The sequence below is a fragment of the Providencia sp. PROV205 genome, assembly GCF_028479505.1.
Taxonomy (GTDB): Bacteria; Pseudomonadota; Gammaproteobacteria; order Enterobacterales; family Enterobacteriaceae; genus Providencia; species Providencia huaxiensis.
On sequence record NZ_JAMPNU010000030.1, the window covers coordinates 1 to 57671 of the forward strand.

The 57671-nt window shown below is 40.5% G+C and carries 49 protein-coding genes (1 of these 49 running past the window's edge); 21 read left to right on the forward strand and 28 right to left on the reverse strand.

Annotation, left to right across the window (positions count from 1 at the left end; genetic code table 11):
• Window positions 1–159: 159 nt before the first annotated feature.
• From purT to PR800_RS16675, 3 genes are all read right to left on the reverse strand, one after another.
• Window positions 160–1338, reverse strand: coding sequence for a formate-dependent phosphoribosylglycinamide formyltransferase (gene purT, locus PR800_RS16665; RefSeq protein WP_166265761.1), 1179 nt, complete (start codon window positions 1336–1338; stop codon window positions 160–162).
• A 123-nt stretch (window positions 1339–1461) separates the two neighbouring features.
• Window positions 1462–2388 carry an EamA family transporter RarD gene (rarD, locus tag PR800_RS16670; RefSeq protein WP_195697633.1) on the reverse strand — a complete coding sequence of 309 codons (927 nt, stop codon included), beginning with the start codon at window positions 2386–2388 and terminating at the stop codon, window positions 1462–1464.
• Window positions 2389–2537: 149 nt separating this feature from the next.
• Entirely contained in the window at window positions 2538–3533 is a 996-nt protein-coding gene (locus PR800_RS16675) for a LacI family DNA-binding transcriptional regulator (protein WP_272531164.1), read from the reverse strand.
• Between the two features lie 471 nt (window positions 3534–4004).
• On the opposite strand from PR800_RS16675, the gene PR800_RS16680 reads away from it, so the two are divergent.
• A complete protein-coding gene (locus tag PR800_RS16680; RefSeq protein ID WP_102140074.1) occupies window positions 4005–4634 on the forward strand; it encodes a response regulator transcription factor in 630 nt (209 codons plus the stop codon).
• A 607-nt stretch (window positions 4635–5241) separates the two neighbouring features.
• Here the strand turns inward: PR800_RS16680 and PR800_RS16685 are convergent.
• From PR800_RS16685 to PR800_RS16695, 3 genes are all read right to left on the reverse strand, one after another.
• Window positions 5242–5883 (reverse strand): helix-turn-helix domain-containing protein, encoded by a 642-nt coding sequence (locus PR800_RS16685; RefSeq protein WP_210848511.1) that lies wholly within the window; start codon window positions 5881–5883, stop codon window positions 5242–5244.
• Window positions 5884–6096: 213 nt separating this feature from the next.
• Window positions 6097–7431: a 30S ribosomal protein S12 methylthiotransferase RimO gene (rimO, locus tag PR800_RS16690; RefSeq protein WP_272531165.1), complete on the reverse strand. Its 1335-nt coding sequence runs from the start codon at window positions 7429–7431 to the stop codon at window positions 6097–6099.
• Window positions 7432–7624: 193 nt separating this feature from the next.
• Window positions 7625–8554 (reverse strand): DUF7916 family protein, encoded by a 930-nt coding sequence (locus tag PR800_RS16695; protein WP_206276963.1) that lies wholly within the window; start codon window positions 8552–8554, stop codon window positions 7625–7627.
• A 281-nt stretch (window positions 8555–8835) separates the two neighbouring features.
• Between PR800_RS16695 and PR800_RS16700 the strand changes: the two genes are divergently transcribed.
• From PR800_RS16700 to efeB, 5 genes are all read left to right on the forward strand, one after another.
• On the forward strand, window positions 8836–9393 hold the full coding sequence (locus tag PR800_RS16700; RefSeq protein WP_239979399.1) for an iron transporter: 558 nt from the start codon (window positions 8836–8838) through the stop codon (window positions 9391–9393).
• Between the two features lie 127 nt (window positions 9394–9520).
• Window positions 9521–9856 carry a cupredoxin domain-containing protein gene (locus PR800_RS16705; protein WP_102140078.1) on the forward strand — a complete coding sequence of 112 codons (336 nt, stop codon included), beginning with the start codon at window positions 9521–9523 and terminating at the stop codon, window positions 9854–9856.
• Between the two features lie 11 nt (window positions 9857–9867).
• Complete coding sequence (locus tag PR800_RS16710; RefSeq protein ID WP_102140079.1) at window positions 9868–10701, forward strand: FTR1 family iron permease; 834 nt, start codon at window positions 9868–9870, stop codon at window positions 10699–10701.
• Window positions 10694–11596, forward strand: a complete 903-nt coding sequence (locus PR800_RS16715; RefSeq protein WP_102140080.1) for an EfeM/EfeO family lipoprotein — start codon at window positions 10694–10696, stop codon at window positions 11594–11596. Before PR800_RS16710 ends, PR800_RS16715 begins: the two co-directional genes overlap by 8 nt.
• 11 nt (window positions 11597–11607) lie before the next feature.
• Entirely contained in the window at window positions 11608–12882 is a 1275-nt protein-coding gene (gene efeB, locus PR800_RS16720) for an iron uptake transporter deferrochelatase/peroxidase subunit (RefSeq protein WP_272531166.1), read from the forward strand.
• Between the two features lie 116 nt (window positions 12883–12998).
• On the opposite strand, the gene PR800_RS16725 is transcribed toward efeB, so the two are convergent.
• The 3 genes from PR800_RS16725 to PR800_RS16735 all read right to left on the reverse strand — a co-directional run bounded on the left by PR800_RS16725 (window position 12999) and on the right by PR800_RS16735 (window position 15907).
• Complete coding sequence (locus PR800_RS16725) at window positions 12999–13733, reverse strand: vWA domain-containing protein (RefSeq protein ID WP_102140082.1); 735 nt, start codon at window positions 13731–13733, stop codon at window positions 12999–13001.
• A gap of 184 nt (window positions 13734–13917) precedes the next feature.
• Complete coding sequence (locus PR800_RS16730) at window positions 13918–14814, reverse strand: hypothetical protein (RefSeq protein WP_210848507.1); 897 nt, start codon at window positions 14812–14814, stop codon at window positions 13918–13920.
• A gap of 166 nt (window positions 14815–14980) precedes the next feature.
• Entirely contained in the window at window positions 14981–15907 is a 927-nt protein-coding gene (locus PR800_RS16735) for a LysR family transcriptional regulator (RefSeq protein ID WP_272531167.1), read from the reverse strand.
• 144 nt (window positions 15908–16051) lie between these two features.
• Between PR800_RS16735 and PR800_RS16740 the strand changes: the two genes are divergently transcribed.
• Complete coding sequence (locus PR800_RS16740; protein WP_272531168.1) at window positions 16052–17827, forward strand: adenine deaminase; 1776 nt, start codon at window positions 16052–16054, stop codon at window positions 17825–17827.
• Window positions 17828–17868: 41 nt separating this feature from the next.
• On the forward strand, window positions 17869–19212 hold the full coding sequence (locus PR800_RS16745; RefSeq protein ID WP_272531169.1) for an NCS2 family permease: 1344 nt from the start codon (window positions 17869–17871) through the stop codon (window positions 19210–19212).
• Window positions 19213–19270: 58 nt separating this feature from the next.
• Here the strand turns inward: PR800_RS16745 and PR800_RS16750 are convergent, their stop codons facing one another.
• Complete coding sequence (locus PR800_RS16750) at window positions 19271–19675, reverse strand: RidA family protein (RefSeq protein ID WP_166265784.1); 405 nt, start codon at window positions 19673–19675, stop codon at window positions 19271–19273.
• A gap of 780 nt (window positions 19676–20455) precedes the next feature.
• Between PR800_RS16750 and gltS the strand changes: the two genes are divergently transcribed.
• The 5 genes from gltS to PR800_RS16775 all read left to right on the forward strand — a co-directional run bounded on the left by gltS (window position 20456) and on the right by PR800_RS16775 (window position 26325).
• Entirely contained in the window at window positions 20456–21661 is a 1206-nt protein-coding gene (gltS, locus tag PR800_RS16755) for a sodium/glutamate symporter (RefSeq protein ID WP_102140088.1), read from the forward strand.
• 211 nt (window positions 21662–21872) lie between these two features.
• Window positions 21873–22781 (forward strand): LysR family transcriptional regulator, encoded by a 909-nt coding sequence (locus tag PR800_RS16760; protein WP_102140089.1) that lies wholly within the window; start codon window positions 21873–21875, stop codon window positions 22779–22781.
• A gap of 56 nt (window positions 22782–22837) precedes the next feature.
• Complete coding sequence (locus tag PR800_RS16765) at window positions 22838–24079, forward strand: D-amino acid dehydrogenase (RefSeq protein WP_166265787.1); 1242 nt, start codon at window positions 22838–22840, stop codon at window positions 24077–24079.
• A 2-nt stretch (window positions 24080–24081) separates the two neighbouring features.
• Window positions 24082–24435, forward strand: a complete 354-nt coding sequence (locus PR800_RS16770) for a RidA family protein (RefSeq protein ID WP_102140091.1) — start codon at window positions 24082–24084, stop codon at window positions 24433–24435.
• A 228-nt stretch (window positions 24436–24663) separates the two neighbouring features.
• Window positions 24664–26325, forward strand: a complete 1662-nt coding sequence (locus PR800_RS16775) for an alpha-keto acid decarboxylase family protein (protein WP_272531170.1) — start codon at window positions 24664–24666, stop codon at window positions 26323–26325.
• A gap of 69 nt (window positions 26326–26394) precedes the next feature.
• On the opposite strand, the gene PR800_RS16780 is transcribed toward PR800_RS16775, so the two are convergent.
• Window positions 26395–27405 carry an XdhC family protein gene (locus tag PR800_RS16780; RefSeq protein WP_239979506.1) on the reverse strand — a complete coding sequence of 337 codons (1011 nt, stop codon included), beginning with the start codon at window positions 27403–27405 and terminating at the stop codon, window positions 26395–26397.
• 9 nt (window positions 27406–27414) lie between these two features.
• Window positions 27415–27978, reverse strand: coding sequence for a nucleotidyltransferase family protein (locus PR800_RS16785; protein WP_272531171.1), 564 nt, complete (start codon window positions 27976–27978; stop codon window positions 27415–27417).
• Between the two features lie 195 nt (window positions 27979–28173).
• On the opposite strand from PR800_RS16785, the gene PR800_RS16790 reads away from it, so the two are divergent.
• The 6 genes from PR800_RS16790 (at window position 28174) to PR800_RS16815 (ending at window position 37988) form a co-directional block, all read left to right on the forward strand.
• A complete protein-coding gene (locus tag PR800_RS16790; RefSeq protein WP_272531172.1) occupies window positions 28174–30969 on the forward strand; it encodes a xanthine dehydrogenase family protein molybdopterin-binding subunit in 2796 nt (931 codons plus the stop codon).
• Window positions 30966–31517 (forward strand): (2Fe-2S)-binding protein, encoded by a 552-nt coding sequence (locus PR800_RS16795; RefSeq protein WP_102140096.1) that lies wholly within the window; start codon window positions 30966–30968, stop codon window positions 31515–31517. Before PR800_RS16790 ends, PR800_RS16795 begins: the two co-directional genes overlap by 4 nt.
• Window positions 31514–32749, forward strand: a complete 1236-nt coding sequence (locus PR800_RS16800; RefSeq protein ID WP_272531173.1) for a c-type cytochrome — start codon at window positions 31514–31516, stop codon at window positions 32747–32749. The genes PR800_RS16795 and PR800_RS16800 overlap by 4 nt, the downstream gene beginning before the upstream one ends.
• Window positions 32750–33175: 426 nt before the next feature.
• Window positions 33176–36094: a xanthine dehydrogenase family protein molybdopterin-binding subunit gene (locus PR800_RS16805; protein WP_166265805.1), complete on the forward strand. Its 2919-nt coding sequence runs from the start codon at window positions 33176–33178 to the stop codon at window positions 36092–36094.
• The gene (locus PR800_RS16810) at window positions 36091–36657 is read left to right on the forward strand and encodes a (2Fe-2S)-binding protein (protein ID WP_102140099.1); all 567 of its coding nucleotides are present in this window, start codon (window positions 36091–36093) and stop codon (window positions 36655–36657) included. Before PR800_RS16805 ends, PR800_RS16810 begins: the two co-directional genes overlap by 4 nt.
• A gap of 11 nt (window positions 36658–36668) precedes the next feature.
• On the forward strand, window positions 36669–37988 hold the full coding sequence (locus PR800_RS16815) for a cytochrome c (protein WP_239978971.1): 1320 nt from the start codon (window positions 36669–36671) through the stop codon (window positions 37986–37988).
• Window positions 37989–38175: 187 nt separating this feature from the next.
• Here PR800_RS16815 and umoC read toward each other — a convergent pair whose 3' ends face one another.
• Complete coding sequence (gene umoC / locus PR800_RS16820; protein WP_195697642.1) at window positions 38176–38601, reverse strand: lysozyme inhibitor LprI family protein; 426 nt, start codon at window positions 38599–38601, stop codon at window positions 38176–38178.
• 413 nt (window positions 38602–39014) lie between these two features.
• Between umoC and mutS the strand changes: the two genes are divergently transcribed.
• Both mutS and miaE read left to right on the forward strand, forming a co-directional pair.
• Window positions 39015–41582 (forward strand): DNA mismatch repair protein MutS, encoded by a 2568-nt coding sequence (mutS, locus tag PR800_RS16825; RefSeq protein ID WP_272531174.1) that lies wholly within the window; start codon window positions 39015–39017, stop codon window positions 41580–41582.
• 1 nt (window position 41583) lies between these two features.
• Window positions 41584–42348 carry a tRNA isopentenyl-2-thiomethyl-A-37 hydroxylase MiaE gene (gene miaE, locus PR800_RS16830; protein ID WP_102140103.1) on the forward strand — a complete coding sequence of 255 codons (765 nt, stop codon included), beginning with the start codon at window positions 41584–41586 and terminating at the stop codon, window positions 42346–42348.
• A gap of 78 nt (window positions 42349–42426) precedes the next feature.
• Here miaE and rpoS read toward each other — a convergent pair whose 3' ends face one another.
• The 15 genes from rpoS to cysJ form a co-directional block, all read right to left on the reverse strand.
• The gene (gene rpoS, locus PR800_RS16835; protein ID WP_102140104.1) at window positions 42427–43413 is read right to left on the reverse strand and encodes an RNA polymerase sigma factor RpoS; all 987 of its coding nucleotides are present in this window, start codon (window positions 43411–43413) and stop codon (window positions 42427–42429) included.
• Window positions 43414–43467: 54 nt separating this feature from the next.
• Window positions 43468–44538, reverse strand: a complete 1071-nt coding sequence (gene nlpD / locus PR800_RS16840) for a murein hydrolase activator NlpD (RefSeq protein WP_166265820.1) — start codon at window positions 44536–44538, stop codon at window positions 43468–43470.
• Window positions 44539–44844: 306 nt separating this feature from the next.
• Window positions 44845–45471 (reverse strand): protein-L-isoaspartate(D-aspartate) O-methyltransferase, encoded by a 627-nt coding sequence (locus PR800_RS16845; RefSeq protein ID WP_102140106.1) that lies wholly within the window; start codon window positions 45469–45471, stop codon window positions 44845–44847.
• A complete protein-coding gene (surE, locus tag PR800_RS16850) occupies window positions 45468–46229 on the reverse strand; it encodes a 5'/3'-nucleotidase SurE (RefSeq protein WP_206276312.1) in 762 nt (253 codons plus the stop codon). Before surE ends, PR800_RS16845 begins: the two co-directional genes overlap by 4 nt.
• Window positions 46207–47265, reverse strand: a complete 1059-nt coding sequence (gene truD, locus PR800_RS16855; protein WP_166265826.1) for a tRNA pseudouridine(13) synthase TruD — start codon at window positions 47263–47265, stop codon at window positions 46207–46209. Before truD ends, surE begins: the two co-directional genes overlap by 23 nt.
• Window positions 47231–47743: a 2-C-methyl-D-erythritol 2,4-cyclodiphosphate synthase gene (gene ispF / locus PR800_RS16860; protein ID WP_004260732.1), complete on the reverse strand. Its 513-nt coding sequence runs from the start codon at window positions 47741–47743 to the stop codon at window positions 47231–47233. Before ispF ends, truD begins: the two co-directional genes overlap by 35 nt.
• Before the next feature lie 9 nt (window positions 47744–47752).
• The gene (ispD, locus tag PR800_RS16865) at window positions 47753–48490 is read right to left on the reverse strand and encodes a 2-C-methyl-D-erythritol 4-phosphate cytidylyltransferase (protein ID WP_195697645.1); all 738 of its coding nucleotides are present in this window, start codon (window positions 48488–48490) and stop codon (window positions 47753–47755) included.
• Window positions 48491–48557: 67 nt separating this feature from the next.
• On the reverse strand, window positions 48558–48845 hold the full coding sequence (gene ftsB / locus PR800_RS16870) for a cell division protein FtsB (protein WP_004260736.1): 288 nt from the start codon (window positions 48843–48845) through the stop codon (window positions 48558–48560).
• A gap of 160 nt (window positions 48846–49005) precedes the next feature.
• The gene (gene cysC / locus PR800_RS16875; protein ID WP_166265829.1) at window positions 49006–49614 is read right to left on the reverse strand and encodes an adenylyl-sulfate kinase; all 609 of its coding nucleotides are present in this window, start codon (window positions 49612–49614) and stop codon (window positions 49006–49008) included.
• A 5-nt stretch (window positions 49615–49619) separates the two neighbouring features.
• Window positions 49620–51062 (reverse strand): sulfate adenylyltransferase subunit CysN, encoded by a 1443-nt coding sequence (gene cysN, locus PR800_RS16880; RefSeq protein ID WP_102140111.1) that lies wholly within the window; start codon window positions 51060–51062, stop codon window positions 49620–49622.
• Between the two features lie 36 nt (window positions 51063–51098).
• Window positions 51099–52007 (reverse strand): sulfate adenylyltransferase subunit CysD, encoded by a 909-nt coding sequence (gene cysD / locus PR800_RS16885; protein WP_102140112.1) that lies wholly within the window; start codon window positions 52005–52007, stop codon window positions 51099–51101.
• Between the two features lie 13 nt (window positions 52008–52020).
• Window positions 52021–53433, reverse strand: a complete 1413-nt coding sequence (gene cysG / locus PR800_RS16890) for a siroheme synthase CysG (RefSeq protein ID WP_239978975.1) — start codon at window positions 53431–53433, stop codon at window positions 52021–52023.
• A gap of 371 nt (window positions 53434–53804) precedes the next feature.
• Complete coding sequence (gene cysH / locus PR800_RS16895; protein ID WP_272531175.1) at window positions 53805–54539, reverse strand: phosphoadenosine phosphosulfate reductase; 735 nt, start codon at window positions 54537–54539, stop codon at window positions 53805–53807.
• Window positions 54536–56269: an assimilatory sulfite reductase (NADPH) hemoprotein subunit gene (gene cysI / locus PR800_RS16900; protein ID WP_195697647.1), complete on the reverse strand. Its 1734-nt coding sequence runs from the start codon at window positions 56267–56269 to the stop codon at window positions 54536–54538. The genes cysH and cysI overlap by 4 nt, the downstream gene beginning before the upstream one ends.
• Window positions 56269–57671 carry the 3' portion of an NADPH-dependent assimilatory sulfite reductase flavoprotein subunit gene (gene cysJ / locus PR800_RS16905; protein ID WP_272531176.1) on the reverse strand. The gene runs 403 nt beyond the window's last position, so the window shows 1403 of its 1806 coding nt (coding positions 404–1806); its start codon lies off the right edge, out of view; its stop codon occupies window positions 56269–56271. Before cysJ ends, cysI begins: the two co-directional genes overlap by 1 nt.

The following is a 57671-nucleotide window of genomic DNA, read 5'->3' on the forward strand; positions in this document are numbered from 1 at the left end:
ACAGTGTCAGTAATTGGCGCTAGGGGATGACTCGGTTCCGTTTTGGCCCTTCATAAAACGGTCACAACGACCATTTTGAAACAATCAAAGCAGGCAGCTATCGCTGCAATATACAAGCGCTCACTCACTTAAAGTGGATGAGCGCAGATCTCATCGAAGTCAACCAGAAACACACACTGTACTAGCGGTTTTTTTGGCCATATCTAATGCATTTTCAATAGAATCCGCAATAGCCAAAGCAACACCTAATCGGCGAGTACCTGCAATTTCAGGTTTACCAAATAATCGTAATTGGGTATCAGACCCCAACGCTGAACCTATATGTGAAAAAACCACATTTTGACTGTGTAAATTGGGTAAAATAACGGCTGAAGCGCTTGGCCCATATTGGCGGATCACACCGATTGGGAAACCAAGAAATGCACGCACATGTAAGGCAAATTCAGATAAACTCTGTGAAATAAGTGTCACCATCCCCGTATCATGAGGGCGAGGTGAAACTTCATTAAAGATGATATCATCACCACACACGAATAATTCAACACCGAATATTCCGTAGCCCCCTAGAGAGGTAACAATTTTCTCAGCAACGTCCTGCGCTTTTTTCAATGCAACCTCACTCATGTACTGTGGTTGCCAAGACTCACGATAATCGCCTTTTTCTTGCCGATGCCCCACGGGTGCACAAAAGTGAATACCATCTATCGCACTGACCGTTAACAATGTAATTTCAAAATCAAAATTAACCATTTTTTCAACAATCACACGTCCCTGCCCTGCTCGCCCACCTAGCTGTGAGTAATCCCAAGCCTGCTCTAATTCATCTTGAGAGCGGATCACACTTTGCCCCTTCCCTGACGAACTCATCACCGGTTTAACAATACAAGGAAAACCAATTTTTTCTGCCGCTGTGACAAAATCGGGTTTGCTATCCACAAATTGGTACTCTGATGTTGGCAGCTTCAACTCTTCTGCGGCTAATCGGCGGATCCCTTCTCTGTCCATAGTAAGCACAATGGCTTTCGCTGACGGAACCACTTTTTGCCCTTGCTGTTCAAGCTCCATTAATACCTGTGTCGCAATCGCTTCAATTTCAGGCACAATAATGTCGGGTTTTTCAATTGAAACGATTTGCTTCAGCGCTTCGCCATCAAGCATATTTATCGTATAACTGCGGTGTGCAATATGCATCGCCGGCGCATTATCATAGCGATCAACTGCAATAACTTCGATACCCAACCGTTGACATTCAATCGCCACTTCCTTGCCTAACTCTCCAGCGCCTAACAACATCACTTTTGTTGCTGATTTACACAGCGCAGTACCTAATTGATTCATAATTGATAACCCTACCGACAAAAAGTTAATATCAATTATATACGCAATCGATTGCTTTTACTATCAAGGATAAAAAGTCACAAAACAAAAACCTCATAACCATTTGATAATAATATCAATAAATTAATCTAGCGGTGTTTTATCACGCCCTGTAATAAAGGGGTCTTTATGTGAAAATTTAATATACTGTTTGCGTAAAATAGCGAATACACAAAACATTAAACCAACCCAGATGAGTGAAAAACTGATGCCTTTAACCCAATCAAATAGCTCATTAAATAAAAATACGGCTAATAAAAATTGAATTGTTGGTTCTATATATTGTGCCAACCCGATCACCGTTAATGATGTTCTTTTAATTGCTGCTGTAAAAAAGAGCAACGGAATTATCGTAACAGGAGCGGCCAACATATAAAGAATTTTGATTTGCCAATCGCCTTGTGCCACTTCACTTAAACCATTAGATACTAACCACCACGTGATCGCTATTGCGATAGGAAGTAGCCAAAGTGCCTCTAGAAATAAAGACGTAATCACATCAAATCGAATAAATTTACGAATTAACCCATATATCGCAAATGCACTACCCATAACTAACGCTAAAATAGGTAATTCACCATACTGCCAAATTTGGTAACCGACCCCCGCACAAATAAAAATAACAGCCATTTTTTCTGCGAAAACAAGCCGTTCGCGAAGAAACAAAACGCCAAGTAAAATAGAAAATAATGGGTTAATAAAATACCCAAGGCTAGCGGCTAACACCTGCCCATGAGTTAATGCGTAGGTAAATGTTGTCCAAGATATCGCCATAACCGACGAACTAAATAAACAGAGGATTATCGATCGTTTATCAGACCATACCTGGCACCACAAAGATTTGTTTTTAATAATTAAGCGAACAAAAAAAAGTATAGGGATAGACCAGATAAGACGTTCAGCAAGCAGCTCTAGAGGTTCAGCGCCGGGAAGTAAACGATAAAATAATGGTGTTATTCCCCATAAGATATAGGAAAAAATAGCAAGGGCCACTCCCGAGCGAAGCAACATAATTTATCCACAATACAATCTGATTAAATATATTAGTCCGTATCATACGCCAAAATGCAGAAAATAAAACTTGTTAGAAAAAGCGGTTTATTGGGAACTCAAAAAATCAATTGAATAGCTGCTTATTAGGTTTGATTTTCTCGACAAAATTAAAAAGAATCACGTTCTAACAAGTCACAAGCAACATATTCAACACGGCTTTGCTGCCGTTCTTCTATAATATGCAAAGCAGCTTGTTGGCCTAACTGATAGTGTGGCAACACAACCGTACTTAATGGTGGATAAAACAGCTCCCCAACCCCTATCATATTATCATAGCCAAGTACTGCAATATCTTGTGGGATACGCAAACCATGGCTAAGCAGCACTTGATAAGCTAAAAAGGCAATACGGTCATTTCCACAAATAATGACATCAAAATCAGGTTTTTTATTATCAAAATGACTATTAATTAAAGCTATCACATCTAAATAGTGTTCATCACCTAACTCTAAATGGTATTGCTGAAGTGATGATAGTGGTAAATTAGCATTTACCCATGCAGACTCCACCGCTTCACGGCGCGTTTTTCCAGCTAGAGTCTCTTGTGGAATATAAAGACAAAGAGGATTTCGATACCCTTTCTCTATTAAGCGATTCACCGCATTAAATTGACCATTAAAATCATCTGGCACATAAGCTGGAAATTGCCCTTTTTTATCTATGCAATTAGCTAAAACCAAACGATTATTATGCAATGCTTCTGGAATAGCCACTTCTCGAAGCCCCATTGTAGTATAAATAATACCATCTGGCCGCTGAGATAATAATTGCCGAACAGCTCTTTCATTATCTTCACTAGATGTAATATTAACAACAAAGCTACTCCAACCAAATTGCCTCGCTGTTTGCTCTATGGAAAGAATGATTTCGACAGAAAACGGGGTTGTTGCTGTATCCAGGGCCAAAACGCCGACGGTTGACACCCTAGAACCTTTTCCTCTAATTTTTCGTGCCGAAAAATCAGGAACATAATTGAGTGACTCAATAGCTTGTTGGACCTGTTTCAAGGTTTCAGGCCTAAGTAATTCAGGATTATTAATTGCCCGTAATACTGTCATCAATGAAACGTTTGCAAGCCGAGCTACGTCTTTTAAAGAAGCCATTACGTATATTCACTCATCGAAACTAGATAAAAATAAATTCTAACATGTTAGATATAAAAAGCACTTAATCTTCATCAATTCACAAGTTAAGTACTATCACCTAAAAAAATAGCATAAAGTTCACATCTAAGACTTTTTCTGACTAATGATTTAAGATATTATTGATTAGCTTTAACAATATTTCCATCAATCACTTTATGTTAAAGAACACATTTAATAAGTAAATTTACCTAAGATGTTACACATCATTAATCGAATATTACTCAATGACACAAACTTTAACTATTGTTTCTATTTTTATATTAAATTTAGCTAGATGATGTTTTTAATATAAATTAAGGTCGGTTATACATTATAAAAAAAACAACGATCAGTAGAAAATATTATTGTGAAATTTAAATTTCACTTTATTTATCTACGTATTTTATCAGATTGATATGAATATCAAATCAGTTCAACAGGAGTATGGTGATGAATAACACCATTCATATAATTGTAGAAAGTGATAATGTCTTTAAGAATAAACTGAAATTAATGATAGAATCTTTTGGTTTCACCTTGAGATTTTATAATAATGAAGAAGTGTTTATGAGTAATTATACTTATCCTAATGAGGATAATGTAAAAGAGTGTATTTTATTATTCTTAAACAATGATGAAAATCGTATTAATCGATTAAACAATATAAGTAATTCATTTGGTATTGTTCCATTCATTGTGCTTGCCGAAGAGCCTTCTGTCAGTCTGTGTCGAGAGAGCTTTAAAGCTGGAAGTTTTGATTTTTTTCCCTTTCCTTTCAAGGACATTGAAATCTCAAATGCCATCAATAGTGCAACGGAATTATTTTTAAGCACGCATGAAAAGCATAAGAAATATACTCATCTCTCTGATAAATTTAACCGCCTTTCGGTTAGGGAAAGAGAAATTATGGATATGATATTAGAGGGCAATACGAGTAAAGAAACGGCTGAAAAACTGTCTTTATCACCAAGGACTGTTGAGGTTCATCGCTCTAACATTTATACAAAATTAGGTATTAAGTCATTGCCACAACTTATTCAAGAATACGAATACATTAATACTTATCCTAAATATATTTAATTCATATGATATGTTTACTTTTCTATAGCGTTATTATTTCTGATGGTTTTATTCTAAACCATCAGAAATTAATTATCTGAGAAATGCTAAAGACACTATAATTTAGATAAATATAGATTAAAATTCTGCCAATTATGAAATAATGATTTATTTTTACATGAGATAAACAATAGTACCACTCTATTATGGATTAAAAAACCAAGTAAATTGATAATTCCAATAGGAATAACAGCCCCTAATACTTACAAGATAAAATAATATTTTTTTAGGTTATTGAAATACTATTTAAAATAAAATGTTTTCTATCACGCCATTTTTTAGTAAGACAATAGCCTTTCTCATCGGTATTCATCCATCATAAATCTAAAAAAACAAGGCTAAAAACAGTATACCGCCTTACCAAATCCCTGCATAATGAGCATCGTTTTCATTTTCTTTTCTCGATACATCAAGTAACGATACAAGCAGATAGCTACGCTTTATTTATCTATTGGCTGTCGTTCAAAATATTGGTAAATTTTGTGCGCTTTGCTATTTTTGTTTTGTTGTTGTCCACAAAAACATGCGAAAGCGCTATTTTTTTACTCATCAGAACACATGCAAGAAACTATTTATAGTCTTTAATGTTGATTTCGTACTGCTTTAGTTTGCGCCATAACGTTGTCCGCCCCATAGCAAGGACTTTATGCATTTGCTGAATTTTACCTTTGCAAGCTTGTGCAACTTCAATAATCAAAGCTTTCTCAACTGAGTGAATATCCAAGTTAGTGAATCGTTGCTCTTCCTTATCGACCTTAAAAGCCTCTTGTTCATAATAGTGGAATTTCAATTTTTCACTCACTTCTCTTGCCAAAGATTGCGTAAGCGCAAACAAAACATTGCAGCAATTCTGAGTTGAAGATATAGCGACAACTAATACAGGCTCACCAGTGTGTGAATATACTGGTGCTAAATAATAAAAGATCCCATGTAGTTCAATTGGAGCTGCATATAGCCTAACTTGTGATCCACAAGTTAAATTACCTGATAACAAGTTTGCTATTTCAAAATTACCGCTAAACTCATTACTAAGCCAAAACGTTTTTCCATCAGTGCTAACGAGAGAACTACAAATATGATCATCATGTAATGAGGCTAATCCATCTTCAATAGTTGTATAAGCAAGCTCAACGATGTCTTCGTAATCATCTGAATTATAATTACTTTCTATTACAGGTGTTGTAGTTGGAAATGTTAAATGGGTTGACATAGTTATCCTTATTCTTCGATAAGAGTTATCTGATTATGTCAACTTGCCATTTAATTTTTATATTCTAGATCAAGTTATTAATTGATAGATTTAAAACCATTGATCTGCATCAATTTTATAATTAAAAGCAGTATATCTGTGTCCTAAAAAACAAAATGGCTAACTTAATTTACCTAAGTTAGCCACATAGACTTTTAAAACGCTTTCATCAAATTACGAAGTAACTATATTCCCCCACAGATCATATTCATCTGCATGCTCAACGAATACTTTCACTATATCTCCAGCGCTAACTCCAAATTCACCATTAAGATAAACCATGCCATCAATTTCTGGTGCATCAGCCATACTACGGCCAATGGCACCTTCATCATCAACTTCATCAATAATAACTAAAATCTCTTTACCAATTTTATCTTGTAATCGCTGTGTAGAAATTTGCTGTTGTAGTTGCATAAAACGATGATAACGTTCCTCTTTAATTTCTTCAGGAACTTGATCAGCTAACTCATTCGCTTTCGCACCTTCGACAGGACTATACTTAAAGCAGCCTACTCGATCTAACTTAGCTTCTGACAAGAAATCTAATAGCATTTGGAAATCTTCTTCTGTCTCACCAGGAAATCCGACAATAAAAGTTGAACGTAAGGTGAGTTCAGGGCAAATTTCACGCCAATGTTTAATACGTTCAAGTGTTCTTTCAACAGCACCAGGGCGTTTCATTAATTTTAAAATTTTGGGACTTGCATGCTGTAACGGAATATCTAAGTAAGGTAAAACTTTACCTTCTGCCATCAAAGGAATGACATCATCAACATGTGGGTAAGGATAAACATAATGTAAACGCACCCATACGCCCATTGAAGCAAGTTGTTCGCATAACCCCACCATACTGGTTTTTACAGGTTGCCCATCCCAAAAGCCTGTTTTATTTTTAACATCAACACCATATGCGGAAGTGTCTTGTGAAATAACCAGTAGCTCTTTTACGCCTGAAGCGACCAAACGCTTAGCTTCATTTAACACATCACCGATTGGACGGCTATCTAAGTCCCCTCGCATAGAAGGAATTATGCAAAAAGTACAACGATGATTGCACCCTTCGGAAATTTTTAAATAAGCATAATGTTTCGGTGTCAGTTTTACCCCTTGTTCTGGGACTAAACTAAAGAAAGGGTCATGTTCAGGCTTCGGAACATAGTGGTGCACATGGTTAAGTACCTGCTCATAGCTATGTGGACCTGTGATCTCCAATACTTTCGGATGCACTTCACGAATTTGGTTCTCTTTCGCACCAAGGCATCCTGTCACAATCACTTTACCGTTCTCATTCAGTGCTTCCCCAATCGCTTCTAACGATTCCTGCACTGCACTATCGATAAATCCACACGTATTCACAATAACTAAATCAGCATTATCATAGCTTGGAACCACTTGGTAACCATCAGTGCGTAATTCAGTTAAAATACGTTCTGAATCAACTAGGTTTTTTGGGCAGCCAAGAGAGACGAAACCAATTTTTGGCACCGGATTAGTATTTTGCGACATAACTCACTTCTTTTATTGTGTTATAAATATTGTTTTAGAAAAATGGGCGAAATTTTACCTGAAGAATTGAGGGAATTGTATAAATTTTTGTCGAAAATAATCTGTATTTAGAGCTGAAATAGGATAAAAAAATCTTGCTTGAAATAGGCGATTTCTGCAAAGTATTTTTGTAAAAACCACCTAAGAATGTTAATCAACGATTAACTGAACGAGCAATACGTGAGTAAGTGTGCCTAACCCCTCGGATCACAATACTATAATTTAAAATATTCTCAGGTAATGCAACTCCGTTATACCCTGAATCACCAATATGATGTAAATCTGTCCCGGCCATTTTACACATTAATGCTATTTGTCGAATAGTTTGTAAATCTGCACCTTCTTGAGAAGTCCCAATCGCTGTCATTGTCATCACACCTTGGGAATGGCAATAACTCACCATTTTTTGCACAAATTCTAACGAGATCCCGGGGACCGTTCCCGGCGCTGGGAGCAAAATGATATCTGCACCACTGTTAATAAAAGTACGAATATCATCTTCTGTTATGAGTTGCTCAGCTGAAGCATTCAAAACCCCTGAAGCGTGCATTTTCCCTGTAATAAGCACAATATCTTCACCCACAACAGCTTTAAGCTCTTTAAGACTTTGGTTAATTTCCTGATTAGTAACTCCATTTCCAGGGTTTCCCGTTAAAACAATAATGTCAGCACCCATTTCTTTTAGCTTAATGGCATTTTTTACTGTTGCTAATCGCCCTTCCGATATTTTCCATTGCTCATCTTGTGTCGGATTATTAAATCCATCAGGGACGGGCTCTAAATTAACGCCTATTGATCGTCCCGTTAAACGCTTAAGTGTGCGAATGATTTCTTCGGGTTCAATCCCTTCAGGTAGGCCTTGCATAATTGGTTGATTAACATCAAAAACATTTAGCAGCAAGATATCTGCGCCTTGACTTGCGGCTAATTCAGCATTCGTCACTGTCATTAATACAGGTTGAATAGTACCAATGGTTTCGGAAACTAATATCCGCCCTTCACTGGCTTTAATAGATTCTAATAGTTTCTTTTTATTGAAATTTATAATTTCAGAAGCTGAACAATCAAGATAACGTCGTTGCATGGCTGTACCTTTATTTTCAACAAAATTGATGAATAACTCTTTCGAAATAAAATATCTACGTTCGAAATATATCACGTAGTTAATAATAAACAGCCTAATAGAACACACTATTAGTAAGTTATTTTTTTTAAAATAATAACTATTTCTAACACTCAGATTTTTATATAAAAACAAACTTTTCAGTGGCAAGTAATTTACTTATCGTAAATTACCACTTGTTTTTTAGTAATAGTAATGATTATCATTACAGCTCTATATCACTTATGGTAAGGACTAAAATAATGAAACTCGCCTACAAAGCTGCTGTTTCAGGTCTTGCGTTGTTTTCAATCTCTGCATTAGCTCAAGAGTACCCTCTCGGTCACCCTGTGATCAAAAACGGAATGGAAATCCAAGGCGTTTATCTACAACCCATTACAATGGATACCGAAGAAGGCCATCATGCAATGTCGCACTTAGCGGCAGATAAAGCAGATGTCCACTTAGAAGCAGATATTCACGCGGTTGAAGATAACCCAAATGGCTTTGCAGAAGGTGATTGGCTCCCTTACCTAACCATTGAATATTCGGTTACCAAACTCGGTGATAAACCACAAACTCAAACGGGCACGTTTATGCCGATGGTGGCCAGTGATGGTCCTCATTATGGGGAAAACATTAAATTAGATGGCAATGGTAAATACCGTGTCACTTATAAAATTTATCCACCATCACACAATAAAGATGTTGCCTTTGGGCGCCATATTGACAAAGAAACCGGCGTAGCACCTTGGTTCCAACCTTTCGAAGTCTCTTGGGACTTTGACTACGCAGGTGTTGGCCGTAAAGGTAGTTACTAATTTTAATCGAAATTAACTAAGGGCTTAATCAAGGAAGTTTTCTTGCATGAGCCCTTTTTTGTTCGTACTTATTATTTATTTGTACTTATTATTTGTTTGTACTTATTAAAGGATAAACCAAGCCAAAATGAAAACATTACTGCGTTTTTTACTGGTTATCGCTTGTACAATAATTCCCCTATCTTCATTTGCTGCGGAAAAATACACTGTCGAATTAGAAATGAAAAATGGTGATCTCATCCCACGTGTTCTTGAAGTTCCCGCAAAAACGATTATTCGAATTAAAATTACCAATACAGGCACTGAGCCCGCAGAATTTGAAAGCATTCAGTTAAGAAAAGAAAAAGTTTTAGCACCTGGAGCAAGCTCAGTTGTTGTTATCGCACCACTAAAACCCGGTACTTATTCTTTTTTTGATGACTTCCACCTTTCTCACCCCAAAGGCGAGATCATTGCGAAATAAAAGGATTTAATATGGGACAAGTTCTATTTGTTGTTTGGCGTGAAAGTTTTGAGGCGCTACTTGTCATTGGCATTATTTATGCGTGGATTAAACGTCATCCTGACGCACAAAATGGTATGAAATACCTTTGGGCTGGTGTCGCTATTGGGGTTATTACCTCCATCTTACTAGCACTTCTGATTTATGGCGTATTCAATGTCCTTGATGATACAGGGCAATCACTGTTCATGATTTTTATGGAATTACTCGCCTGTATTTTGATTGTCCAAATGGTGTATTGGATGAACAAACATGGCAGCTCAATGAAATCAGAAATTGAATCAGGAATTAGCCGTAATGCCTCTCACCATAACTGGTGGGGAGCCGCACTAATTATTGCCATTGCCATCGCCCGTGAAGGGAGTGAAATAGTCGTCTTCCTATCTAGTTTTATTATGTCTTTAACCGCATCTAATGCATCGGCTTTCTTTATCGAGGTAGGTGGAGGAATTGCAATTGCAGGTCTTACACTTTATATCTTCTTATTAACAAATCGCTTAGTTTCTTGGTCTATCTTCTTTAAAGTTACAGGGGTTATTCTATTATTCCTTGCATTATCTCTGTTGCTTAAAGGGGTCGAAGAAAGTGCAAACTTACTAATCGAATATGATTTTACTATCCCTGACTTTTTAATTTATCCCGCTTGGGATACAACTGCATTTCTCGATGATTCTGGTATCGCTGGCAATTTTATCTCTTCTTTCTTTGCTTATCGTTCACAACCTATTTGGCTCAGCGTCATTACCTTTGTCCTTTATTGGGCTATTGTGATCCCATTGTTTGCTCGGAGCAAAAAAAATGTCTAGCTCACTGAGACGGAATATCAAATGGATATCTTTTAGCTTAATACTCAGTGTTGCACTGCCTACTTTAGTTCAAAGTAAAGCACTGAGATCCCCTGTGCAAACAGGGGATAACATCATTATTGCTAAAGGGGATATACCCACTCCAGAAAAATATCAACATGCAATCCAAACCTATCTCACCTTTGCCAATACTGAGCTAGCAGAAATGGTCACGCAATTGGAATTATTGCAACAGAGTTTACAGCAAGGAAAGCTACAACAAGCTCAAACTGCATACATTCAAGCTCACCAGCACTATGAAACAGTGCGCCCAATTATTATTCTATTTGGTAATACAGATAGGACGATTAATCCAAGAGCCGATTATTTCCTCGATAAAGAAACTGATTATCGCTTTACGGGGTTTCATCTTGTTGAGTACCAATTATTTGAGCAAAAAAATGCAAAACTTGCTTTAACCGCAAACCAAGATTTATTACTCAAAGGGCGTGACTTACATAAACGAGTGGTAACAGAAACTATTGAAATACCAAAGCTCGTGCAAGCCTCGGCTGATTTTATTGAAATGATCTTAGAAACGAAATTGGGTGGTAAAGAAAATATCTACAGTTTGTCTGATTTAACTGATATTGCCGCTAATTTAAAGGGATCACAAAAAATAATTGAGGTTCTTAAACCTTTTATCAAGCCAGAAACACTTGAGAGAATACAGCAGAATGAGCAGCTCATTAATCAAATAATGCAGCCATATCAACTGTCAAATACCACATATCAACCTTATAGCCAATTACAATTAAAAGACAAAATGGCGCTTTATTCATTACTCACTCAGCAAGCTGAAACCTTAGCGAAATTACGTGCTGAGCTCGATGTCGATGTTTACTATAAATATTAAGGCATATATTTATGCAAGCTAAACTAAGAAGTATATTGCAAACCAACGGAATGTCTCGGCGTAATGCCCTAAAAATGCTCGCTATTAGTAGCGCAGTTTTAGCAGCTCCAACATTAAAAGCTCAAGGGAAAATAGCTAATTGCCAACTCACCTATAACAAAGCAATCAATTACCTTGGGCTTAACCAAGCCGGTGTTTTAACGCCTGAACCCAAAAATGCCAGCTTTATTGCATTTAATATTACAGCGAATTCTGTTGAACAATTACAAACTGTTTTTACTTTACTGACCCAGCGTATTGCTCACTTAACTCAATCCCAAATAGAGCCGTCAATCAATAACGATAAGATCCCTCCGGCAGAGTCAGGTATTCTTGGGACACAACAACAACCCGACTCACTAACTATCACCGTTGCTTTAGGAAATTCTCTTTTTGATAACCGGTTCGGCTTAAATAAAATTAAGCCTAAACATCTTAGTGAAATGACCAGTTTCCCTAACGATCGACTAGAACAAAAATGGTGTGGTGGTGATCTCCTTCTGCAAATATGTGCGAATAGCCAAGAAAGCGTTATCTATGCATTACGTGACATCCTACGTCATATTTCGCCATACAGCTTTCCTCTCTGGAAAATAGATGGCTTCTTACCTGCACGGGATATTGATAACCACTCAACTCCTATCAACCTTTTTGGTTTTAAGGATGGAACAGGAAATGCGCCTGCCGATGATAATTCGTTAATGAACGAATTAATATGGATAACAAAAGGTAGCCAAGAACCATCTTGGTGCGACGGAGGGACATACCAAGCAGTACGTCTTATTCGTTTTAATTTAGAGTTTTGGGATAGAACACCATTAGAAGATCAAGAAAATGATTTTGGTCGGCATAAAGACTCAGGGGCTCCAATCGGCATGAAAAATGAGCATGATGATCCTAAATTTGGCGAAGATCCCCATGGTGACCGTATTTTATTTGATTCCCATATGCGTCGTGCAGAGCCTCGTAATCCTGAACGTTATACCGCAAAACTGAGGCGTAGAAGTTACAGCTATTCACTCGGGCTGACCGAAACTGGGGCCCTCGATATGGGGTTGATTTTCGTCTCTTTTCAGCAAAATTTAAAAACAGGCTTTATTGACACTCAAAAACGTCTCAATGGCGAACCACTTGAACGTTATATCAAACCTTTTGGTGGTGGATATTATTTTGTATTACCAGGAGTCGAATCAGCACAAGACACCCTTGCTGAACAAATGTTTACGGCTTTAAAACAAACCGAGTGATGATACTGATAAAATAAAGCCCCTATTACACTTTCTATAGGGGCTTTACTCGGAGCGATATCATCAATTATTCAACATGTTAATTAATAAAATGCCCTCTAGATTTGTATTCATTATTATTTTTTACGTTCATTCACATCCGCTTCGACTTCTTGCTTCCAGTCCTCTGATATTGGCGCAGACATTTGTTTAGCTTCCACCGCTTTATTTACAGCACGATAAGCCTTATCGTATCCAGTCCCATCTTGGACATAACCAGTGGCATTTGAACTTTTAATTCCAATATTTTCAGCTTCAGAAATGGCATCAATATTGGCACCTAAGAAAATAAAATCCCATTTGTCTTCTGTTTCTGCTGACTTAATCATCGCTTTAATTTTTGCTTGGGAATACTTACGGCTACTATTTTCTTGCCCATCGGTAATGATTACAAAAAGAACATTATTATTTTTAGTAACTTTTCTATTTTCTTGCATTTTTTCAATGCCTTCTCCTATTGCGTCCAATAATGCGGTATAGCCACCAACAGGATAATCATCAAGCGTTAGATTAGAAACTTTTTCAATGGGTTCTCTATTATGGAGTAAACTTGTTTTATCATTAAATAAAATAGTTGTAATGTAGGTCTTTGCTTTTTTTCCTTTATTTTCAGTCAATACACTATTATATCCACCGATTGTATCAGTCTCGAAACCTGACATTGAGCCACTTTTATCAAGAATGAATACTAAATCCAAAACATCAGGATCTTTTTTGGTATCAATAATAGTTGTACTGCTAGCGACAGAAGAAAATAAAAACAAAAATACAGCTGATATGACGGTGAAAACAGATTGTATGGATAAATTCATCGCCGAGTTCCTTGGTGAGGTTAATAAAAATATAACCACCTCAATCTCGCTTTTTCACCAAATATTTCAAATAAGATTACTCTGTATACTTAATAAGCATTTTCTTAATTAATTTCAAAAAACTACTATCACATAAAAATAATATTTTTAATCAATACACAAAAAAGTAAATATACTTAAATGGTTACTCTTTCAACCAAATACCATTTTCTCTAAGTATGTTAATTTCTTGAATGAAATTATTATACTTTATATTTTCTGCAACAGAGCTTGACGAAGCGCTTCGAGACTGTTCAAGTACTAATTCTGTGATAGCATGGTGAAATTCTTGGTTTAATTCTTTATGAATATCAACATCATCGGTATTTTTTAATCGTGTAACCAACTGAATTAATTTTTCGGCTTTTACCTGTACATCTGGATTATCAAAAATAACTGTTGGAACTTCATACATAAATAGCATATTGATAGAATCTAAAGTTTTATGACTAGCAGGATCCTGCAATAAGCTTTGACCATATTCATTATCTAAATAGGTAACTAATTCTTGTTTATCAAAGCACTTAGACTTAATATTTCCATCTAATTTATCATCATAAAGTGTAATTGAATCAGGAAAGCTTTCACCCACAGGGTAGCTACACCTGAATATATTTGCATCAATAAGCGTCGCGTTGGAACTGCGAGCGGGTAGTTCAAGCTCATGCCCATTAATTGTAATGGGGTAGCTCGCAGGCTTAAACTTATCTTCTTGGCCATCGACGGCATAGACTTCAGATAATGTGTAATAAACAAAATTATTTGGGTTAATAATACCACCAGAGTTATTTTCAAAAACAAAAAAATCTGTCACATGACCTTCATCACTTTTTAACTGGTGTAACCCACTAGAAAGTAAAACAACCCCTTTATCATCTGGTAAAACGTCATAATCTTTACCATCTAGCGTAAACGTAATAGTATTTTCACTTGGATTACTATAATAAAATTTGCCTTTACCACTTAAAAGATCCATATCATCACAAGCGGAAAGTAACATAACTGCAGAGACAATACAGCTATATTTTAGTATAGTATTCATAATGTTATTCCAAAGCTTTTTAAAATTAATTTATTAACTAAAAACACCAGAGCTATCCATGATGCTCTTTAACATATTATTGTCGATATTAGAGACCATTATTCAGTTATTCGAATAAAATAACTTTACGATAAATGCGATAATAACCAAACTTAGTGGATATATCTCATACGCTATTTTCACGCAATACTTTTAACAATACCTGAAAAACCTCATCCATTAATGGTGTTGTTTGCTGGCTATTGCGAATTAAAGCGACTGTACGCGTTAACTCAGGTTGTTGTAATTGCAAAACTTTCAATTCAGGGTCACGTAAATGTACAGTATAAAGCTGTGGTAAAATAGCAATTGCTAATTTCGAACGAACTAAGCCATATAAGGTTTCAATATAATCTACTTGATAACGAATATTTAATTTTAGTCGGTGACTTTCCACCGTAGCAGCAACTAAACGTTGAATATTTCCTTTCGAAAATACGGCAATATCACGATTATTTAGCAATTTCCACGGCAAGTGAAACGCATTAACAGATACAGGGTCATCATGATGAATAACGGCAACAAAAGGGTCATCCTGCAATGGAAAGATATTTAAATTTTGAGGCACTGAGCTATCTAACACACCAATGCCAAAATCAATTTCATGATTGATAAGCTTTTCCACCAAAGCGTCATTCGTTTGGTCATAAAATTCAATATTAAGCCTCGGAAAATATTGAGTTAATAATTCAGGTACTGCTGGAAATAACAAAGAACTTACGGAAGGAACTAACCCAATACGTAATGTACCATCCCCTCCCTCTACGATGATTTTCTGAATTTCACTAAATGCACGGTGAGAAACACTCAGAATTTGCTGTGCATATGGCAAAATTGCAGCGCCTAGCTCCGTTAATGTTACGGATGAAGCTGTGCGATTAATTAACTTTCCTCCAATAACCGTTTCTATTTGCCGCAAAGCACTACTCAAAGCAGGTTGGCTCACCGCTAGACGATTTGCTGTCTCGGTAAAATGACGCAGTTTTGCTAATGTCACAAAATACTGCAGTTGTTTGAGCGTGAGTGCTGGCAGTCTCTGCCAAGGTTCTATCATAATAATGTACTTTTATTTTTATTGGGTTAGCCAATATATCTGTTCATTATAACCATTTCTTATCGCATGATAAATTTTATCATCTTGGCAAACGTTTGCGTTGCTCATAAAGTAACAGTCATAAACTGTAGCAATGGTAACTTTATGTGCATAACAAAACAAAATAGGCGTCATGTCATTCAATCCGCTAAAGGTGAAAAGCCTTTTGACCTTTTACTCGCTAATGCCAATATTGTCGATATGGTCACAGGTGAAGTTCGCCTTGCAGATATCGGGATAACCGGCAACCTAATTGCTAGCGTTCACCCTACAGGAACTCGTAGTGATGCAAATGAAACCCATGATTTATCTGGCTATTTCATTTCACCCGGCTTAATAGACACTCACGTCCATTTAGAAAGCTCACACTTACCCCCTGTTCGTTATGCAGAAATAGTTCTAGCCCAAGGAACAACAGCTGTCTTTTGGGATCCCCATGAACTTGCCAATGTATTAGGTTTAGAAGGTGTACGTTATGCTATTGATTCTAGCCGAAATTTGCCGCTAGATGTTATGGTTGCAGCCCCTTCATCAGTGCCATCAACACCTGGCTTAGAAATGTCTGGTGCGGATTTTGCTGGGAATGAAATGTCAACCATGCTGAGTTGGCCGGAAGTCCGCGGTGTGGCTGAAGTTATGGATATGTTTGGTGTGCTCCATGGCAGTGATAGAATGGAAGAAATTTTAAATGCAGGAATTACATCAGGCAAACTTATAGAAGGCCATGCAAGAGGTTTAAAAGGGGCTGAGCTCCAAGCTTATCTGGCGGCTGGCGTCACCTCTGATCATGAATTAACTTCGGCTGAAGATGCCCTTGAAAAGCTGCGTGCAGGCCTTACGTTAGAAATTCGAGGCTCACATCCTTATCTCCTTCCCGATATTGTTGCCGCATTAAAATCTTTACCTCATTTATCATCACAAATTACGGTATGCACAGATGATGTACCGCCCGACATGTTGATAGAAAAAGGTGGCATTATTGCGTTGCTAAACCTTTTAATTGAGCATGGAATGCCGGCAACTGACGTACTGCGCTTTGCCACATTCAATGCGGCAATACGCCTACAACGCCATGACCTTGGCCTGATTGCTGCAGGGAGAAAAGCAAATTTAGTCATTTTCGATTCATTGGAAATATTAAGAGCACAAGCTGTGTATGTATCAGGGCAAAAAATTGCAGAAAACAACCGACTTATTAATGCGTTAAGTATCCCTGATAATATTTTACCACCACGCGATACCATGCGACTTTCGCCAATAACCCCAAATGATTGCACACTAAAAATTGATGGAATCAATAATGGTAGTGCGCGTTTACGTCACATTCGTGGAGCACGCTTTACCCAGTGGGGAGAAATTGACGTACAAATCAAAAATAGCGTGGTACAACTGCCGAATAATTTCAGTCTTATTCGAGTTCAGCACCGTCACGGCCGCCACGATGCTTTACCTCAAATAGCCTTACTTGAGGGCTGGGGGGAATTACGCGGAGCCATTGCAACTAGCTATTCACACGATTCACATAACCTCGTTGTGCTTGGTCGTGATCCTGATGATATGGCCACTGCCGCTAATTTATTAATCGAAAGTGGTGGAGGTATGGCGTTAGTACAAAATGGCAAGGTTTTAGCTCATGTCGCTATGCCAATTGCCGGTATGTTATCTGATTTACCCGCAACTGAACTGGCCGCTCAATTTCGTCAATTACGTGAATTAAGTAGTCAAATCGCAGATTGGGAGCCGCCATATCGAGTCTTTAAAGCCATTGAAGGAACTTGTCTTGCATGCAATGCGGGACCGCATTTAACTGATTTAGGATTAACTGATGGAACAACGCGTCAAATCGTTAACGCAATCATCCATACTGTTAAGCATGCCTAGAAAACTATAAATATCAAAAATAATAATAGGAGAGCCAATTAATGGCTGACAATTCAATAGATAAGCCAACATCAGGGAGTTGGCTGGAAAGACGCTTTGCTTTACGTGAGCGTGGAAGTTCAGTGAAAACAGAGTGTTTAGCCGGAATTACTGTTTTTTTAGCCGCGGCTTACCTTCTTGTGGTGATCCCCGGTTTACTTGCCGCTGGAGGGATGGATAAAGGCGCAGCAACCACTGGAACGATTATTGTCTTCGTTATTGCCAGTTTATTAATGGCATTCTACGCAAACTTACCCTTTATTGTTGGCCCTGGTATCGGAGGTTCTGTTCTTGTCGGTATTACTCTTGCAGGCAGTGAAGGTATTGACTGGCAAATAGGGCTAGGCATTGCTTGTTGGTCAGGGATCTTATTTTTTCTATTAACTAAATTTGGCTTGCGTGAAGTCGTTACACGCTCTGTCCCTCAATCAATTAAACTCGGATTAACTGCATCAATTGGTCTTTTCGTTGCCGTTTTAGGCTTTCGAAATGCAGGATTAGTCCTCGCTAACCCAAAAACAAATGCATTAATGCTTGGTGATTTCCTTTCTCCTGGAGCGTTAGTCGCACTCGCAGGCTTTTTCATTGCCATTGCTCTACAAGCTCGCAAAATACCAGGCGGAATTTTATGGGCAATTTTATTTGCCACCCTTTTGGGTATTCCATTTGGCGTCACAAAATTACCTGAAAGTTTTATTGGTATTCCACATTCTGTTGCCCCTGTCTTAGGCCATGTTGATTTAATTGGCGCACTAAATATCGCGTTTCTCCCTTTCTTATTTGTCTTTTTTGCCGCTGAATTTTTTTCAACGATGGGAACAACATTAGCCGTTGGCGGAGAAGCCGGTTTATTAGATAAAGAAGGTAATATGCCAAATATTAACCGCCCTTTTATCGTTGATTCCATTGCTGCTGCATTAGGCCCGTGGGTAGGTATTCCTGCGGCAACTGCACTTATTGAATCTTCAGCCGCGGCAGAGGCTGGGGGTAAAACAGGTATGACCGCCCTTGCCGCTGCCTTTATGTTTTTATTAATGCTGTTATTTACGCCTATCGCATTAATGATCCCAGCCCAAGCCACAGCTCCAGCGCTCATTTTAATTGGACTAAATATGTTCAGCGGCTTACGAAAAGTGGACTTAGGCAATTTTACTGATGGCTTACCGGTATTAATGATGGTGATGATTACGTTAATCGCTAATAGTTTTGGTACAGGCATTGCGGGTGGGCTGCTATTTTATATTTTAATCAAAGCGGTTGCAGGCAAATGGAGAGAAATTCCAATTAGTTTGTGGATCCTCGCGGTACCGCTTGTTTATTATTTTTCAACGTTAGTAAAACACTAATACCACGAGTGCCAGAAAAGCCGATACATCTGTTGTCGGCTTTTCTATTCGAATAAATTTAGTTCAAAACTGCATGAGCTTCTATTTCTATTAACCATTCCGGCAAGGAAAGCCCTGAAACAATAACCCAAGAAGATGCAGGTGGCATATTGGGAAATTTTTCTTTTAATGCTTTCGCAATATCAGCTTGTTCCTCATGGCTATTAAAGCCCTCTTTGATATAAATACGTAACATAGCCACATGAGATAAGTCGCCACCGGCCTCATGCAGTACATGTTCAATATTAATTAATGATTGCACGGTTTGTTCGTAAATTCCCCCAGCAACAGTTTCTTCCGCAGCATTCACACCAACCTGGCCTGATAGAAATAATTGTCGGGTTCCCGTTGTTTCTACGGCTTGGCTAAAGCCATACTGCAAAGAATTGAAGACAGACGTTGGATTTATCAATTTTTTAGTCATTTTTGTTCCATCTTGAATAAAACAGTGAGGCAGTATAAGACTTTTTCTTTTCAATTCATTAAATATCAGGCAAACGTTATTTGATTAGTATAATGAATCAAAAAATATTTTTGCAAAATAACCAGTGCTTGTTCTGCTCCGGGTGGAGTCATCATTAATGTCGCGCCCTATGATATTTAACCATGCCAATACCCATATAAACAGTAATCCAATCAACAAAGTAAGCCAATAAATCAATAAGTTACATTTATGGCACAAATAAAATCATACTATTATTTTAATCAATAATATTCACATTCATTCCACTGAGGTTAAAAGCAATTAATCGTTCAGATACTGAGCCCAAACGGCATGTCCAAGACATCACTTTTCATTTGAATTATTAAGCGCATTCTACATCATGTAGCATTCCCCCCTCTTCTCCTATATTTGCTAAGCGTCTTACATGCGGCACATCACACTTCTCATCATTCATATTGAATACGGTTTTATTACCACGAGATAAAGCCAGTGCAAATATTAGTCACTACATAAATGTTCCCCAAATACACATCAGATATAAAAATCATAATTAACAATTAGTTAAGTTAAAAATGAATAATCTATTGCAGAATTTAATGACTCAATAAATGAAAAAGTAAAAATATCGCGGTTAACTAAAAGTTATAGATACCCAAACAAAACTCATTGTTAAATAAAAGTTACGCAAAGTAACTTAATTTATCGCTAATGTTAAATAACAACAGTGAAAGTTCTGGTAAACTAACTTGAGGTAAAATAATGATCCTAGATGCCAGCTACACTTTATTAGTCGCTTGTTTGGCGCTATTGATTGGTATGTTTGTTGTAAAATACACACCTTTTCTACAAAAAAACCATATTCCTGAAGCCGTTGTTGGCGGTTTCATTGTTGCTATCATTCTACTAATTGTTGATAAAACAGCAGGATACTCATTTACTTTTGATGCCTCGCTACAAAGCATTTTAATGATTACCTTCTTTTCATCAATTGGATTGAGCTCAGATTTTTCGCGATTAATAAAAGGTGGTAAGCCACTTGTCTTATTAACTATCGCGGTGACTATCTTAATTGCTATTCAAAATACCGTTGGTATGGGAATGGCTGTCATGCTTAATGAAAGCCCATTTATTGGTTTAATTGCGGGTTCAATCACACTAACCGGTGGCCACGGCAACGCAGGGGCTTGGGGACCAATACTGGCTGATAAATATGGAGTGACAGGTGCCGTTGAATTAGCCATGGCATGTGCAACCTTAGGTTTAGTACTCGGTGGGTTAATTGGCGGCCCTGTTGCTCGCCATTTATTGAAAAAAGTATCAATCCCTAAAAGCACTGAGCTCGAAAAAGAAACGATCGTCGAAGCTTTCGAACAACCGAGTGTTAAACGAAAAATTAATGCTAATAATGTTATTGAAACCATCTCAATGCTAATTATCTGTATTGTCGTGGGCGGCTATATTAGCGAGTTTTTTAAAGATACCGTCATGCAATTACCAACCTTTGTTTGGTGTTTGTTTGTTGGCATTATAATTCGTAATGTCTTAACGCATGTATTTAAACACGAAGTTTTCGAGCCAACGGTTGATGTTTTAGGTAGCGTTGCCTTGTCCTTATTCTTAGCAATGGCGCTAATGTCTTTAAAATTCGGTCAGCTCGCCAGTATGGCAGGTCCTGTTCTAATTATTATTGCCGTACAAACGGTGGTTATGGTTCTATTTGCAACGTTTGTTACCTTTAGAATGATGGGCAAAGATTATGACGCAGTTGTTATTAGTGCTGGTCACTGTGGGTTTGGAATGGGAGCAACACCAACCGCAATAGCAAATATGCAAACAGTCACTAAAGCATTCAGTCCTTCTCATAAAGCCTTCTTAGTGGTGCCAATGGTAGGTGCATTTATTGTCGATATTTCAAATAGTATCTTAATTAAAATCTTTCTCGAAATTGGTACGTACTTTACCTAGCACACAATCATAAAGGCCAGGCTATAACTTATGTATATAGCCTGGCCTTCGCTTTTTTATCTCTTTTTAATTTATACCGCCTAATTTCCTTCACCATTTTCAGTACTAAATGAAGAGTTATTCAGATTAATTTGTATTAATTCGGTAGAATATGCGAATTAATACCAACAGTCGGTTTCTGTGAGTAAAGGCAAATAATAGGTTTCTGAAAATGAAATTAAGGCATCTCGATATTTTTTATGCGGTCATGACCTGTGGTTCTTTAACCCGTGCAGCGGAGGTTTTACATATCTCACAACCCGCAGCAAGTAAGGCCTTAAAACATGCAGAACAACAACTTGGCTTAGTCTTATTCCAGAGAATAAGAGGAAAATTAATTCCGACTGCTGAGGCAAACCTACTATTTGAAGAAGCCAAAGAAGTTTATCATAATTTAGATAAGCTCAGAATTTTAGCGCAAAACTTATCACGTGATCCACAAGGTAAATTAGCCATTGGCTGCTTACCTAGCTTAGGGCTAAACTTAGTGCCTGAAGTAACCGCGCAATTTATAAAAAAGCACCCCAATATCAAACTCACGATCGGTACACATCATACAACGGACATTCTGCAGCTATTAACCCAACAAGATCTCGATATTGGTATTGGCTTTAATCTTGAAATTGAAGGGGGGATTACTGTTCTCCCCATTGCTGATATCCCATTAGTTTATGTGGATAGCAAATTACCATTACACTCCCCTGTATCACTCACTGATATCGACCAAGAGCGTTGGATCCACCCTGGTTCTGATTCCTTATCTCAGCTATTACAAAAGCGTCACGAGTTTGCAGAATCAAATATTAGTGTGCACACCTACCATATGGCAGCAGAATTTGTCCAAGCTGGATTAGGCTGCAGTATTACCGATATTTTTTCAGCCGAACACACATTACCTGAATCGATGATTTACCCATTACAGGAAGGTTTACATCTTGCCGTATCTGTTTTTCATCGAGCAGATAAGCCATTAACCAAAGCCGCACAGAATTATGTTAACACCTTGGCATCCACACTCGAAAAAAGAAACAAAGTAGTTAACCAAAAGTTATACTCTAGTAATGAAAACTCAATTGTTTAGTTAGCTTATTCGCCGTTAAATAATAACATCTTGGTTATTATGGGTTACGGATTATTATGACTAAACATGTGGTGGTAATTGGAGCTGGTGTTATTGGTTTAAGCACCGCCTATTCATTAATTAAAGCTGGCCAAACCGTAACATTAGTTGAATCAGATACCGATGTCGGTATGCAAACCAGTTTTGCTAACGGTGGGCAGCTCAGCTATCGCTATGTATCTCCCCTTGCTGATGCAGGTGTTCCTTTACAAGGCTTACGTTGGATGGGGAAAAGTGACTCACCTTTAAATTTAAAAATAATGCCTTCATTACAACAATGGTCTTGGTTAGCGCAATTCACATTAGCTTGTAACCGTAAAACCAATAAAGTTAATGGTGCCCATCTTTTACGTTTATCACTCCTGAGCCAAGAAATAATGAATAAATGGCGTAGCAATGGTGATATCGCTGATTTTGCTTGGGAAAAATCAGGGAAATTAATTATCCACCGTGATAATAAAAGTTTCCAAAAAGCCAGTGAAACGGTTGATAAACAATTTCAAAAAGTATTAACACCCGCTGAAATTGTTGAACTAGAGCCTTCTTTAAAAAAGATACAGTCTCAGCTAGTAGGTGCAATATATGCCCCTGATGATGAGAGCGCTGATTGTTATTTATTCTGTAAAAATCTACTGCAATATTTACTCACACAACCTAAATTTAAACTTTGTTTGCAGCACAGTGTTAAATCTTTCATTACTCAAAATAACGAAGTCACTGGAATAGCCACTCACCAGGGAACGATCCAAGCTGATGATTTTATTGTTTGTGCAGGAAATGGTAGCCACGAATTATTAAAACCACTGAATATTAATGTTCCTATTTTAGGGTTAAAGGGGTATAGCCTAAGTGTCGAATACCCGCAAACTGAACATATTGTTCCGAAAATTAATGTTACCGACTACGCCAATAAAATTGTCTATGCCAAACTGAATGACCAATTACGCATTGCTGCAATGGTTGATATTGGCTATGACAATCAAGGTTTACGTGAAAATAGAATACAAGCGCTCAAAAATATTATAAAAAATACCTTCCCTGAATTACCCAAAATTAACGATGCTGAAAGTTGGTGTGGCTTACGCCCTTCAACACCCAAAGGCCCTCCTTTATTAGGAAAAACTGCCTATAAAAATTTATGGCTTAATATTGGACACGGTAGTTTAGGGTTTACTCTTGCCGCAGGCAGCGCGGAAATATTGACTCAGCTTATAACAAAACAAACATCCCCCATTTCTTTAACTGGATTAACGAGGTAATCATGTCAATTAAACGGAACAACCCGAAACCACGCTTAGCAGACAGCGTTGAATATGCAGGGATAGTTTATTTATCAGGGCAAGTACCTAATGATCTAACTGGTGACATAATTCAACAAACAACTGAGGTTTTAGCGAAAATTGATGCCTTACTCGCTGCAAGCGACAGTGATAAAACTCGAATTTTATCTGCTCAAGTTTGGATTAAAGATATGGCAAGGGATTTTTCAGCGTTTAACGCTGTGTGGGAAAAATGGATGCCAGTTGAAAGCAGCCCAGCCCGTGCCGCTGTTGAAGCCAATATGGCTCGAGACCAAGTGCTTGTTGAAATAATGGTAACAGCCGCTAAATTTTAATATTACATTTAATAATAGCAGCGAGATCTTATAATAAAGATCTGCTGCTTTTTGTTCATTATTTTTCAATTCATTCTATCAGATAGAAAATGACTATTTTTCAATTTAACAAATATACTCAATCCCATTACGAATAATAATATTTTATTATTTACCACATTAATTAGTATTAATTTTATAAAAATAAAAATCACAAGACTATTATTAATTAATAATTGGAGAAATAAAATGAACGAAACTGTGATTGAATATATTTTATCTAAACTATATGACTTAGGAATTGAAGATATTTTTGGTGTACCGGGTGATTATTCCTTTCCTACTAATGATACGGTTTGTACAATGCCTTATTTACGTTGGGTTGGTAACTGCAATGAACTCAATGCAGCCTATGCTGCTGATGGGTATGCTAGAGTTAAAGGAATGGCCGCATTATCAACAACATTTGGCGTTGGCGAACTAAGTGCGCTAAATGCGATAGCGGGTTCTTTTGCAGAACGATTACCAATATTTCACTTAGTTGGGATGCCACCAAGCCAATCACAGCAAAACCAACGCATTGCTCATCATACATTAGGAAATGGAAACTATGATGCATTTTATAAAATGAGCCAGCATATTGTCTGTGCTCATGCCATCATTACCCCTGAGAATTGTATTGAAGAAACAAAGCGACTAATAGCTTGTGCATTACATGAACGACGCCCAGTTTATTTTGGATTACCTGCTGATTTTGCAATGCAGCCTATTATCAAACAAACTAACACCCCCTTATCATTAGAGCCAAAAAGCTGTTCAAAAACGCTAAAAGTCACCGTTAATCAGATAATTAATAAATTAATTAATAGTAAACAAGCCTGTCTATTGGCTGGCTCTATATCTTTACGTTTAGGGCTAGAAAAAGAGTTACAAGATATTATTGAACATACCCAAATTCCCTATACAACCCTCTTTATGGATAAGAGCGTGTTAGATGAAACTAACACACAATATATGGGAATGTATGCAGGTGATTTCATCAATCCACAAGTGACTTCATTTGTAGAAAGCTGTGATTGTATTTTAAATTTCGGTACAATTATGTCAGATTTTAATACGGCTTGTTATACCTCAAATATTAAAACTGAAAACATCATCCATATTATGGATAACTGCGTAATTATAGATGGCCAATGCTATAATAATATTTATATGAAGGATATTCTTTTAGCCTTAAAGAATAATTTAATATCTCCTACTCATTATCCTTTTAGTCAAAATTCATTCCCAAGAGCACAATCACTTGGGGAGCCAATAGTTTCAACCACAAAAGAAATAACGGAAACATTCTTATACCCTCGATTAGAAAAAATGCTCAAACCTAACGATATGATATTTGGTGATACAGGCACATTCACCATGGGCTTAGCATTTGCACTTCTACCTAAAGGTGCATCCTTTCAAACTCAATCTTTATGGGGATCAATTGGTTGGGCGACTCCTGCCGCATTAGGTGCAGCCTTAGCATCTCCCTCTCGTCGTATTATTTTAATAACCGGTGAAGGTGCTCATCAATTAACTATGCAAGAAATTAGTCAATTTGCACGATTCGGATTAAAACCCATTATTTTTGTTCTAAATAACGATGGCTACCTTATCGAGCGACTATTTTGTCGAGAACCTGAATATTATTATAACGATGTTGCTAAATGGAATTATGCACAACTACCTTCTGCACTTGGGTGTGATGATTGGTATTGTAAAAAAGTAACAACCTGCGAGGAACTCAATGACACCTTACTGCATATTGAAACTCTAGAGACCGCAGCTTACATTGAAATAATTACCGATCGGTATGATGCATCAAAATATTTGGTGAAAATGGGAGAAGCGATTACCTCTATATATTAACTACATTATTTGTAGTTAGCTCCGCCATCTAAAATGGCGTGAGCTATTAGAAATAAAATTACGTTATATTTAATTTATACCCATCAATTTCTTCGTTTTATATGCAGTCTCTGATGAGGTCACGCCATTTTTATAAGCAACAATGTCGGCCATTATCGCTAAAGCAATTTCAGGTGGTGTTTTACTACCTATCGGAATACCAATGGGGGCATGGATACGCTCTATTTCCTCTTCCATCATCCCACCGGATGCGATAAGCCGTTCACGACGGCGAGCACTCGTTCTTACTGACCCCATTGCACCAATGTAAAAAGCATCTGTATTAACCGACTCCATCAGTGTTAAATCATCAATTCGGGGATCATGGGTTAAGGAAACAATGGCAGTATTTGGAGAACAACCTTGTTCTTCTAAATAGCGAGCGGGAAATAAAGAAACAACCTCAACTTGAGGTGGAATTTGTGGTGCAAACCGCGCTAGTTCGTCTTCTCGGTGATCGCAAATAATGACCTCAAACCCTAATGTTAAGGCAAAATTAGCGCAATAAGCTCCGACGGTAGAAATTCCTGCAATAATTAACCGAGGAGGAGCCGCAATATATAGCTGAATTTTATCGCCATCACGTTCTATCTGTGTTGGTTGCTCTGATTTATTAGCTATATGAATTTCACCGCTCTGCGGCAAGGTGACTTTCTTGATAATCGCCGAATAACCCAATAGCGCATTTTGGATCTCAACAAGGTAATGAAGCGATTTTTCATTATTGGGTAAATATTCAATCAAAACATCTAAGCTGCCATCACAGGGCAGGTTGACTTTAGTTTCAATCCCACCTCTTCCATAGCGAACAACTTGGCTGCGACTAACATAATCAATATTTTTGATTCGTTGAATAAAATCCTCTTCAATGCAGCCACCAGAAAGCGAGCCTACATATTGGCCATTCTGTTTTGCAACCAGCAAGGAGCCAGGACTTCTAGGCGAAGAGCCATAAGTATTCAATACCGTACATAACCAAACTGGCTGCTCTTTTATCCAATCAACAGCTTGGGAGATAACAAAAACATCTTCACGCAACATACTTGTTCCTTACTCGTTATCAACACTTGGATAATCAATATCTTTCACAACACTTTCATCATTTATGTCTAGTTTATAGACAAAATTATTCTGTAATATTGATTTTGCCCCTTCATCTCCAGACAATTTAATTAAATCTGAATAATATTTTGCAGATATTCCCACAGGATGTCCCGGCAAGCCATTATATACTGGCCGTACTAATGTATATTTTTTTAATTTATTCGCTACACGGATAAATAAATGGCTATTGATGTATGGCATATCCGCCAAATGAATTATCCACCCATCTAAATTTGAAGTGTTTTTAACACCAAATGCGATTGAGTCGCCTAACCCATTACTATTAATCAATGAGTATGGAATATTAAATTGTAAACAATTATTAATGACACCTTCATTCTCAGGCCGTGTTACCACATGCATCGGAAGTCCACTATCAATTGAATTACATAGTGTTTTTTCAAAAACTGTGTTTTCCTCTAACACAAAGTTTAATTTACTTCCTTTACCTCCAGCATTTTGAAAACGTTCACTTTTTCCTGCTGCCAATATTAAAATGCCAATATTCATAGTTTTTATTTTAAATCGATATACTGATTGCATACCTCATAAATAAAGTATATTCAGTAAGATCACAAGAGCTACTTAATCATTAATTTGAAAATTATTAAGAGAAGTATAATATAAATGTGATACAAGTAATTTTTCTATGTGACTATAAAAATAAAAATACTGATGTAATAATAATAAGTGTAAGGGTGTATTATGAGCAAAAGCAATGTCGAACTCTCCCGCAGACACTTTCTAAAATGTGCCGTTATAGCGGGAATATCTGTTTATTTAGCCCCTTTGTATAGCCGTGCTTTCGATGTGCTATTCGAAGAAAAAATCCTTCAATCACCTGACTGGAACCCGGTCGACAAACAAATCAAATTCCGTATTGATGGTTTTGCCAAAGTCCAAGGGGAGAAAGTCTTCGCCAGAGACATTCGTGCACGTGATATCCCTCACTGGCCAAAACAGCAAGGCCATGCATTTTTACTCCGCGTGACTCAAGCCGATAAAGTTTACCAAGGCTTTAACCTTGATCTGCTAAAAGATGGCCTGATGCCTGACCGCATCGTAACCGCAAGTGATTTAGAAAAAGATGGTGTCGCTTTCCCTGAATTTTATGGCGAGGATCTATTGCTTCCTGAAGGAAAAACACCAGCCTACCTCGGCCAAGCCGTCGCATTATTGATTTACCATGATTTTGCTAAATTCCGTTTTGCCAAAGAAACCTTAAAATTCCGTGACGATGTTATCCAATATGGTGCATTAACTGGCCCATTAGAACGAGACCCATGGGGAAGCTACCGTGGCGTGCGAGTTGGCAATGAAAACCCTTATGAGCCCGATATTTACTCAAGCCTAAAAGACATGCCAATCTCCCCTATTGGCATGAAAAAACACTTACCCGTTTGGCCTGAAGGCCGCGAAGGTGGAAAATTAGACCAACAAGGCATGCTATATGCTGATGAGCTCGCCAAACAACTGGAAAACCCGCCAGAAGACTGGTTAGTGATCAAACGAAAATACTTTTCTCAATCGATAGATACTGCCGCCTTAGAGCCTGATAATGCTAACGGTTGGTACGACACCAAAACACAGTCATTCCATCTTGTTATTCCGACACAGTCCCCTCAGGAGGTTGCGGCATCATTACCAGAGATGTTGGCAAAATCACATTTCCCAATTAAGCAAATTTTCCTACACCCTTGTTTTACCGTTGGTTATGGTTCTAAAGACCACACTCCATTCCCCTATTATGGGGCGATGGCAACATTATATGGAGACGGAGTCCCTATTCGTCTGGCTAATGACCGTTATGAACAATTTCAATCCACCATCAAACGCCATGCTTTCGATATGGATTACACCCTAGCGGTTAATAAAAAAACGCATAAAATTGAAGCTCTTTCAGCTTCTTTTATCGGTGACGGCGGTGGTCGCTGTAATTTTACGCCTTCCGTTGTTATGGTCGGGGCTACAGGTGCCCAAGCTATCTATTATATTCCCCGCAGTGATTTATCTGCGGTCGGTATTGCATCACGAGCAGTAGATGCAGGTTCAGCTCGCGGTTATGGCACATTACAAGCCATGGCTGCAACCGATATGTTAATGGAAGAAGCCGCAAAACTACTCAAAGCCGACCCCATCGAGTTCCGCCTTAAAAATATCATCAAGTCTGGGATGAAAAATACCCAAGGGGCAATCCCTGGTGGCGCTATTCGTGCAGATGAAGTGTTAACTCGCTGTGCTGCGCATCCAATGTGGACAGATAGAGCCAAACGTAAAGCCGACTTTGAAGCGAAAAATAGCGGTAAACTATTTGGCACAGGGATTTCTTGTGTGCAAAAAGACTTCGGAACAGGCGCGGAATCCTCCTTTGCTCGCGTGGAACTCACCCCCGAGGGGAAAATTGCCATTTACCATAGTGGTGCAGAAATTGGTACAGGCATGTCCACGTCCCAATCGGTGGTTTGCGCTAAATGGTTAGGAAAGCCTGCGGAACAAGCTCATTTTTCTGTTGTTGATTGGTCAATTTTACCGATGGTATCGACAGGTAACCCATTTGCCATGTCACAAGATGAGCAAAACCACCTAGCTCAAAACCCATTATGGACACCGAACTACTGCTCACCTGCGAGTGCCAGTAATTCCGCCTATTATTTCACCCATAGCACCGAAGCGGCAGCGCGCCTTATTTTTGAACATGGGTTATGGCCAGCGGCTATGTCAATTTGGCAAGAAGGCATTGGTGGCGGGCAAGCTGCTCCTCTCGTTGTTCGTCGTGAAGATGCACGTTGGGTTGCTGAAGGCTTAACCGCTGATGGGCTCGAGGTGCTGAGTTTATCGCGCTTAATTGAACGCACTTTTGCAATGGGCGGAGTAACCGGCGCAGTGTGCCACGTATTTAACCGCTGGCAATGGGCTGAAGCGGAATTCCCTATTCAGGGAGAAACCCGCCGTTTACCGATTGATGGGCTATCGCTACGATTTGCCGATAAAGAATACCAAGTTTGCCACCGCGAGAAAGCGTATTACCCTGATACACAAAGAAATAATGCCGGAGTTACATACTACAGTGCCGTTGCCACGGTGACAGAGCTCTCCATCGACAAAGCGACGGGACATGTCGAATTACTCAACCATCACAGCGTGGTGGAATGCGGTAATCTCATTGTTCCACAGCTGGTTTCAGGGCAAATTCAAGGTGGATTAGCAATGGGTATCGGCCATGCGCTCCATGAATATTTACCTCTCTACGAAGATGGCCCCGGTAATGGGACATGGAACTTCAACCGTTATCATCTCCCTCTTGCCAGTGACGTTGCTGTTTGGCAACAAACCAACGAAGTCCTACCAGGACTTTCGGACACTGACCCGCCGAAAGGCGTTGCTGAGGTTGTTATGATCCCGGTGGTTTCAGCCATCGTTAATGCCATTGCAGATGCAACTGGTCATCATTTCTTGCATTTGCCTGTACGCGCAAAAGACATTTTAGAGGTAATATCATGAGCCTAAATTTCCTTCCCCTTACCTTAACCATTAATGGCCAACAGTATGGACCAATGGACGTGCCTGAAGGCCTCATGATGATCGACTTTCTTCATGAATATGTCGACCTAACAGGTTCTCGCCTAGGCTGTGGTCAAGGTATCTGCCATGCATGCGTTGTTATCTTAGATAATCCATCTGGTACCAGCGAAGAGATCCGCACCTGTATTACTGGTGCCCATTTTTTCAATAATAAAAGTATTCGGACTATCGAAGGGGCGGCCACTAAAGAAGAAAATGGAGAGGTAAAACTATCCCCGGTTCAGCAAGCTTTTGTTGAGCATTTCAGTTTTCAGTGTGGCTACTGCACCCCAGGGTTTGTGAATGCCGCTACCGTATTTATTGAAGAACTTCAGCGAAACCCTATTGCAGAAGAAGAACTAGAAGATGCTATCAAACAAGCTCTAAATAACCATATTTGCCGTTGTACGGGCTATGTCCGCTATTATGAAGCGGTACGCGATGTGGTTCTTGCGACTCCTGGTCTTATCAAGGAGGCAATAAAATGATCAAACGAATTATTTTATGGTTGATAGCCATCGCTATCATCGTTTGGGCGGTGCTCTACTGGTATGAAAGCCGTACCTTAGATGGTCCGGTACAAAAAGTCACCGCAACTCCCCAAGAAATTGAGCGGGGCCGTTATCTCGCTCTTGCTGGTGACTGCGCTGCATGCCACACCAGCGCTGATGGCGCACCATTAGCCGGTGGTTTTCCTCTAGATACTCCATTTGGGATAATCTACAGCAGCAACTTAACCCCTTCAGCTGACTTTGGTATCGGCCGCTGGACAAAAGATGATTTTTATAAAGCACTGACCCAAGGAATTTCACCGCCGAGTAAAAATCTTTATCCGGCCATGCCTTATACCTCTTACAAAGGGATCAGTCGTGAAGATTCTGACGCTATTTACAGTTATTTGATGAGTCAACCCGCAGTTGATGTCGCGCCACCTGAAAATTCATTGCCATTCCCATTGAACCAACGTATGGCAATGATTGGCTGGAATTTATTGTTTTTTAACGACAAACCGCTCCCAGATAGCTCACAAGGTAGCTCCTCTGAATGGCTACGTGGCCGGTATTTAGTTAATGTATTAGAGCATTGTGCCGAATGCCATACGCCAAGAGGGAAACTGGGTGAAATGGATTTAGATAACTTCATGAAAGGCGGTGCATTAGGCCGTTTTATGGCGCCAGATATTACCCCGAAAGCGCTTGCAGAACGAGGATGGACAAAAGAAGATTTACAGCAGTTTTTCATGACTGGGCTCACGCCACAAGGTTCCGCCTACAGTGATATGCACCCTGTAATTTATCTGAGTTCACAACATTTAACTCCAGAAGATAATAGTGCCATAGCCACCTATTTAATGGGCGATAACCCACCAGCCACTTCACCATTAAGAATGGGGGAAGGTAACGCACAAGGCCGCCAAATTTATTTAGAAACCTGCTCCGGCTGCCACTCCTATGATGGTAGCGGCAAACCGAATGTTGCCGTGGCAATGAAAGGGAATTCAACATTACGTGATGCGGATAGCACTAACCTAATTAACGCTATTTTAGATGGTTTACCTGAACAGCCGTTTCCTAATAACCAAAACATGCAAAGTATGCCAGGGTTTGCTAATAAGCTAAATGACCAACAAATTAGTGAGTTAGTGAACTTCCTTCGCGTTCAATGGGGAGGACAGCCTGCCGATGTCACCCCGGAGCATATTAAATCTTTACGTCAATAATGACGAAAAATGACCAGTCGGGCTTGTTAATATTTAATGAGCCCGACTGGCCTCTATTTAATCCCCTTATAGGAATATACTTTATATAATAGAATACATATTGATTTAATTATTCATTAATAAGAATTAATATCATTTAAATAAAATACATTCTAATAAAGCTCAGTTATTTTATTCAATACTGTCATATTAAGATGACTCCAACAATATTATTCACTTTCTTGTATAAATCCCCTTACTCATTCTTGATATATCATTACAGATACCCATAATATTTGTGTAACTTACTGAGCTATTTGATATTAGCCATCAAATTCCGAACAGATTTAATCGAAATAAAATAGTCTTATAATGAGTGGCTAAGAAATATTATTTCTCTCCATTGCTCATAATAAAACCCCTAAAAATATTATCAGGGAGCACACCATGTCGGGACATATTTCTAGACGCAATTTCATCAAACTGGGGACTATTGCGGGCATTGCTGTGATGGTCGGCAAACTCCCTTTTGCGATAGCAATGGAGCTCGATTCTGACTCTCCATCAACGGATTGGATTGGTCAAAACGGTAAAGCACGTTTTCGTTGGGATGGCGTTGAAAAAGTTACTGGGCGTAAAAATTTTGCTCGTGATTATCGTGCCAAAGACATCCCCGGCTGGCCAAAAAAACAAAGTTATGCCTTTATGTTAAAAGCGACAGAGGCAGATAAAACCTTTGAAGGCATTGATATTTCAATGTTAGGGCCAAATCTACAGCCTGATAAAATTGTTTTACAAGAAGACCTTATCCGTGATGGCTTAAATATCCCTCAAGACACCAGTATGGGGAAAGGCTTTTATGGCACCAATATTTTAGTTCCTCTAGGGGATACCCCGCCGATTATTGGCCACCCTGTTGCTATCTTGATTTATCATGATTTCGATAAATACAGTGCAGCACAGCGGATGTTACGCTTCGCCACAAACACCGTAAAATACGGAACGGTGACAGGGCCAAAACCGCCCGCTAACTACGGTGCAGCACGTTATGTGCGTATCGGTGGTGACACCCCACTTTCACCTTCTATCTTTTCCCCTTATCAAGATTCGGGTATTAAAGGCGGGTTCGATGGCAATACGCCTATTTGGCCACCTTATGACCCCAAACACGCCATTTCTATTCCACCCGTAATCCGTAAAGATCGTGGTGGCGGCTTTATTCAAGCCCTTCATCAGGCAGAAAAGAGCCCTGATAAACAAGAAAAAGCGATGGATTACGCACGGCAAATTGAGCAAGAAATCGCAGCCGCTCGCCAGAACCCTGATAAGTTTGTGATTGAACGCCATGGTTTTTCACAATCCATCGACCCTTGCGCGATGGAGCCTGATAACTGTAATACTTGGTATGACGCACAAACCAAAACGCTGCATATCTTAACAGCAACGCAATCTCCTGCTGGTGTGGTCAATGCCGCGGCTGAGCTATCTAAACACAACAAACATTTTTCCGTCGAAAACATTGTATTATTAACCGGTTCGACTGTCGGTTACGGCTCAAAAGACTATTCAGTTTTCCCTTTCTATTCGATGGTTGCCAGTTTCTACGCTGATGGCTTGCCTGTTCGCATGGCAAATGACCGCTATGAACAATTCCAAATGGGGATGAAACGCCACTCCATCGAGATGGATGTCACCATTATTGGTGATAAAAAAACCGGTAAATTTGATGTTTTAAAAGGCACTTACAACTGTAATGGTGGAGGCCGTGAAAACCTCTCCGTTGCCGTATCCCACGTTGCGGTACGTGGCGCCCAATCTATTTATTATTTCCCTAAATCTGACCTCACCGCTCTCGCCATGGCCACTCCGGCTGTCGAAGCGGGCTCAATGCGTGGCTTTGGTTCCTTGCAATCGATGGCTGTCACTGAATTGATGGTCGATGAAATCGCTCACAACCTCAATATTGACCCGATTGAACTGCGCCGCCGTAATGCTATTTTAGAAGGTTATCCGAATACACAAGGCGGTGTTATCGCCGGTGATCCTCGCAATGTCGAAATGTTAAATCTCGCAGAAAAACACCCGATTTGGGTCGATCGTGAGAAAAACAAAGCCAATTATGAAGCGAAAAACCCCGGTAAGCTATACGGTGTTGGCTTCGCACAAGTGCAGCAAGTTTATGGCTCTAGTGGTGTCCCTACCATTCTTTCCCTCGAATTTGATATCAATGGCAAGCTAACAATGCGCCATTGTATGCAAGAGATTGGTACAGGTGGTACAACCGCGCAGCAAGTAATGGTATGGCAAGCACTCAGCAAAGCCCCTGATGTAGTTGAGTTTGGGGTGACTGAGTTTGAAGAACTACCGCTTAAAACCAGTTGGGCCGACCAGAAAAAACAAGACGAATTGTCCAAAACTGATCCCTATTGGACTCCGGCTCTGATCCCTGACATGAGTTCATCGAGCGGTGTTTATTACATTGGGTTCGGCACGCGCCAAGCGGGTCATTTTTTATTGGAAAATACCCTCTGGCCTGCGGCCAAAAGCATTTGGAGTGAAGGCCCCGGCGGTGGTGCGTTCAACGGCTTAAATGTTGAATTTGCCGATATTCGCGTTGGCCCAGAAGGTATTGGCGGTGGCGGAATGAAGCCCATTCCTTTTGACATTTTAGCCAAAAGAGCCCATGAGATGGGGCTTATCACCGGGGTTGCTGTTCACGGTTATTCCAGCTGGCAGTGGGCTCGCGCAGAGTTCGATATCCCAACTGTGGGCTTAAAAAATCTGCCTCTTGATGCGATATCCGTTCGTTATGGCGAGGGTGCGCCACAAGAACTAAAAAAACAGATGACAACTGGCGGTTATCATTTTATTAAACGTAAAATTGCCTATTACCCACCCACACAACGCGCAAAAGCAGACCCCACAACGGTCACACCCGCTTCTTGCCTAGTCGAGCTCAACGTCAACACGATGACAGGTGAGGTCGATGTCATGCGCCACCATATGATTATGGACCCCGGTACGATGATTGTCCCTGAATTAGTTTCAGGCCAGATCCAAGGAGGTACCGCGATGGGTATTGGCCATGCATTGATGGAAGAATTACCACTGTATGAAGATGGGCCAGGTAACGGGACATGGAACTTTAATCGTTATGTCCTGCCGCGCGCAAAAGATGTGGCGGTTTGGCAGCAAACCATTGATTACTTACCACCTCTCTCAGAAACTTCGCCACCAAAAGGCATGGCTGAACTGGGGATGATCCCAATCTTACCTGCGACGAGTAATGCATTAACCCATGCGACAGGCAAGCGTTTCTATGAATTTCCTATCACGGTAGATAAAATTAAAAAGGCACTCTCATGAAAATCAACAATGCCGTTCCGATTATTGAGCGCAAGCCACTAACACTGACCATTAACGGCCAAAAAGTTGGTCCTATTGATGTCCCTGTTGGGATGCCAATGATTGAGTTTCTACATGAATACCTAGACCTCACTGGCACCCACTTTGGTTGCGGACAAGGGATCTGCCATGCTTGCACCATTATGGAAATCCAGCCCGATGGCTCAACGGTTGAAAGCCGCACCTGTATCTTTGGTGCCCATTATTTCAACAATAAAAATATTGTGACCATCGAAGGGCAAGCCAAACTAGATGAACAAGGCAAAGTTGTTGAATTAACGCCAATTCAACAAGCTTTTATCGAAAACTTTTCGTTCCAATGCGGTTATTGTGCGCCCGGTTTTGTCACGGGCGCGACGGTATTTCTTGATAAACTGAAGAAAAACCCAGTGAAACGTGACCAACTCGAACACGCCATTGAAGAAGCCCTCAATGAGCATATTTGCCGTTGTACAGGATATGTACGCTACTATGAAGCTGTGAGGAAAGTCGCTCTTGACACTCCTGGCTGCGTGATCGACTAGGGGGAAACATCATGGCTAAATCCAGCTATCTACGTAAGAGCATTTATATTATTATCTTATTATTCATAATATTAATGCTTGCGATCCTGTTTGGCGCTTTTCGTACCTCCAGTATCGGCCCTGATTTAGATAAACCGCTGACCTCAGAAGAAGTCGCCAAGTTACTGCCTAGAGGACAAGAACTGGCAACCGCTGGGGATTGCTTTGGTTGCCACTCATTACCTGAAGGGCCATTGGCTGCGGGTGGCCGTGCTATCGGAACCCCCTTCGGTACCATTTACTCCACAAATATAACGCCTGATAAGCAATTTGGTATCGGTAACTATACCCGTGCTGATTTCCATCGTGCTTTGAAAGACGGAATTGGCAAAGAGAGAGGTAATCTCTACCCTGCGATGCCGTTTGTATTTACCCATATGACCACATCGGAAGATATTGATGCCCTGTATGCTTATGTGATGTCACTTCCACCAATGGCGGTGCCAAACAAAGAAAATACCGGGGTATTTGTCCTACCCGTTCGCCCATTTATGAACTTCTGGACTTTGCTCAATTTTCCTAAACAAAATGCGCCCCATGACCCGCAACGCTCTGCCGAGTGGAACCGTGGCGCGTATATTGTCGAAGGTTTGGCACACTGCGGTGCTTGCCACTCACCACGTAACCTAATGATGGGTGTCGAGTTTTCACGGTCACTTCAAGGGGGTGAAGAAGCCGGTTTAGCGATCCCTGATATCACGGCAGAAGCGCTTTCCAAACATGGGTACGATACCGCCTCTTTAAGCCAGTTTTTACTGACAGGCAATGCCCCACAAGGCTCTGCATTTGCAGACATGAGCACAGTAACCCACTTTTCCACCAGTCAGATGAAAAAGAGCGATGTGGATGACATGGCGATTTATTTGATGACCGATAAACAAGGAAAAATACTCGGAGCCAAAACTCCACCAGCGCCATTACCTGAAGCAAGTTCACCAGAAGTGGGTGATGTCAGTCAAACCATGGAAACGGGCCGCTTGATGTATATGTCTACCTGCGCAGGCTGCCACGGGATCACCGGAGAAGGTGTGCCAAATGGTATTCCAGCGTTAAAAGGTAATGCTATCCTAGCCATGGACAGCCCTGAAACCTTTATCAGTGTGGTACTAACTGGTATTCCAACCACCACCTTCCCGAACGGGCAGCGTATGTATGCCATGCCAAGTTTTGCTGATGATTTAACGCCTCAAGAAATGGCAGATTTAATTTCATGGGCACGTGCTGAGTGGGGTGGGCAAGGTAAACCCGTCACCGCCGAACAAGTTGAAAAACTGAAAAAAGCAGCGCAGTAACTAAAATACTCCTCGGCGACTTATATTAGCTCAAAGAGGAGTATTCATAATAACGACATAAGATATGACTAAAAACCCCTTACTAAAAATTAAGAAGTTAATTAAGGGGAAAAGACGTTTTTCTATATTAGATAATAGCGCATCATGACATACATAAAGGCGCCAAAATACATAATGAAAAATACGATTAAAGACTCAGCGCTTCAATTCTGAAATAAGTCAGTTTAACCCTACACGCTAACATCACATCCCCTATTCCGCTTCCACCAAGTAAAGCATCACCTTGACGTTGACACTCACTGGTTCTGAACGCCAGAAAAGCATCCTGTGATTTTTTTAGAGAAGCAATCGCTTGTGCTGTTGCAGAAGAGTCAATTTTTTTCAGTTCAGTTTCATTATCTGCAAGTGATTTACTCATCACCTCATCTGCTCTATCTAGCTTACTTTGTAAACATGCTTGAACTGCTGTCCGTGGAGCATCTGCAATCTGCTCATAGCATTCGTTGAGAGGATCCGTTGCTAACCCAGGTACTGGGACATTACTAGCATAAACCATCACAGGCATAGTCATTGCTGCAGCGATAAATAATGCTTTTGATGTACTTAACTTCATAAAAACCTCTCAATTTGTATATGAAGTGCCTTTTTAACTTATACGAATAAAAAAATCGATATAACACACTAACTTTATGGACTATTCTTAGTATTTACTCATAGTAATAAAACTTATCCTACAGTCTAGATTTTTATCTTGAATTTGCATATTCCTAATATGAGGCAAAATCCAGAACAACATGCCTACATAAATTTCATTTTTAGTCATCAATTTTACCTTTGTATCACTAATACATATTTCAGACACTTTATCACCAAATGCACGTTGCTCCCGATAACCTCAACGTAATACCATAAAGAAATCCATGGCTAACACGTTTGCCTACTCTCATTTGATTCGATCTGTGGTATTTTAGTCTCTGAACACCTCACAGAATTTAGTTAACTCAATACGTTAGAACAGACAACATTATGACTGATAAGCAAAGTTTCGAATCCCACACACCAATGATGCAGCAGTATCTAAAACTAAAAGCACAACATTCAGACATACTGCTGTTTTATCGCATGGGTGACTTCTACGAATTGTTTTTTGATGATGCTAAAAAAGCGTCTCAACTGTTAGATATTTCCCTCACCAAGCGAGGTCAATCCGCAGGGCAGCCGATCCCTATGGCGGGTGTCCCTCACCATGCTGCAGAGGGTTACTTAGCTAAATTAGTACAAATGGGTGAATCCGTCGCCATTTGTGAGCAAATTGGCGACCCAGCGACCAGTAAAGGGCCAGTTGAGCGCCAAGTAGTACGCATTGTGACACCAGGCACCATTACCGATGAAGCCCTATTAAATGAAAGGCAAGACAACCTTTTAGCCGCGGTATGGCAAGACCAACAAGGTTTTGGTTTCGCAACATTAGATATTACCTCAGGCCGCTTTATTATAAGTGAAATTGCCGACGAAGAAGCATTACAAGCCGAACTGCAACGCACTCGCCCTGCTGAACTTCTATACCCCGAAGATTTCGCCAGTATGGCATTAATTGAACATAATAAAGGCCTACGTCGTCGCCCACTGTGGGAATATGAACTCGATACAGCAAAACAACAGCTCGGTTTACAGTTTGGCACAAAAGATTTAATCGGTTTTGGAGTTGAAGAAGCACACAAAGCGCTCAGAGCCGCAGGCTGCCTATTGCAATATGTAAAAGACACGCAGCGTACTTCACTGCCCCATATTCGCAGTATTGTGATGGAAGAACAAAATGATAATGTCATTTTGGATGCAGCGACTCGTCGCAATTTAGAGATCACCCAAAACCTTGCAGGTGGTACAGAAAACACACTTGCCGCCATTTTAGATATGTGTGTGACCCCAATGGGCAGCCGTATGCTAAAACGTTGGCTACATACCCCATTGCGTAATATTCAAGTATTAAATAACCGCCAACAAGCTATTAGTGCATTGCAAGAATGCGGCTTTGAATTGCAACCATTTTTGCGCCAAATAGGGGATTTAGAACGCGTATTAGCACGTCTAGCCCTACGTTCTGCACGCCCACGCGACTTAACCCGTATGCGTTACGCATTCCAACAATACCAAGATATTCATCAAATACTAAGCCAATCAAGTTGTTCATATTTACAGGCCCTTCAAAATCGTATTGGTCAATTTGATGAGTTACAAGACTTACTTGAAAAAGCCATTATTGATGCGCCACCTGTATTGGTACGTGATGGCGGAGTTATCGCCCCGGGTTATAACAGTGAACTCGATGAATGGCGTGCCCTTGCTGATGGGGCAACCGACTACCTCGATAGGCTCGAAATTCGTGAAAGGGAAAAACTGGGGATCGATACCCTGAAAGTCGGTTATAACGCGGTTCATGGCTACTATATTCAAGTTAGCCGCGGTCAAAGCCATTTAACGCCTATCCATTACGTCCGTCGCCAAACGTTAAAAAATGCGGAACGCTATATTATTCCTGAACTCAAAGAGTATGAAGATAAGGTATTGACATCAAAAGGAAAAGCACTCGCTATTGAAAAAGCGCTGTATGATGAGCTGTTTGATATGCTATTGCCTCATCTTGCTGCGCTGCAAACCAGTGCTGAAGCACTTGCTGAGTTAGATGTCCTAGCCAACCTTGCGGAGAGGGCTCAAACTCTAGGCTACGCTTGCCCACAACTAACTGAAAAACCGGGTATTCAAATTACTGAGGGTCGCCACCCTGTTGTAGAACAAGTGCTTAGCGAGCCGTTTATTTCCAACCCGTTATCACTGTCACCGCAACGTCGTTTATTAATTATTACTGGTCCAAACATGGGCGGTAAAAGTACCTATATGCGCCAAACAGCATTGATTACCCTGTTAGCATATATCGGTAGTTTCGTCCCTGCCAGCAAAGCGGTGATAGGCCCAGTCGATCGCATTTTCACCCGTGTCGGTGCCTCGGATGACCTTGCATCTGGCCGTTCAACATTCATGGTCGAAATGACAGAAACCGCTAATATTCTTCATAATGCGACAGAGCATAGCTTAGTACTGATGGATGAAATTGGTCGCGGGACTTCAACCTATGACGGTCTTTCTCTTGCTTGGGCTTGTGCTGAGAATTTAGTAAATAAAATCAAGGCAATGACATTATTTGCAACGCATTATTTTGAATTAACAACACTGCCTGAAAAACTCGAAGGCGCGGTCAATATCCATCTCGATGCTATTGAACACGGTGATACCATTGCTTTTATGCATAACGTTCAAGACGGTGCCGCCAGCAAAAGCTATGGCCTTGCTGTCGCTTCTCTTGCCGGTGTACCAAAGGAAGTGATTAAACGGGCAAAACAAAAACTTAAAGAACTCGAAGTTATCTCAAACAATGCCAATGCGAGCCATGTGGATAGCGCCCAGCTTAGCTTTTTAACCACAGAAGATGTCGAGCCATCACCAGTATTAACTGCTCTCGCTGAAATTGATCCTGATAAACTCACTCCGCGCCAAGCCCTAGATTGGATTTATCGGTTAAAGGATATGGATAACTAACATGGATGAGTATGCGCAATTACTCACACCAATCAGGCAGTTTCTGCAATGTGAAACGCCTGATGCGTGGGTAAAAAAAGCGAGTTTGCCTGAAAACTTGCCCATTATCTTAAAAGACCATTTGTTATGTGAATTAAAAGCCGCGCAAAGTGCGATGTTTTTAATTCGCAAATATGCCGTTGATAAAGAAAGTGCGGCAGTCCTACTCGAATGGTTTAAACCTTATGAATCATTTGCTTATGATAGGGTTGGTGACATCCATACATTAAGAAACAAAAATCAGGTTTCTAAGCAGATATTGGCAAAAAAACAATCACCTTATAGCCAAGACTTAATTGATAAAATGGTCTTGCTTATCAAAGAAGAACTTCATCATTTTTACCAAGTTCTAGAGATCATGCATGAACGTAACATCCCCTATGATGGCGTCACTGCAAGCCGTTACGCCAAAGGGTTGTTGAGCCATATCGACCCGCACGATCCAAAAACTTTAGTTGATAAGCTAATAATTGGAGCTTATATCGAAGCGCGTTCTTGTGAACGCTTTGCTAAACTCGCCCCATTTCTTGATGAGCAGCTAGCAAATTTTTATATTTCATTATTACGCTCAGAAGCTCGCCACTATCAAGATTATTTGCACTTAGCACAATTAATTAGTAAACAAGATATTACTGAGCGAGTTAATTATTTTGGTATTATTGAAGCTGAATTAATTTCGACACCTGACGATGATTTTAAATTTCATAGTGGTGTCCCCATTAACTAAGCTTGTTCTCTATTATTTACATATAAAAAGCCCCTATAAACCTTAGCTTATAGGGGCTTTAACTACCGAATCAACACCCTACATATTAAATAGCGACTCCAGAGTCAGCTCTTCGCCATGTAAAATATCTTTTAATCGCTTTAAACCTTCTACTTGGATCTGACGAACACGTTCTCTTGTTAACCCAATTTCACGGCCAACTTCTTCCAGAGTTTCAGCTTCATAGCCTAAAAGCCCAAAACGTCGTGCTAAAACCTCCCTTTGTTTTGGGTTCAATTCATATAACCACTTAACAATATTATCTTTTAAGTCATTATCTTGAATTGTATTTTCTGGACCTGAATCATTATCATCAGACAATACCTCAAGCAAAGATTTCTCTGAGTCCCCTGCAATTGGCGTATCAACAGATGTGATACGTTCATTTAAACGTAACATCCTACTGACATCTTCGACAGGTTTATCTAGCTGCTCAGCGATCTCTTCAGGGCTTGGCTCATGGTCCAACTTCTGGGCTAATTCACGTGCAGTACGAAGGTAAATATTGAGTTCTTTAACGATATGAATAGGAAGGCGAATAGTTCGAGTTTGGTTCATGATCGCGCGTTCGATCGTTTGACGGATCCACCACGTTGCATACGTCGAGAAGCGGAACCCTTTTTCAGGATCAAACTTTTCAACAGCACGAATCAACCCAAGATTTCCTTCTTCTATCAAATCGAGTAATGCGAGACCTCGATTATTATAACGACGTGATATTTTTACAACGAGACGAAGGTTGCTTTCTATCATGCGCTGCCGTGATGCGATATCACCCCGCAATGCACGTCTTGCATAGAAAACTTCTTCTTCTGCTGTAAGGAGTGGTGAGAACCCAATCTCACTAAGATAAATTTGAGTGGCATCCAGAACACGTTGATTTGTGTTCTGGAGTAAATCCATTTCGTCATCTAGCTCAGTAACCAGATCCTCTTCTTTAAACTGACTCTCGTCAAAAGTGTCATTTAAATTACTTTCGTCGAGGTCATTATATAACTCGTTAACTTTCAGCGAACTTTGGCTCATCAGTGACTCCTACCCTAGATAATGCGGACAGAATGTCAAAGCACTCTGCCCAGTTTATCGTTGCGGTAAATAACGCAACGGGTTTACTGATTTTCCCTTGTAACGAATTTCAAAGTGTAGTCTAACCGAACTAGTTCCAGTACTACCCATAGTGGCTATTTTTTGACCCGCAGTGACGTCCTGCTGATCACGCACAAGCAATGTATCGTTGTGAGCATAAGCACTTAGATAGTCATCGTTATGTTTTATAATTATTAGATTTCCATATCCACGCAAAGCATTACCCGCGTAAACGACTTTTCCTGGCGCAGCAGCAAGCACAGCTTGGCCTCGAGAACCGGCGATATCTACCCCTTTGTTCCCACCTTGAGCATCAGAGAAACCTTCAATCATTTTCCCTTCGGCTGGCCAACGCCATTTTATTGACGAATTATTCGTACTACTGACTGCGGTAGAAGCGGTTGTTGTCGAGGCTGTTGTCGTCGTTGAAGCCTGCGTTGCAGGTTTCTTATTATTAGGCAACATCTTACCTGAATTTTGACCACCACTGTTTGCAGGATACTCATTAGTTGTTCGAAGATCAACCGCTTGCTGATGACTATTTGATGAATTTGCCGCTAATTGAGTGTTCGAGTTCACATTTGTGTTACCAATATTAATAACCTGCCCGACATTGAGACTGTAGGGCTCTGGAATATTGTTTCGCGATGCTAACTCACGGAAATCATTACCTGTTAAGTATGCGATATAGAATAACGTGTCACCACGCTGAACCGTATAGCTATTACCGTTATAACTGCCTTTTGGAATACTGCCATAATCACGGTTGTATACAATGCGCCCTTCACCATTAGTTGTTACAGGCCCTGAGCTACGACTTACAGGCTGAGTATTTGTATTACTTGATAAATTAGGACGAGACGATGGCATTGCCGTGCTCATCCCCGTATTTGGTGACGAGGCCGGTGTCGTCCTTTGCACCGTTTGCTGGCTAGACTGGCTATCATTCACACTCGAAATAGGTGCCGCTGTATGATACGGTGTAGAACAACCTGCCAATAGCGCTCCGCTAAATGAAAAGATGACGGCCCATCGAATTCTGCTTATAGGGCTAACAATTTTCATGCTTCTTCTCCCGTGAAGAAAAATCTGACGTGACAATTCAAAATAATGTCAGCAATAGAGTTATCATAAAATATTTCACTTATTAAAGCAGAAATACAAAATAGTGAACAAGTTAAATATATTAAAAATATAACAATTTGAGAAAATGACTAACAGTTTAAGCTATTCCCACAAATTCAGCTGGGTAAAGTATCATATTTGGAATAGTTTTACTGCTATTTGAGTTAATAGAACCTTTGCAATGATATTTTATTTAAATCGATTATAAAAATAACCAGACTTTGATTAAATACCATTGCAAATAGGTTAAAGGAGGTCGCCGGCAATCAATGGAACAAAACGGACTTTTTCAATAACATTAGTATGGTAATCATTACCACGTCGAGTAATTAGCTTCAGAGCTTGTTCTTTATCACCGACAGGTAAAACCATTCGACCACCATCTTTTAATTGCCCTAATAGTAAAGCCGGTATTTCTGTTGGCGCCGCAGTAACGATAATGGCATCAAAAGGTCCTTTTGACTGCCAACCTTCCCAGCCGTCTCCATGACGAGTTGAAACATTATGTAAATCAAGCTGTTTCAAGCGCCGCTTTGCAGCCCATTGCAAACTTTTCACCCGCTCAACAGAAAAAACATGCTTAACCAAGTGTGCCAATACTGCTGTTTGATACCCTGAGCCTGTCCCTATCTCGAGAACGTGATCATCCGGTGCTAAAGCCAATAGCGCCGTCATTTTAGCTACAATATACGGCTGAGAAATAGTTTGCCCATGACCAATAGGTAATGGGATATTGTCATAGGCTTTATGGGAGAGCGCTTCATCCACAAACCGTTCCCGAGGAACGAGTGAAATGGCATCTAATAGGCGCTCATCGTGAATTCCCTGTTGGCGTAATTGAGCCAAAAGTTCTTTCATGAGCCCTGTATTCATTTTACTGACACTCCTGATTTTTCTAGCCACTCTTCCACTAATGAGTGTGCTTTATAAGCGGTTAGGTCAACTTGTAATGGGGTGATTGAAACATACCCATTTTGCACTGCTTCAAAATCCGTTCCAGGACTGGCATCACGAATTTCCCCAACGGGACCTAACCAATACAATGTATTCCCTTTCGGGTCCTCTAAGCTATATACCTCAGAAGCGGCATGGCGGCTACCACAGCGAGTGACTTTGATACCTTTAATTTCTTCGTACGGGATATCAGGTACATTTATATTTAAAATGTTCCCAGCTCGCAATGGGTTTTTCTGTAAGAGTGCAAGGATCTCGCATGTCACTTTAGCGGCACTTTCATAATGCGTTTCCCCATCTAACGATACCGCAATTGAAGGTAAACCTAAATGGCGGCCTTCTGTTGCCGCTGCAACCGTGCCTGAGTAAATAACATCATCCCCTAAATTAGGGCCACAGTTGATACCAGATACAACAATATCAGGACGTGGGCGCACCACTTTATTCACCCCAATATAGACGCAATCTGTTGGTGTGCCTTCCTGTACAGCAAGGTCACCATTACTTAGTGTTTGAATTTTAAGTGGTTTATCTAATGTTAATGCGTTCGAAGCCCCACTACGATTGCGATCAGGCGCAATCACCTGAACATGATAATATTGGCGTAGCGCCGCTGCAAGGGTTTGAATTCCCGGCGCATTTACCCCGTCGTCATTACTCAATAAAATCTTTAGCATCGACATTATCCTGCCCATTTTGATTAATAATTTCTCTCACAACACTGGTTGCAAAACAACCTGAGTTTAAGAAAAAATTCAGTTTTACCGTCGAGTCGTCCAGCCATTCCCACTGTAAGTTTTGGGGTTTAACAACGATAGCCCTTCTAGCTGAAGAAACTCGTTCACGCTGCATTAAAGAGATAAAGGGCTGGTAATCCGCTAAACACTGAGTTTCAAATGCCAGAGCTTCATCCTGAGTACCCAATTCCCCATCACCGGGTAATGGCGCAGTAATACTTAATTCGTTGGACTCCAAGCGAGGTTGTAATGTAGCAAATTCATCTTGTGTTGCGACAAACCAACTCCCTCTGCCCGTTAATTGCAATGCATCACCTAACATCACGTGTTGGGCGGTATTATTTGCAATTCGTTCGCTTGCTACATGGTTAAACATTGCACTACGAGCAGCAGAAAGATAAAAGCTACGCTTGTTGCGTTCACGCACGTTGATTTCTTGGTTTGCCCAACGCAACGCTTGCGATAAATTTTGGCCATCGCGTCCAAAACGTTGTTCACCGAAGTAATTAGGCACACCTGATAATGCGACTTTGTGTAAACGTTGTTCAACGTCTTTCGCATCCGAAATATCACGCAAGGTTATTTCAAACTGGTTTCCTTTCAAGGAACCAATACGTAATTTACGTTTTTGCCTGGTGACTGCCAGTATTCGGCAGCCTTCTAGCTGCCAAGTTGAAAAAACAGGCGTTTCTTTACCTGGCATTTGCAGACAGAACCATTGCTCCGTCACTGCGTGTCTATCTTTTAAACCTGCGTAACTGACTGCTCTGGCTGAAATTTTAGCAAATTTGGCGAGTTGTTCGGCAACAAATACCGTATTGCAGCCTGTTTTTTCCACGCGAACCATAACATGTTCGCCTTCACCATCTAGCTCAAAACCTAAATCTTCTTTGACGATAAAATCTTCTGGAACACTTTTTAATGTGCCAGAAGACAATGGCTTACCATGCAGGTACTGAACATTCATTACTTTCATTACTATTATCTTTTATTAAAAGAACAACCGCAGCACAGGCAATGCCTTCTTTACGCCCCACAAAACCTAATTGTTCTGTCGTGGTCGCTTTCGCATTGACATCATCCATATGGCACTCAAGATCTTCGGCGATATTCACACGCATTTGAGCGATGTGTGGCAACATTTTTGGTGCCTGAGCCATGATGGTAATATCAATATTACCAATGCGATACCCTTTGGCACGTACATGGCAAAACGCATCTCTCAATAAGACTCGGCTATCTGCCCCTTTATAGGCAGGATCAGTATCGGGGAATAATTTACCAATATCCCCTAATGCTGCAGCACCAAGAATTGCATCAGTTAACGCATGCAATACCACATCACCGTCAGAGTGCGCGAGTAAACCTTGTTCATAAGGGATACGCACGCCACCAATGATGATAGGGCCTTCACCACCAAATTTATGTACGTCAAAACCGTGTCCGATTCTCATTTTTTTTCCTTAGTTATTCATTCTTGAAAGATAAAATTCCGCTAAAGTGAGGTCTTCTGGGCGCGTCACTTTTAAATTATCAGCGCGGCCAGCCACTAACACCGGTTGGTGGCCGCAATACTCTAGCGCAGAAGCTTCATCAGTAATCACCGCGTTTTCTTTCAAGGCTTTACTTAGACAGTCCCGTAATAATGCTAACGGAAAAAATTGTGGTGTGAGCGCATGCCATAGCGCTTCACGTTCAACTGTGTGGTCAATTAATTGACTCGCTGTTGAGCTGCGTTTCATGGTATCGCGTACGGGGGCAGCGAGGATCCCACCACAACAATTTTGTTCCGCTGCTAATTGAATAATTTCATTTAAATCTGATTGATGGAGGCAAGGACGTGCCGCATCATGCACTAATACCCAGCAATCTGAAAAGTTGGGGTTAGTGATTAAAAAATCCAGACCTGCTAATACTGAATCGGCACGCTCTTTGCCACCAATGACCGTCGTCACTCGAGGGTCATTAGCAATTGCAAGCTGCTGAAAATAATCGTCTTCCGCACTCAAAGCAACCACAATCTCTTGCACTTTATCATTTTCAAGCAATGCGTTTATGGTGTGCTCAATGATCGTTTTACCTGCAACCTGCAAGTATTGTTTTGGGCACTCTGCATTCATACGGCTACCTATCCCTGCTGCAGGGATCAGTGCAACAATTTGCGGGAGATTGCTTTGTGGGGCATGGTTTGGATTTGTCATTGTTGAATTCTTACATCAGAAATTATCAGGCTAATGGGTACACTATTTTGATATCATTTTATTGTGTCTATTTCTGGTTATTACTTTCTTTAACCATTCGATAAAATGACTCTCCAGGTTTGATCATCCCAAGCTCCGTTCGAGCTCGTTCTTCAATCGCATCTTGACCATCATTTAAGTCATTGATTTCAGCGAATAGCTGTTCATTACGCATTTTTAAGCGCGAATTTACAATTTCCTGAGCAGCGACATCATCTTTGACTTGTACGTAGTCATGTATGCCATTTTTGCCTAACCATAAGGAATACTGTAACCAAGCTAATATCGCAATTAATAGTAGCGTTAATTTACCCATTTTGCCCCCTGAAATGATTTGCTAATCATCCCATAACTCAACGATTGACGCTACTGTGATACTGAAATTGTGATAAAAAGTCAGATTAAGTCGGGTTTGAATCCGCAAAATACCACCTTATTTTACCATCGGATAAAATAAAGGGGGTATTTGAGCTGTATTAATAATCTAGCTGAATGACATGATTGCGCAATAAAAGCGCAATAATTTGGGAAAGGGAATCAGAAATCAGTTGTTGCCCATCCAGATGTAGCTCTGGGTGTTGCGGTTCTTCATAAGGGGAGTCAATTCCTGTGAATTGCTTAATTTTCCCTTCCCGCGCTTGTTGATATAACCCTTTAGGGTCTCGCTGTTCACAAATACTTACGGGTGTATCCACGTACAACTCAAAAAATTGATCGGGTTCAAACAAGTCACGGACTTTCTGCCTATCCGCTTGAAAAGGTGAAATAAAGGCGGTCGCAACAATCAGCCCTGCATCGACCATTAACTTCGCCACCTCACCCACTCGACGGATATTTTCTTGTCTATCAGCCTCATTAAATCCTAAATCACGGCATAAACCATGGCGGATATTATCGCCATCCAACAAATAGGTTTTCATTCCCATTGACGTAAGTTGGTGCTCTATTGCTCCCGCTAATGTTGATTTTCCTGAACCTGATAACCCGGTGAACCACAACACAGCACCTTTGTGGCCATTATTACTCTCACGTAGCTGGCGAGTTACTGCGTGTTGGTGCCAAACAATATGGTTTTCTTTTGTCATCCGTATTATTTCCCACCTAATACATCGCGTGCACCCCAATGAGGGAAATGGCGGCGAACTAATTTATTTAGCTCAATTTCAAATTCACTAAAATCACTGTTTTTTTCAAAGACAGGGGCTTGTGTTTCGCGGACTAAACCCGCCCCGACAGTCACATTTGTGAGCCTATCAATAAAAATCATTCCGCCAGTGTCTGCATTGCGTTGATAGTTTTCCAGTAACAATGGTTCATCAAAGGAAAATTCCACTAAACCAATGCCATTCAACGGTAGTTCCGTAGCCACTTTCTGTGTTAAATTATTGATATCTACTTGATATTGAATATTTTCTACTTTTGCCCGGCTGCGTTTTCCCGCAATTTTAATATCAAGTTGTTGCCCTTGAACTAACGGCTGTTCAGACATCCATACCACATCGACAGATGCATGCTGTGTGCTTTGTAAGGTTTCATCTTGTGCAACAATCAAGTCGCCACGACTGATATCAATTTCATCTTCAAGCACTAATGTAATCGCTTCCCCCGGGACTGCAAAATCTTGTAACCCTGAAAATGTCACAATTTCTTTGATTGCTGAGGTCGCACCAGAGGGTAATACTTTGACCTTTTGCCCCACTTCGACAATCCCTGATGATAATGTTCCGCTGTATCCACGAAAGTCTAAATTTGGGCGGTTCACATATTGCACAGGGAAACGCAAAGCTTGCTCCGAGGCTTTTTGTTCCACTTGAACATTTTCCAATATCGATAATAGCGTATCACCTTGATACCACTTAAAATTATCGCTAGCATTCACAATGTTATCGCCATCAAGGGCTGAGATAGGTACAAACCATACCTTTAAATCAACCGGCAATTCCATCGCAAACTTTTGGTAATCCTGCTTTATTTTTTCAAAAATGGCTTCACTGTAATCCACTAGATCCATTTTATTGACGGCAACAATAAGATGGCGGATCCCAAGCAATGTACTAATAAAACTATGGCGACGTGTTTGTTCCTGTACTCCTTTTCGAGCATCGATCAACAAAATAGAAAGTGAGCAAGTTGATGCCCCTGTCGCCATATTGCGCGTATATTGCTCATGACCGGGGGTGTCCGCAATAATAAATTTGCGTTTTTCTGTTGAAAAATAACGATAAGCCACATCGATGGTGATCCCCTGCTCACGTTCAGCAGCAAGGCCATCCACCAGCAAAGCAAGGTCAAGCTTTTCCCCTTGAGTCCCTATCCGCTTACTGTCACTTTGCAAGGTTGACAGCTGATCTTGGTATATTTGGCGAGTATCATGCAGTAAACGGCCGATTAAGGTACTTTTACCATCATCCACATTGCCACAGGTTAAAAAACGCAATAATCCTTTTTGTTGCTGCGCCAATAAATAAGGCTCTACACCACCTTGCTGTTCAATTTGATGAGCGATTGATTCATTATAAACGGCTTGTGCCATGATTTTTCTCCTGACTTTGCGTATTAACCTTGCCCACTAAAAATAACCTTGGCGCTTTTTCAACTCCATCGAAGCGGATTGGTCGCTATCAATCAGCCTCCCCTGCCGTTCACTCGTCGTAGAAATCAACATTTCTTCTATGATCTCAGGCAGTGTTTGTGATTCAGATGGCACAGCTCCCGTCAATGGCCAACAACCTAATGTTCTAAAACGCACTTTTTGCTGGCTAACCACTTCGCCAGGTTGTAGGTCAATACGGTTATCATCCACCATTAATAAAGTCCCATCCCGCTGAATAACTGGTCGTTCTTTTGCAAAGTACAGGGGAACAATGTCGATATTTTCCAAATAGATATATTGCCAGATATCAAGTTCAGTCCAATTTGATAGCGGGAAAACACGGATACTTTCCCCTTTATTGACCTGCCCATTGTAGTTATGCCATAGCTCAGGCCGTTGGTTTTTAGGATCCCAACGATGAGATCGGTCACGAAAAGAGTAGATCCGCTCTTTTGCACGTGATTTTTCTTCATCACGACGAGCACCACCAAATGCGGCATCAAAACCGTACTTATCCAAAGCCTGCTTTAAGCCTTCCGTTTTCATAATATCCGTGTGCTTAGCGCTGCCATGCACAAACGGGTTGATCCCTAATTTTTCCCCTTCAGGGTTACGATGAACAAGGAGCTCAAAACCGTATTTTTCTGCAGTTGCATCGCGAAACTCGTACATTTCACGAAATTTCCATCCTGTATCAACATGTAAGAGAGGAAATGGGAGCTTTCCTGGATAAAATGCCTTGCGTGCTAAATGCAGCATCACAGAAGAATCTTTACCAATAGAATACAGCATCACTGGGTTAGCAAATTCGGCGGCAACTTCACGAATGATATGAATACTTTCTGCCTCTAACTGCTGTAAATGAGTCAATTTTTTGTCGTTCACGATAGCCCCTTACTTAAGCCAGTTCCAATACGGCACTGCGCCATCTTATGTCTTCAGTTTGAGAACCAAACCACGCGAGTTGTTGGTGCAATGCAGCTACTTCACCAACCACTATCAAAGCAGGCGCGGGTGCCTGCTGTGCTAATACTTCAAGCTCATCGAGTTTTCCGGTTACTACTTTTTGTTCACGCCTTGTACCACAGCCGATAACCGCTACCGGGGTATTTTTCGCTCGGCCGAATTGGATTAATTGCTCGCTGATTTTTGCGGCCTTCACTGTGCCCATATAGATAGCTAAGGTTTGATTTCCTCGGGAAAGCGCCTGCCAATCGAGATCCGTTCCATTTTCACGGCAATGGCCCGTAATAAAGGTAATGCTTTGTGAGTGTTCACGGTGAGTCAGCGGAACCCCCGCGTAAGCGGCTGCACCAATTGCCGCGGTCACACCCGGAACCACTTGAAATGGGATCCCCGCTTGCGCTGCAACTTGTAGCTCTTCTCCCCCTCGCCCAAAAATGAAAGGATCCCCCCCTTTAAGGCGCACGACTTTTTTACCTTGTTGAGCAAATTTCACGATCAGCGCATTGGTTTCTTCTTGGGAAACACTGTGGGCCCCTGCGCGTTTACCTACACAAATCTTGTCTGCATCACGGCGAACTAACTCGAGAATTTCCTCACTCACCAGATGGTCATATAAAACCACTTCTGCACTTTGTAAAACGCGCAGTCCTTTTAATGTAAGCAGCCCCGCATCCCCCGGCCCAGCACCAACTAGGGTTAATTCACCGTGGTTATCTGGCTCATACAGCTGTCGCTCCAGCTGTTGTTCAGCTTCGCTGAATTGCCCTTTTTCAACTAAAGAGGCAAAACGACCACTAAAACTTTTTTCCCAGAAACGTTTTCTTTCACGCATATTAGTTAGCGTTTCTTTAACTTTATGACGCCAGCGACCAGCTATATCCGCCATTTTCCCCAAAGAGGTTGGCAACATCGTTTCCAATTTTTCTCTGAGTAAACGTGCTAATACGGGTGCGGTTCCCCCTGAAGAGATCGCCACAATCACCGGGGAACGGTCAATAATGGAAGGGACAATAAATGAACATAATGGCTGGTCATCGACTACGTTAACGAATATTTTTCGTTCATTAGCATCGTAGAAAACCGTTTCATTCAATAATGCATCATCCGTTGCAGCAATAACCAGAAATGCATCATCTAAATGAATGGATTGATAATCTTCTGCTAACCAAATAAATTTATTTTGTTGATATTCAGTTTGTAACTGAGTACATAACGTCGGTGAGATGACCACTAAATTCGCTTGTGCTTTTATTAGCAACTCTGCTTTTCGTGCTGCGACCACACCGCCGCCAATTAACACGACCTTGCGCGTGCGGACATCGACAAATAATGGTAAATAATCCATCTTGCTCACCCATCGTTATATAAACTTATTATAAGAAATAGACAATTGACTATATGGCTTCAATCAACAGGTTTGAAATGACAAAAAGCTCTTTCTTGTAACTGAAAGGAATAAGCCAAATAATCATCACAACCCTGATAGAAAATCGATAAATACAAATAAAAAACAAAACTTAGATTAAATTTAACAAGTTAACTAATTACTGATTTAATTTAATAATTAGCTTGAAATACTTTTTTAAATACAAAAGTATTCCTTTGTAATTAAACAAATATTTTATTTATTTAGTTATTATTTGCTTATATTCAATACCCTAAATAATTCGAGTTGCATGTAGACAACAACGCTGCGGATTGAATTATGACGAATATTTAGTTTTCATGCAGCCCACACTCCCTCTTTAATCCAAAAAAACGCGTATCTTCTTCATTCATCCCCTCTTCCCATTTACGAGTTGTATGGGTATCACCAACTGATAAATACCCTTGTTCCCACAGGGGGTGATAAGGTAAATCATATTTTGTTAGATATTCATAAACTTGCTTATTATTCCAATCAATCACTGGTAAAACTTTAAAAATCCCTTTTCCGATCCCTAACACAGACAAATTTGCGCGGCTCGCAGATTGTTCTCGCCGTAAACCAGAAAACCAGGTTTGTGCTTGTAATTCATGTAACGCACGCGCCATCGGTTCAACTTTATTCAATTGGTTATAACGCTCAATACCATCAAGCCCTTGTGTCCAAAGTTGGCCATACAGTGCTTCTTGCCAAGCAGGTGACTGCTTTGCGCGATACACCTGTAAATTTAAATTCAACTTATCTGTTAACGCCTCAATAAATTGATAGGTCTCTGGGAACAAATAACCGGTATCCGTTAAAATAACTGGGATATTTGGCACAATTTGCGTCACCATATGCAATGTTAGTGCCGCTTGGATACCAAAGCTGGAAGACAACACAAACTCTGCTGGTAAGTATTCAACCGCCCACTCAACCCGCTGTAATGCATTCATCGCTTCTAACTGGGAATTAAACTCAGCGAGATAAGCGATTTGTTGAGGCTTATCGAGTTCGATAAGCGTTGCTAGTTCAAGTCGGCTCATACTGCCTCCTTAACCTCATAAAAATCAACAGCAGAATTTAATACGGGCTTAACAACATTGGTGCGAATAACAAAATCGCCAAATCCTTCATTAGGTAGACGTTTTTTCGCCCAATCACCGATTAACTCATCCAAAATAGCTAAAATCTCTGTACTAGTGATGTTTTCACGGTACATGCGTGGAATACGGGTGCCAATGCGATTTCCACCTAAATGTAAGTTATATCTATCAATCGCTTTACCGACCAGCCCTACTTCCGCCAGCATCGCTCGTCCACAGCCATTAGGGCAACCCGTTATCCGTAGAACGATATGTTCATTGGCGACTTGATGAGCGGCCATAATATTTTCTACCTGACTAATAAATTCAGGTAAAAAACGTTCCGCTTCTGCCATCGCAAGTGGGCAAGTTGGAAATGAGACACAAGCCATGGAATTTTCACGTTGCGCTGTAATTTCATCACTCATTAACCCATGAGCTCTGGCAATCGCTTCAATCGCCGCTTTTTCACTTTCGGGTACACCCGCAACAATTAAATTTTGGTTTGCGGTTAAACGAAAATCACCTTGATGAATACGCGCAATTTCAGCCACACCCGTTTTTAATGGCTTATTTTCTAAATCAATTAATCGACCATTTTCAATAAACAATGTTAGGTGCCAGCGATTGTCAATTCCTTTAAGCCAACCAATCTTGTCACCGCGTTCAGTAAATTCATATGGACGAATAGGTTCGAAAACTACGCCTGAGCGCCTTTCGACTTCAGCTTTGAAGGTGTCGATACCCACACGCTCAAGAGTATATTTGGTTTTCGCATTTTTACGTTCAGTACGATTTCCCCAATCCCGTTGGGTAGTCACTATCGCTTCTGCAATGGCTAATGTTTTGTCTAATGGAATAAAACCAAACTCACTGGCTAAGCGAGGAAACGTCGCTGTATCACCATGTGTCATTGCAAGGCCGCCACCCACCAGCACGTTAAAACCGATCAATTCCCCATTTTGGGCAATCGCGACAAAGTTCATATCATTTGCATGCAAATCCACATCATTTAATGGTGGGATCACAACAGTGGTTTTAAACTTTCTTGGCAGATAAGTTTGCCCTAAAATAGGCTCTTCATCCGTTGTCACTATCTTTTCTTTATCTAACCAAATTTCCGCGTAAGCACTAGTGCGTGGTAGTAAGTGTTCAGATATTTTCTTTGCCCATTCATAAGCTTGTTGGTGCAATTCAGACTGCACTGGGTTAGAGGTACATAACACGTTACGGTTAACGTCATTCGCCGTTGCAAGGGCATCTAAACCAACGTGACTTAGCATCTGATGGGCAGGCTTTACATCCCCTTTTAAGATGCCATGGAACTGAAATGTTTGCCGATTCGTAATGCGCACGCTGCCATACAGCGTGTGCTCTGTGGCAAACTTATCAATATCAAGCCATTGCTTGGGGGTGATAATGCCGCCTGGTAAACGACAGCGCAGCATCATTGCATGGCGAGGCTCGAGTTTTTGTTCCGCACGCTCAGAACGAATATCACGGTCATCTTGTTGATACATGCCGTGAAAGCGTATCAACAGGAAATTATCCCCCTCAAAACCGCCCGTTAACCCATTTTTTAAGTCGTCCTTAATGGTTCCACGCAAGTAATCGCTGTCTTGCTTCATGCGTTCACTGTCTGCGAGTTTACCTTCGACAATTAAGGGCTTTTGTTGTTGTTCATTGCTCATTAATAAACATCCCTCTGATAACGGCGCATTACGCGCAGCTCACTTAAAAATTCATCAGCTTCTTCACTGTCCATGTTCCCGTATTGACTGACGATATCTAATAATACCTGTTCGACATCTTTGGCCATGCGGTTTGCATCACCACACACATAGATGTGCGCACCTTCTTGTAACCATTGCCATACTTCCTCGCCTTGTTCGCAAAGTTTATCTTGTACATAGATTTTTTCTTGTTGGTCGCGAGACCACGCTAATGAAATATGGGTTAGTAAACCGTCTTTGACATAACGCTGCCATTCCACTTGGTAGAGAAAGTCATCAACAAAGTGTGGATTACCAAAAAATAACCAGTTTTTCCCTGTCGCACCGTCATTGTCACGCTGCTGTAAGAAAGCACGAAATGGCGCTATCCCTGTTCCTGGGCCAATCATGATCACTGGCGTATTTGGGTCTTGTGGCAGACGGAAGTTATCATTGTGCTCAATGAATATACGGAGTTCATCATCCTCATTTAAGCGATCCGCTAAGAAACCTGAAGCACCGCCAGTGCGAGCCTTACCATCAATCTCATAGCGGACAACGCCAACCGTTGCGTGAACTTCATTTTCCACCTCTGATTGTGAAGAAGAAATCGAGTACAAACGAGGGGTTAACGGGCGCAGTAGTTCAACAAATTCTTGGGCAGTAGGCTGAGATGCTGCTTGGCGTACCATATCGACAATTGGCGTATTTTGCGCGTAGTGCAAAATAGCTTGCTTATCACTAATTAATGACAATAGTGCATCATCTTTTGATAGCTGAGCGTATTTTTCGACAATTACTGGGGTATTTTGTGTCAGTTCTAATTGATAAATCAGCGCATCACGTAATGAATGCCGCTGTGAGCCAATAAAGACCTCTTCATCACCTTGTAGCCACAATAAAGCCACCAACTCATCAACTAAAGCAGGGTCATTATCGAACCAAACTCCTAGCGCATCACCCGGTTGATAACGTAAACCAGAGTCACCGAGGTCAATTTCAATATGGCGAACATCTTTTTGCGAGTCGCGACTGGTGATCTTTTGATTACTCAGTAGCGACGCAGTTAATGGTGCGGTTTTACTATAAGGTGATGAATGAATTTCATTCACACTTCCTGTTTGAGTCGCCAATAATTGGCTATCACTTTGAGTAGGAACGCGAGCTTTTAAAATCTGTGTGAGGTTTTCAACCCACTCATCTGCAACCGCTTGGTATTCAACATCTGCATCAATTCGTTCCGTTAATGATATCGCCCCTAATAATGCAAGCTGAGAATCAAAATCTTTACCCGCTTGGCAAAATTTTTCGTAAGAGGAATCTCCCAGCGCGAAAACCGCATAGCTGGTTTGTGATAAATTAGGCGCTTTTTTAGAATGAA

Excerpts from the sequence above, each read along its gene's own strand:
- truD (WP_166265826.1), bottom strand. The coding sequence starts at position 47,265 with ATGAAAGTAATGAATGTTCAGTACCTGCATGGTAAGCCATTGTCTTCT.
- PR800_RS16805 (WP_166265805.1), top strand. The coding sequence starts at position 33,176 with ATGTCGGGACATATTTCTAGACGCAATTTCATCAAACTGGGGACTATT.
- PR800_RS16730 (WP_210848507.1), bottom strand. The coding sequence starts at position 14,814 with ATGAATACTATACTAAAATATAGCTGTATTGTCTCTGCAGTTATGTTA.
- efeB (WP_272531166.1), top strand. The coding sequence starts at position 11,608 with ATGCAAGCTAAACTAAGAAGTATATTGCAAACCAACGGAATGTCTCGG.
- ftsB (WP_004260736.1), bottom strand. The coding sequence starts at position 48,845 with ATGGGTAAATTAACGCTACTATTAATTGCGATATTAGCTTGGTTACAG.
- rpoS (WP_102140104.1), bottom strand. The coding sequence starts at position 43,413 with ATGAGCCAAAGTTCGCTGAAAGTTAACGAGTTATATAATGACCTCGAC.
- PR800_RS16695 (WP_206276963.1), bottom strand. The coding sequence starts at position 8,554 with ATGCAACGACGTTATCTTGATTGTTCAGCTTCTGAAATTATAAATTTC.
- cysI (WP_195697647.1), bottom strand. The coding sequence starts at position 56,269 with ATGAGCAATGAACAACAACAAAAGCCCTTAATTGTCGAAGGTAAACTC.
- PR800_RS16725 (WP_102140082.1), bottom strand. The coding sequence starts at position 13,733 with ATGAATTTATCCATACAATCTGTTTTCACCGTCATATCAGCTGTATTT.
- PR800_RS16770 (WP_102140091.1), top strand. The coding sequence starts at position 24,082 with ATGTCAATTAAACGGAACAACCCGAAACCACGCTTAGCAGACAGCGTT.
- ispF (WP_004260732.1), bottom strand. The coding sequence starts at position 47,743 with ATGAGAATCGGACACGGTTTTGACGTACATAAATTTGGTGGTGAAGGC.
- cysN (WP_102140111.1), bottom strand. The coding sequence starts at position 51,062 with ATGGCACAAGCCGTTTATAATGAATCAATCGCTCATCAAATTGAACAG.
- nlpD (WP_166265820.1), bottom strand. The coding sequence starts at position 44,538 with ATGAAAATTGTTAGCCCTATAAGCAGAATTCGATGGGCCGTCATCTTT.
- PR800_RS16760 (WP_102140089.1), top strand. The coding sequence starts at position 21,873 with ATGAAATTAAGGCATCTCGATATTTTTTATGCGGTCATGACCTGTGGT.
- purT (WP_166265761.1), bottom strand. The coding sequence starts at position 1,338 with ATGAATCAATTAGGTACTGCGCTGTGTAAATCAGCAACAAAAGTGATG.
- cysH (WP_272531175.1), bottom strand. The coding sequence starts at position 54,539 with ATGAGCCGACTTGAACTAGCAACGCTTATCGAACTCGATAAGCCTCAA.
- ispD (WP_195697645.1), bottom strand. The coding sequence starts at position 48,490 with ATGACAAATCCAAACCATGCCCCACAAAGCAATCTCCCGCAAATTGTT.
- rimO (WP_272531165.1), bottom strand. The coding sequence starts at position 7,431 with ATGTCGCAAAATACTAATCCGGTGCCAAAAATTGGTTTCGTCTCTCTT.
- PR800_RS16735 (WP_272531167.1), bottom strand. The coding sequence starts at position 15,907 with ATGATAGAACCTTGGCAGAGACTGCCAGCACTCACGCTCAAACAACTG.
- PR800_RS16815 (WP_239978971.1), top strand. The coding sequence starts at position 36,669 with ATGGCTAAATCCAGCTATCTACGTAAGAGCATTTATATTATTATCTTA.
- PR800_RS16765 (WP_166265787.1), top strand. The coding sequence starts at position 22,838 with ATGACTAAACATGTGGTGGTAATTGGAGCTGGTGTTATTGGTTTAAGC.
- gltS (WP_102140088.1), top strand. The coding sequence starts at position 20,456 with ATGATCCTAGATGCCAGCTACACTTTATTAGTCGCTTGTTTGGCGCTA.
- PR800_RS16790 (WP_272531172.1), top strand. The coding sequence starts at position 28,174 with ATGAGCAAAAGCAATGTCGAACTCTCCCGCAGACACTTTCTAAAATGT.
- PR800_RS16845 (WP_102140106.1), bottom strand. The coding sequence starts at position 45,471 with ATGAATACAGGGCTCATGAAAGAACTTTTGGCTCAATTACGCCAACAG.
- PR800_RS16745 (WP_272531169.1), top strand. The coding sequence starts at position 17,869 with ATGGCTGACAATTCAATAGATAAGCCAACATCAGGGAGTTGGCTGGAA.
- PR800_RS16810 (WP_102140099.1), top strand. The coding sequence starts at position 36,091 with ATGAAAATCAACAATGCCGTTCCGATTATTGAGCGCAAGCCACTAACA.
- PR800_RS16675 (WP_272531164.1), bottom strand. The coding sequence starts at position 3,533 with ATGGCTTCTTTAAAAGACGTAGCTCGGCTTGCAAACGTTTCATTGATG.
- PR800_RS16780 (WP_239979506.1), bottom strand. The coding sequence starts at position 27,405 with ATGTTGCGTGAAGATGTTTTTGTTATCTCCCAAGCTGTTGATTGGATA.
- surE (WP_206276312.1), bottom strand. The coding sequence starts at position 46,229 with ATGCTAAAGATTTTATTGAGTAATGACGACGGGGTAAATGCGCCGGGA.
- PR800_RS16795 (WP_102140096.1), top strand. The coding sequence starts at position 30,966 with ATGAGCCTAAATTTCCTTCCCCTTACCTTAACCATTAATGGCCAACAG.
- PR800_RS16740 (WP_272531168.1), top strand. The coding sequence starts at position 16,052 with ATGTGCATAACAAAACAAAATAGGCGTCATGTCATTCAATCCGCTAAA.
- PR800_RS16785 (WP_272531171.1), bottom strand. The coding sequence starts at position 27,978 with ATGAATATTGGCATTTTAATATTGGCAGCAGGAAAAAGTGAACGTTTT.
- PR800_RS16775 (WP_272531170.1), top strand. The coding sequence starts at position 24,664 with ATGAACGAAACTGTGATTGAATATATTTTATCTAAACTATATGACTTA.
- cysC (WP_166265829.1), bottom strand. The coding sequence starts at position 49,614 with ATGACAAAAGAAAACCATATTGTTTGGCACCAACACGCAGTAACTCGC.
- rarD (WP_195697633.1), bottom strand. The coding sequence starts at position 2,388 with ATGTTGCTTCGCTCGGGAGTGGCCCTTGCTATTTTTTCCTATATCTTA.
- miaE (WP_102140103.1), top strand. The coding sequence starts at position 41,584 with ATGGATGAGTATGCGCAATTACTCACACCAATCAGGCAGTTTCTGCAA.
- cysG (WP_239978975.1), bottom strand. The coding sequence starts at position 53,433 with ATGGATTATTTACCATTATTTGTCGATGTCCGCACGCGCAAGGTCGTG.
- PR800_RS16685 (WP_210848511.1), bottom strand. The coding sequence starts at position 5,883 with ATGTCAACCCATTTAACATTTCCAACTACAACACCTGTAATAGAAAGT.
- mutS (WP_272531174.1), top strand. The coding sequence starts at position 39,015 with ATGACTGATAAGCAAAGTTTCGAATCCCACACACCAATGATGCAGCAG.
- PR800_RS16750 (WP_166265784.1), bottom strand. The coding sequence starts at position 19,675 with ATGACTAAAAAATTGATAAATCCAACGTCTGTCTTCAATTCTTTGCAG.
- umoC (WP_195697642.1), bottom strand. The coding sequence starts at position 38,601 with ATGAAGTTAAGTACATCAAAAGCATTATTTATCGCTGCAGCAATGACT.
- PR800_RS16800 (WP_272531173.1), top strand. The coding sequence starts at position 31,514 with ATGATCAAACGAATTATTTTATGGTTGATAGCCATCGCTATCATCGTT.
- PR800_RS16705 (WP_102140078.1), top strand. The coding sequence starts at position 9,521 with ATGAAAACATTACTGCGTTTTTTACTGGTTATCGCTTGTACAATAATT.
- PR800_RS16715 (WP_102140080.1), top strand. The coding sequence starts at position 10,694 with ATGTCTAGCTCACTGAGACGGAATATCAAATGGATATCTTTTAGCTTA.
- PR800_RS16700 (WP_239979399.1), top strand. The coding sequence starts at position 8,836 with ATGAAACTCGCCTACAAAGCTGCTGTTTCAGGTCTTGCGTTGTTTTCA.
- PR800_RS16680 (WP_102140074.1), top strand. The coding sequence starts at position 4,005 with ATGAATAACACCATTCATATAATTGTAGAAAGTGATAATGTCTTTAAG.
- PR800_RS16710 (WP_102140079.1), top strand. The coding sequence starts at position 9,868 with ATGGGACAAGTTCTATTTGTTGTTTGGCGTGAAAGTTTTGAGGCGCTA.